Raw genomic sequence first — 57,671 nt, forward strand, 5'->3', positions numbered from 1 at the left:
TATACGCTAATATGCAGCAAAGTGATCATTTAATTTCAGCTATTTATGACGATTCGCAAAGCAATACAAAACGATTTAACTGACATAGTCGCTATTTATAACGAGACCATCCCTGGCCGTATGGTAACCGCTGATACTGAAGAGGTGTCGGTTGCAGACAAACAAGCTTGGTTTGATAGCCATACAGAAAAAAGACCTATTTTTGTTTTTGAGCAACAAGGTAAAGTGCTTGCTTGGCTGAGTTATAAGTCGTTTTATGGTCGCCCAGCCTACGATGGTACCGTTGAAATTAGCATTTACATCACCCAGCAAGCTCAAGGGAAAGGGCTAGGTAAACAATTGCTTACATTTTCAGAACAGCATGCAAAAACACTTGATATCAAGGTGTTATTAGCTTTTATCTTTAGTCATAACCTACCAAGTATAAAACTGTTTAATCGCTTTGATTACAAGGTCTGGGGAGAGCTTCCCGAGATTGCGATCATGGATGATAAAGCCTATAGCCTTACTATTTTAGGTAAGCGTTTAGACAGTTAATTAGCTAAAAAGCTAATAAAAAATGCGGTACAAATTGTGACCCATTGCGATTTTAGGCTACGCTAAAATAGGTATTTATTATTAAGCGAGTCTAGTCTACTGTGCGAAGAATATTGATTGTTGATAGCAATAGTGTTTTAGCAATGCGGGTCAAGGTGCTACTGGAGCTGATTGGCTGTCGAGTTGAGCTATTACATTTTGCAATGGTTGATGATGCTGTTTTAGAGCAAGACTTTGATCTTGTTGCAGCTTCTCATGGTGTGCCAACCACTGTTATTAAAACGCTAATGGGAGTGTTCGCACAAGAGCACTTCTTGCTGCTAGCGCCTAAAGCGCAGCGTAGTGATTTACTAGAGCATTTTAGTGAAGTAAATCGCCTATTACCTAATGCTGTGGTGATTTACCCCTTCTTTGCTAATAAAGAAATTAGCTCTTTATTAGAAGGGGTACTTGAGCTCGACAGCGATAATATTCTTCAACTTCCTACCGTGTTACTCGTTGATCACTGCGCAGAACGTTTGGCGCAAATAGCCCTAAACCTAAAAGGGGCACATATTAAGACCTTCACAGCTGATAATACTGCATCTGCTATGGATGTTATTAAAGAGCAGAACATTGATTTACTCATAAGTGATTTTACTTTTACTGATGGCACTGGACTTGAGCTCTTTAATAAGCTCAAAACATGTCAGCCTAATAGCCGCTGTTTACTTTATACTTCTAAACCTGATCAAGTCTCGATGGTGGCAGCTATTCGTCAAGGGGTAGAAGATGTGCTCATCAAGCCGGTTGATGATAATAGCCTGCTGCAATCAGTACATAAACTGTGGCAAACAGAACTATTAAGGCGTCATAACACTGAATTAGTCGAGCGTTTGCAAAATACAGTTGATGCACTCATAGAAAAAGACAGCTTACTACGCGTAATTTTTAAGCATACACCCGATGCCATTATTCTATTTGAGCGTGGTGGTAAGGTTATAGAAACTAACGACGCCTGCGAGCAGCTTTTTGAAAAACCGCTGAAAGAATTTGAGAATTGCTCTGTTTTTGAATTTTTTGATGTTGCTTCAACTGAGCGCATCAAAGATAAGATTGCGACTTTAAGTAAAAACCGACAATTTAGTTGTGACTTACGACTACTCAAGAAAAACGGCAGTGAGGTGCCTTTAGTTGGCTCGTTTAACGAAATCGACCACCACGGCGAAATTGCGCTAGCGGTGATCTTTAAAAATGTTACGCATCTTAAAGAGAAAGAAGATTTACTCGTTGAAGCTAAAGATTTGCTTGAAGAAGAGGTCAAAGCCCGCACAGCTCAGTTAGAGCATGCTAAAAATGTGGCAGAAGCGGCAAATCACAGTAAATCTGAGTTTTTAGCGAACATGTCTCATGAACTTAGAACACCTATGCATTCTATTTTAAGCTTTGCTCGCTTTGGGCTTGATAAGGTTGCTAATGACGATTTAAGTAAAGACAAGTTAAACAAGTATCTATCTAGAATTGAGCAAAGTGGTGAGCGATTATTATCGCTGCTGAATAACTTACTCGATCTCTCAAAGCTCGATGTCGGGAAATTCCCGTTCAATCCGCAAAAGCATAACTTAAGCAATATTATAAAAACCAGCATTGATGATGTGTCGGGCACAGCCCTAGAAAGAAGTATTGCTATTCGGCCTATAGGTTTTGAACAGGGCATTGTGCTTGAGTGCGACGAAGAACAAATTAATCAAATTATGCGTAACTTGATAGGTAATGCACTGAAGTTTAGTGAGCCAAATAGCGAAATTGATATTTGTTTAGCGGTGAATGAGCAGATGGCCGAAATCGCTGTTATTGACCGCGGAATAGGGATCCCTGAACAGGAACTTGAAAAGATTTTTGCTAAGTTTGAGCAAAGCAGTAAAACCAACAGTGGTGCGGGAGGCACTGGGCTTGGATTAGCTATTTGCCGGGAATTTGTAGCCTTACATCAAGGCACTATTTCGGCAAGTAACAATGAGTACGGGGGCGCCACTATTTTGGTACGGCTGCCCTTAGAAATAGACTTGCCGCAACACTTGGCAAATGAACAACAGTCTATATCGATGAATTAATAAAAGGGAAGAGATAATTATGGCCTTGAAACGTATTTTAGCGGTTGATGATGAACCATTTAATTTAGAAATTATTGAAGAGATCCTTGAAGATCTCGATTTTGAGCTGAAAATGGTTAATAGCGGCCCAGAATGCTTAGAAGTCGTTGAAGAGTTCGACCCTCAAGTGATTTTACTCGATGTGAGCATGCCACAAATGAGTGGTTACGATGTCTGTCGTAAGCTGAAAGAAAACCCCAATACACAAAAAATTATTGTGATGTTTGTCTCAGCTAGGGGCACGGTTGAGGAGCGCATGGAAGGCTATTCTGTTGGTGCAGAAGACTACATTGTTAAACCATTTAGTCATGGTGAATTAAAACTTAAGTTACAACATTTAAATCAAGTACTAATTGAAAAAGAATCGCTAGAACAACAAGTTGAAGATGCTACGTCAACGGCATTTAATGCCATGGCAAACAGCAGTGAAATGGGACAAATTGTTAATTACATCGAGCATATTGGTTCGATTGATAATGAACAAGAGCTCGGCAAAGCCTTTTTAAACTGTTTAGGTGCGTTTGATTTACAAAGTAATGTGGAGTTTAGGTTAGATAACGAAGTATTACATTTCTCTGTGTCGGGTGTGTGCTCGCCGATTGTGATCGAGCTGTTTGAAATGCTGAAAAGCAAAGGTCGATTGCATGAGTTCTCAAATCGGATTTTAGTAAACTATGAAATGATTAGTTTGCTTATCTTAAATATGCCTGGGCAAGACCCCGATAAGCATGGTCGAATTCGAGACCATATCTGTTTTTTAGTCAGTGTTACAGAGCAACAGCTAAAAGCGATTCTCACTAAAAAAGAGCTTCTTCAGCAACAGCAACAGTTAAATGATGCTGTAGGTAAGGTGCACAGCAAATTTACAGGTTTGATTGAGCTTTTAAATGAAAACCGTATCAATAACGAAGCTGTATTTAAGCGGCTTCAAGAAGACTTAGAAAGTCGCATACCGACCATGGGCTTAGATGAAGACCAAGAGGTGTTTATCTATCAAAAGGTCGACGAAACCATTCAGAACTCAGTGGCTCGAGAGGAGTCTGTAAAAGGGGTTAAAGCGGCCTTTAAAGAAATTGAGAATGACCTATCGCTATTATTAACGCGGTAGGGCAAAGCTTGAGCTAGTCATCAAGCATCTCTGGGTAGGCCTTTTTCAACAATGCGAATTAAGCGCGCAGTTTTACGAAGCTTTAACTGGCGCTTATTTTTTTGCTGATCAAGCGCCCACTCGATATGCTCAGCGACCAAAGCTGTAGCTGTTGTTAACCTTTGCTCTAAAGCTTCGATTATTTGCTTGTTGTAATCAGCGTTACCTAATCCGACAGCAAGGTTTCTTAACCAGCGCTCGTGACCAATGCGGCGTATAGGGCTGCCTTCGGTATTTTTAAGAAAGGTAGTTTCATCCCATGCAAATAAAGTCAGTAAGTCTTGATCTTTAAGCTGCTTTCTTGGATGAAAGTCAGCTTCATCGGTAATCTGACCATAGCGATTCCATGGACAGACTAATTGGCAGTCATCACAGCCATAGACGCGATTCCCTAACAGTGGACGATACTCTTCTGGAATAGCGCCTTGTAATTCAATCGTTAGGTAAGAAATACACTTACGGGCATCGACTACATAAGGCTCGACAATCGCACCGGTTGGGCACAGCGTCATACAGGCAACGCATTTCCCACAGCCTTCAAAGCTATTTTCTTCATCAATAGGGAGCGGTATATCAACAAAAAGCTCACCTAAGAAAAACCAAGAGCCCGCCTCTTTATTGATTAATAAGCTATGTTTTCCACGCCAGCCCAAGCCTGCCTTTTCGGCTAGTTGTCTTTCAAGCACGGGGGCTGAGTCAACAAAGGGGCGAAAACCGAGCTGGCCAACTTGCTGCTCTATTTTTTGGCCTAACTTTTTCAGACGGTTGCGAATTAACTTATGATAGTCACGACCCAATGCATAGCGACTAATGTACGCTTTATCAGTCTGTTTGAGGTTTTTAGCAAAGCTTGCATCAGGCGGCAGGTAGTTCATTTTTACTGAGATGACTCGTTGCGTGCCAGGTACCAGCTCTGCTGGGCGCGCTCGCTTCATACCATGGGCTGCCATGTATTCCATCTCACCGTGATAGCCTAAATCTAACCAGCGCTGTAGCTGCGCTTCATGCTTCGTTAGGTCAATATCAGTGATCCCGACTTCTGCAAAGCCAAGGTCTTTACCCCATTGCTTTATTTGCAGTGCGAGTTGTTCATAATCAATAGCGGGTGTTGTCACGGTCAATAAAAAAGTAGCCAAGAAGCGGCTACTTTAACATAGTTTGACTCAGAGCAGCAGTTAAAAGCCGATCACACAAAGCGTTTTAACTGCTCTTGGGTTTGTTGGCTCAGTTTGTGTGATTGTTGGCAATCAGCGAGTGATTCATCAATTTGCTGCTTAGCTTGCTCACCCAAAGCAACTATTTGCTCAACCGTTTGATGGGTCTGGGTTTGGGTTTGCTCTAGTAAATGCACGGCGCTGACAATCTGTTGTAGTTGTTGTTGGTTTTGCTCAAATTCGCCAAGCATATTGCTAAAGCCTGTTGAGGTGTTGCTAATGGCAGTTTCAGCTTCACTCGAGTGGCTAATTAACTGCTCAGACTCTTTATTGGTTTCGCTAACAAGGCTATTCATTTGATTAATAAAGTCACTGATCTGGCGAGTTGCATCGTTAACTTTAACCGATAGCGATCTAACTTCATCGGCAACCACCGCAAAACCTCGGCCTGCTTCACCGGCACGTGCCGCTTCGATTGCAGCATTTAGAGCAAGTAAATTGGTTTGATCAGAAAACTCTTCAACCATTTTTAAAATGGCACGAATGTTCTCGCTGTTTTCTTTAAGGCCAGACACTGTTGCTGAGAAGTTACCCAAAATTTGGCTAATCATCGCGACCTTTTTAACTAATGCCGATAACTCAGTGGCTGAGTGCTTAACAAAGTTTAAGTGTTCACTATTAACATGGTGCACGCTGTCAGTATTTGCTGAGATATTCTCTAGGCTTGAAGTAATTTGGTTGCTTGAATCAGTAATGGTTTGACTGAATTTTATTTGCTGGTGGCTCATTTCTGCGGTTTGCTGCATCGAATGAGTCATCTTTGAACTACTATCTGCACTGGCTTGTGCACTTTGATAAGTAGTTGCTAATAGGTTTGCTAAATGAACTGTAAAGGTATTGTACTGCTCACTTAAATCACGAAATTCATCGTAGGTAAAATGCGGTAACTTGGCAGATAAATCGGCATCATGGCGGTTGATTTGCTCAAGTGTATCGCGCATTGCTTGCACTGGGCGCACAATTAAAAAGCGCATGTAGAAAATAGTAAAAATAAAGCTCGCGATGATAACAAAGGTCATTAACCAAAATAGTCCCATGCCAGCTTGTTGTTCTGAAAGGCTGCTATAAAGCCAGATCAAAGTAATGGCTTGAAACGCAAACACAAAACCTAAATTACCGACAATTTTACGTGTAAGAGTGTAAAAGAAAGTTTGTTCGATAAAATTGTAAATGCGCATATAGCTACTCATTAAGGTGTTGTGTTGATTCATTTTGGCGTAATTTTTTATTATTCAATGTCACATAATTCAACAGTATAGCTTAGTTTTGTTGAGTTACAGTGACTGCAGTGTCATTTGTGTATGACACGGAAAATTAGTAAAAATACCATCTACGCCATACTCTAGCATTAATTCGATATCTTCCACTTTATCGACCGTGTAAGCATAAACTTGAAGGCCGCGTTGTTTTGCGTCAGCAACAAACTCATGGTTTATAAAGTTTTTATCTACATGAATGCTATAGGCATGGAGTTTTTGCGCAAACTCGCTGTAATTAATTGGGATTGAAGCGGTAAGTGCACCAATCTTTACCCACGGCAATTTTTGCTTTAGCCACATCAGTTGATGGTGATCGAAAGAAGAGACTAGCAGGTTATCCCGAGAAATTTTCCCAGCGCTAACGTTTGATTCTATAAGCTCTACAAATTTATCTAACGAAAAAGTATGTTTAAGCTCTAAATTAAGTAAAGTTTTATCAGCAACCCAATTGATTGCCTGTTGTAAAGTGGGCACGCACTCGCCATTGCCTGCATCGTATTGTTGAATTTGCTCTTTTGAGCAGGCGTTTACTTTACCGCGACCAGAGGTTGTACGATCAAGCCAAGTGTCGTGAATAATCATGTAATCATCAAGGCAGCTTTGCACATCAATTTCGATGCCATCTACTGCTAAATCAACAGCTGCGATAATGGCGCTTTGAGTATTTTCTGGGTAGGTACCACTGGCACCTCTGTGAGCGAATACTTTCATCATTGCTTATACCTACGAGTCACTGACCATGTTTCATAAAAAGCGGCACTAATCACCAGTGCGCCACCAATAAGAGTGCTAATTGAAGGTTGCTCATGCAAAATTAAAAAAGCGAAAAACGTACCGTATAAAGGCTGCAAACACGATATCAAACCAGCGGTTGAAGCTGATAAGTTTTTTAGGCTTGCTGCAAACAGTGAATGCGGTGCTGCTGTAAAAATAACTCCTACGGTAATTAATAGCAGCCAATTTATTGTATCAACTTGTAATGGCGGTACTTCGACAAAGGCGCACAGCATAATGCAGGCGATCCAAGTTTGATAAAGCATGGTTTGTGGGCCGCCATATTGGCTAAAGTAACGCTTGTGAACGATATTTCGAAAAGCAAAAAAGAACGCTGACAAAATACCAATAGCAATTCCGAGTGTGACATCATTGCCTAAGCTAGCATCAGGAATAAGTAAATAAATCCCAAGCATCACCACCAAGGCACTAAAAATATCTTTGAGCTGTGGTTTGCTGCCATGAAAAAAAGGTTCTAAAAACACCGTAATAACAGGGTAAGTAAAAAAGGCAATCATACCGACTGCAATACCTGCCAATTGCATACCTGCGAAGTAGGTAAGCCAATGTATTCCAACTGTGATACCAAGCAACAAGGCGATGAGATAATCACGACGTGAGTGAAGCTTAATTGCTTTCTTCTGGATTGTGAGTAACAGCAGTAGCGCACAGCCTGCAATGGCTGTTCGGTAAACGGTAATATCTAATGCACTTAAGCTGACTAGCTTGGCGAATAATGCAGTACCACCAAATAGTAGCACTGCAATGTGTAAGTATATAAGGCTCTGTTTGTGCGCCTGCATTACAAACCTTGTTATTGTTGTTATTAACTCTCTTTGTAACGGTAATCCTTTACTTTGTAAACTCCCCAAATGGGCTAATCCATTCGTTTAGTTCCAATATTTCCACCCTTGCAAGTAATATTGCAGTACATTCGGCTCATCAAGCGTCGATACTTTTTCATTGTTTGCGCTAATATCCGGCGTGAAAATAAACAATTGTGCGTCATTTTCTGGGCGGTAAAAGCGGGTTTTAACTGGCAATACTTGTTGGTTTCTGCACATCAAGTTGCAAGCCATAACAAAGCCCCATTCGCCAAAAGAGGGCACATTCAAATGATAAGGCAAGGTGTGCGCAAAGCCCGCTGCACTGAGTGTGTTATTGATAGACCAAAATGCGTGTTTCGCAAAAAATGGGCTGGTGGCCTGGGTCACTACAATACCGTTATTTGGTAGTCGTGTTTTTACTAGTTGATAAAACTGCTGACTGTAAAGCCGTGCTAAATTGATTGCTTTTGGATCCGGTAAATCAATAAAAATAATATCGAACAGCTGTTCGTTTTGCTCAATAAACACATAAGCATCTTGATGAATAACCGTCACTTTAGGATCACTGAGTGAGTGCTTGTTAAGTGTTGTCAGGTTGTGATTAGTTTGCGCAAGCTTAGCGACTGCTGGATCTAAATCGACTAGGGTAATAGATTCTATTTGCGGGTATTTCAAAAGCTCTCTAGCTGCTAAGCCATCGCCACCGCCTAAAATTAGAATACGTTTGGCATTACCATGGCGCACCATAGCGGGATGGATAAGCGCTTCGTGATAGCGATACTCATCAATCGATGAAAACTGTAAGCCACCGTTTAAATAAAGCCGAATATCATCTTTATGACGAGTCAGTACGATTTGCTGATAGGGCGTTTGTTCTGAGTGCACAACACGGTCATCGTAGATTTGACTTTGCCAAAGATGGGTGAGCTGTTTGCTAGCAAATAAGCAAAGCACTAATACTGAGCAGACTAAAACTAATGTGAGTCTAAGCACTTTTCGACGATTTGGGCTGATATGGTCGATAAAGTACCACAGCAATAACAGCGCAATACTTAGATTCATTAAGCCAAAGCTTAAGGCTGTTTTAAAAACCCCAAGCCAAGGTAAAAATAGAAAAGGAAACAGTAAAGTCGCAAGCAGGGCGCCAAAGTAGTCAATAGATAACACATTAGCGAGGTTTGCTTTTAGCGCATAATGTTTTTCCATTAGGCGACTTAACAGCGGAATTTCTAAGCCAATCAAAATCCCTATTAGCGTAGTGAGTAAAATACTAATTGCTTGCAGTGGTAAACCAAACGCATAGCAGAAATACAGCAATGGCACACTCAAACCGCCAAGTAGTGCAAGCGCAAGCTCAAAACCAATAAAATACACCAGCAATGGCTTATCAGGCACAAAGCGGGAAAAATAAGAGCCAACCCCCATTGCTGCCATATAGACGCCAATCGTCAGGGAAAACTGAGTGATGCTATCACCCAAAAAGTAGGCACCAGTGGTTGCGATCAGTAGCTCATAGATAATTGAGCAAAGGCCAGCAACAAAAATACTAAACAGTAAAATGTGGCTTTCGCGAATTGATTTATTTACCACCTGGGCCGCCTCGTGAACGGAAACCTGCACTACCAATACTTTGCTCACGTAATTGTTTATCAACGCTTATTGTGAGGTGGTGATAGGAGTAAACTTGCCAATCTTGCTCTTTGTCACCTTTGCTATATGCCAAGAAGGAAAAGAAGAGCACGGGTGCTAAAAACAGTAACACAATAGGCCAAACTGAGATACGCGAGTCCATTGCTTTTATAGCCTCAGGGTTTAACTTATTGATTGGTTTATAAGTAATATCAGAGCCTTCACGCTCAGCTTCTAAACGATGCAGCATTACAAATAGGGCTACACCGCCGATGAAACCAGAAATCCATAACAGCGGTAGCATAAAATTACTGTTACCTTTGATTGGGATAATACGAAACGTATAACTAAAATGTTCGGCACGCTTATTTGGGCCAAACGTACTACTGACGTAGGCGCTATATTGCCCCTTCTTTGGGAAGTGGACATCGTGATGAGTATAATCACGGTACTCAGTCCATTTGCCATCTGAATCGTGTCCGGTTTCGGCCCAAAGTTCATCAGAGTAACTAAATAAGTAGTTACCATCAGGGTCAAAAATTTCGATATCAATAGCTTTCCAAGAGTTTAAAGGCAGTCTGCCTTTAATTTCTAAGCGCATCATTTGGCCATCTTCTGGCACTGTAAATAGGTAAGGTTTGTCTTGTCCGTCGTAGTCTTTAAAGTTGCCATATTGGCCACTAATAAGTGGCGCTTGTAGATCTGCACGTATCACCAAGCAAACAACAAATGTGATAGCGGCAATAATAAAAAGCTTATAGATGTTCATCCATTACTCCATAAATAAGCTTAAATAGCGATAGTGATGATAACAGCAACACAGATTGCAATGCTGCTTTCAATAACCGCAACGGCGGTGTTTTTGTCGTGCATTGCTTGGTCGAGTGAAATTTTGCTAAAGATAATTTTATCAACGAGGTAACGCACAATTGGTAAAATTAAAAAGCCAAATAATGCGTCAATAAAGAATAAGCTTAAGCTTTGTTGCCAAGTATGAAAGCCACCAATGAGCGCATGACACAAGATAATAGCTAACGCCAACATAGTGCCAGAAAAGCTAAGTGCAACGGCTTTGTTGCCTTTTTCGAGCTGTTCGTGAAGATTAAAAGCAGTGAGGTGATCATAGCCTTTGGCAAAAATGATCAGCATTAGTTGCCCTAAAAAATAAAACACAATGGCTGATAACCATGTGCCTTCGCCGGTTAATGCGCCACCAATGATCAGTGCAGCAGCCATATAGTTTGCCGCTTGTACTAGGCCTACGGCCTCGTTTTGTTGGTTAATTAATTGCTCTTGGTTGCAGAACAAGCGCAGCAGTAATTTGTCATTTAAAATACGTGAGCAGGTTAGCAGCACCATACCTAATACACTGTACAGTGATACATTCATCAAATCTCTTAGTAAACCTTGGCTAGGTCCAGCTAAAACAAAACCATAAATAATGGTAATTGCCCCTAAGTAGCCGCCAATAGATAAACCCAAGGCACTGTTGGCATTATCGGTTAATTGGCTGGTGGTGTTATAAGGGGTTGCTAAGTTATACGACAGTTTTGCAACCGCTATGATCGCAATGAACAGACCAATATAGGCGCTGTTGTAGGCCATCGTTGCGAGGTAGTGGGTTAAGTTAATATCCATATAATTATGTTAGCTTGTTGTTATTTTCCGAAAATATTAACACAGAGTGTTTGTTGCAAAGAATATCAAAGCTTCATTTTTGGCAGAATTAATCAATTTCTTAAAAGTTTCATAGCTTTTGCCTGTCTCATTGTTAGGTTATGGGTTAAAATAACAACATAACCAACTAACAAGATAGTGAATGTCAAAACAGGATCCCAATCTCAGTCGAGAACAAGAAAAGTACGAAAACCCCGTCCCTAGCCGTGAGTTTATACTTACTCACTTAGAATCTCGCGCCAAACCAGCAAACTTCACACAACTTTGTGACGAATTACATGTGAATGATACAGAGCGTCAAATTGCGTTCAAACGTCGTTTACGTGCTATGGAACGCGATGGTCAACTGTATTTCAATAAGTTTAAATGCTACGCATTGATTGATGAATCTGGGCTAGTTAAAGGCAAGGTCATTGGTCATCGTGACGGATTCGGCTTTTTAGAAGTTGAAGGTGAGAGTAAAGATTGGTTTATCGCAAAGCACCAAATGAATATGGTGTTGCACGGTGACATTGTGCTTGCTAAAGGCAATCGCAAAGGCTCAAGTGGCAAATGCGATGCACGCATCATTAAGGTATTAACCAATGAACGTGCACCGATTGTTGGCCGCTATTTTGTTGAGCATGGTATTGCAGTTGTTGTGGCTGAAGACCCACGCATAACGCAAGATATTATGATACTACCGGGTAGTGAAAATGGCGCGCGCCACAACCAAATGGTGCAGGTGCAAATTACCCAAAACCCAAGCCGACATATGAATGCGGTAGGCAAAGTCACTGAGGTACTGGGTGAGCACTTAGCACCGGGTATGGAAATTGAAGTTGCACTACGCAATCACGATATTCCTCACGTTTGGCCAGAAGCGGTTGAAAAGCAAGTTGCTCATTTAGGTGAGTTTGTTGATGAACAAGCAAAGCAAGGTCGCGTTGATTTACGTGACTTACCGCTAGTTACAATCGACGGTGAAGATGCCCGAGACTTTGACGATGCCGTTTATTGTGAGCGCAAACCATCAGGTGGTTGGCGTTTATGGGTGGCTATTGCCGATGTGTCGCACTACGTAGGAATGAACACGCCTCTGAATAAAGAAGCGATTGAACGTGGTAACTCAGTATACTTCCCTGAGCAAGTTATTCCGATGCTGCCAAAAGTGCTATCGAATGGCTTGTGCTCATTGAACCCAGAAGTTGACCGTTTATGTATGGTTGCTGAGATGACGGTGTCAGAAGCGGGTAAGTTGTCTGGGTATAAATTTTACGAAGCGGTGATGAATTCACACGCTCGTTTTACTTACACCAAAGTGAATGCGATTTTACAAGGCGATGAAAAGCTACGTGAAGAGTACGCTAAAATGGTGCCACATTTAACTGACTTACAGCAAATGTACATGGCACTTAAAGCTGCTCGCCAAGAGCGTGGTGCGATTGAGTTTGAAACCTTAGAAACGCGCTTTGTGTTTAATGCACATCGTAAGATTGAATCAATTGTGCCTGTGGTTCGCAATGATGCGCACAAACTTATCGAAGAGTGCATGATTTTAGCGAACGTATCGGCAGCCCGATTATTAGAAAAGCACGAGGCGAGTGCGCTTTATCGTGTGCATGATGAGCCTGATGCTGAAAAGCTTGGTTTCTTCAGAAACTTTTTATCAGAGCTTGGTATCGAAACTGCGATTTCTGATGAGCCAACACCAAAAGAAATAACCCAAGTGTTAGCTAAATTAGGCGACCGCCCAGAAGCTGAGCTTATTCAAACCATGTTGCTCCGTTCAATGAAGCAAGCGGTTTATCAGCCAGATAACATTGGCCACTTTGGTTTAGCTTTACCAGCCTATGCCCACTTTACATCGCCAATTCGTCGTTACCCTGATTTAGTGGTGCACCGTGCAATTAAAGCGGTACTTAAAGCGCAAGGTCAGCAAACATCGGGTGAGTATGCCTACACTGATGACGAAGTTGATATTTTAGGTGAGCAGTGTTCAACCACTGAACGCCGTGCTGATGATGCGACTCGCGAAGTAGCAGATTGGCTTAAATGTGAATTTATGCAAGACCATGTTGGTGACGAATTTGGTGGGGTGATCTCATCGGTAACTAACTTTGGTTTATTTGTACGCTTAGACGATTTACAAATCGACGGCATGATCCATGTAACTAACCTGGGCAATGAGTACTTCCATTACGATGGTGCTAAGCATTGCTTGATTGGTGAACAAACTCACACTGTTTATCGTTTAGGCGATAAACTAACGGTTCAGGTGTCATCTGTCAGTCTTGACGAGCGACGCATAAACTTAGTATTAGCTGGTGAAGCGCAACAAGACCGTTATGCGCGTCGTCGTGGCCGTAGTGCCCCTGCAAAACCAAGTGTTCGTGCCCAGCTTAAAGCAGGTAAAATTCCTGGTAAAAAAGCGCAGTCAGGCAGCTTTGAGGCAAAATCAGGCGACAAAGAGAATGAAAAACGTGGCAAGTCTTCATCTTCTAAAGGGCGTAAAAAGCCTAATAGTAAACAAGCTGATGCTGTAAAAGCTGGCAAAAAGAAGAGTAAGAAAAAAGCCACCAAAAAGGCAAAAAGACCGGGTAAGAATGCCCGTAAACGTAATGGCCGAGGAGCAAATAATACGTGAGTAATGAATTAATTTTTGGTTTTCACTCAGTTGAAGCAATATTAGCAAAAGAGCCTGAGCGCTTTTTAGAAATATACGCTTTAAAAGGGCGTGAAGATAAACGTTTAAACCCGGTTATTGACCAAGCACGTAAATTCGGTATTTCTGTACAATTTATGCAGCGTAAAGCGCTTGATAATAAAGCAAATGGTGAGCAGCACCAAGGCATTATCGCTAATGTAAAAGCGGCGCGCATGTATAACGAAAAAGATCTAGATGAGATCATTGCCCGTGAAGAAACGCCTTTCTTACTGGTACTTGATGGTATTACTGATCCACATAACTTAGGTGCCTGTTTACGTAGTGCAGATGCTGCGGGCGTGCACGCGATAATAGTTCCTAAAGATAAGTCTGCAAAACTGAACGGCACAGCGCGTAAAGTAGCATGCGGTGCAGCAGAAACAGTGCCATTAGTTCAAGTAACCAATCTTGCGCGTACGTTACGTGAAATTAAAGATGCTGGCGTTTGGGTTGTCGGCACTGCCGGTGAAACAGATACTGAGTTATTTGATGCAAACCTAACAGGGCCAATGGCTGTTGTTATGGGTGCTGAAGGGGATGGTATGCGCCGCCTTACTCGTGAGCATTGTGATTTATTAGTTAAAATCCCAATGGCTGGTTCGGTATCTAGTTTAAATGTGTCAGTTGCGACCGGTATTTGTTTATTTGAAGTGTTACGTCAGCGTAATGCAACGCAAATCTAACTACCGCGAAAATTTCAGACACAAAAAAAGCCGATGTAACATCGGCTTTTTTGTATCTAACAGTTCTGATTAGATTTTTGCAAAAGCGTCTTGTAGTGGTGGTACTACTTGCTTCTTACGGCTTAATACGCCATCTAACCATACGCGACCGTCTTCTGATTTAACATCATAGGCAGCTTCGATTACTGATACGTCATCAGACGCAATTAGCATTTCAGAGCCTTCTTTCATGATATCGGTTAACAGGAGTAATACTGAGTGGCGACCGCCTTCTTCTTTAAGCTTTGCGATGTCAGCTTCAAGGTCTGCTTTGATCTCATCAAATACAGCAAGGTCGATAACTTCTAGCTGGCCAATACCTACTAGCTTACCGTTCATGTTGAAGTCTTTGAAATCACGCATTACTAAATCACGTGCAGGGGTGCCATCAACTGCTGATTTAACCTTGAACATTTCCATGCCAAGTTCTTTGAAATCTTCTATGCCAGCGATTTCAGCAAGTGCTTCAACACATTTGATATCAGCTGTTGTACACGTTGGTGATTTAAAGATTACAGTGTCGCTTAAGATAGCGCATAACATGATGCCTGCGATATCTTTTGGAATCTCTACGTTGTAGAAGTCATACATCATTTTGATGATAGTGTTTGAACAACCCACTGGGCGGATCCAACACTCAAGTGGTGTTGATGATGTTAAATCGCCTAATTTGTGGTGATCAACAACACCTACAACACGTGCTTCATCGATGTCATCAGGTGCTTGTGTTTTTTCTGTGTGGTCAACGATATAAACGTCTTCGCCTGCGTAGCTAAGTTTTAGCTCAGGTGCTTCGAAACCGAATTTATCTAGGATAAATTGTGTTTCAGGTGATACTTCACCTAAACGCGTCGGGATCGCAGGTTCATTGATCTGGTTTTTTAAGTATGCAAGCGCAATTGCACCGCAAATTGAATCTGAATCAGGGATCTTATGACCCACTACATACATTGACATTGACGGAACTCCTTTAAATTTGGCGGATATTTTAGCAAAGTATCGACAGATTGATACATAACAGACATGAAATTTTGTTGATCAATTACAACTGCCAATTAATGTCCTTTTTGGTTACACTTTAAGATATTGAAAACTGAGGAAGATACTGATGCGCTTGAGCCGAAAAGCATGGAATAATGTGGTGATTATTTCGATGCTATTGATGATTTTTTTCTTCAATGGCCTACATAAAAAGCTCAATACACAGCCCGTTGAAGAAGGAGTACAAGCATTACTCCCAGAACAAAGCTTTATTTTGGCGATGGCATTTCCAGAATTAAAAATCGAGCGTATCGGCACCTCTTGGCGTAGCCAATCACTGCAAGAAACCACATGGCAAGGCGATGAGCAGCAGCTCGAACAACTTGTTGAACTTTGGCAACATCAAAGACTGACTATTGCCAGTCTCCCTGTTAGTAAAATTTCACAGACATCGGCTGATTATGTTGCCTCCGTGTGGCTAGCCGGGGAGCAGTTGCCAGCGGTGTATCAGTTGTACAACATAGATCAGCAATACTATTTATTAGATAAGCGGTTACAACGAGTATTTGAGCTTGAACAAGCTGATGCTGCTAAGTTATTTCCGTTATACCCGTTTTAAGAGAGTCACAGATGCCTGAATTACCAGAAGTTGAAGTTAGCCGTTTGGGAATAACGCCGCATGTGCTTAACCAAACAGTGACCAAAGTAAATATTCATAACGCTAGTATGCGTTGGCCTGTGCCTGATGATGTATATCAATTACAAGGACTTAAAGTTACTTCAGTGGAGCGTAGAGCAAAATATTTATTACTCGGTTGTGAGCTGGGTAGTGTTATTTTGCACTTAGGAATGTCGGGCAACTTACGAGTTGTGAGCGCAGATGAGCCATTAAAAAAGCACGACCATATCGAATTTATTTTAGCCTCAGGTAAAGCGCTAAGACTCAACGACGCGCGTCGCTTTGGTGCCTGCTTATGGCAAGCACCAGGCGAATGTCATACCTTGCTAACCAAGCTTGGACCGGAGCCTCTTACCGATGAGTTTGCAGCAAAGCGTGTTTACGAACAGTCTAGAAATAAAAAAGTACCAATTAAACAGTTTATTATGGATAACGCTGTGGTAGTTGGTGTAGGTAACATCTATGCCAATGAGTCGTTATTTAAGGCTGGAATTCACCCGAAACGAGAAGCCGGCAAGGTGTCTTTAAAGCGTTATCAGCAATTAGTGCCTATTATTAAAGAAACACTTGCTGCGGCTATCACGCAAGGCGGCACAACATTAAAAGATTTTGCTCAAAGTGATGGTAAGCCCGGTTATTTTGCCCAGCAATTACTAGTTTATGGTCGCAAAGGTGAGCCATGTGTAACGTGTAAAGAGCCATTAAAAGAAATTAGATTAGGGCAAAGAAGCACTGTGTACTGCTCTAATTGTCAAAAATAACAAAGAATCCCTCATCTATGTAGTATTGCAACAGATAGCAAGATAGAGACAGGCTTAAGGAATGAGAAGGTTGTATGCTATTAAACAAATACGTCATAGGGTGCGTGTGCTTAGCGGCACTGGTGGGTTGTTCTAAAGAGCAACCTCAAGTTATCGTTGAGGAAGTGGTTACCGCTGAGGTTAAGCAGTTTGATGTGCCGCTGTATGGGAATTACGTGGCGCGTACAGACGCATCACTTGATGTTGAAGTACGCGCACGGATCACCGGCTTTGTACAAAGTGTTGAATTTGTTGAAGGTAGTTGGGTAAACGAAGGTGATTTACTCTACACCATTGATGATAGACCCTACCGAGCTAAGCTTAATCGCGTTAAAGCCGCACTACAAAAAGACCAAGCAGCGCTGGCAAAAGCAAAGCGCGATGTTACTCGTTTAAAACCCCTCTACGAGCAAGATGCAGCAAGTCAGCTCGACTACGACAATGCAATTTCTATCCAAGAGCAAGCGCAAGCGTCATTATCAGCAACCCAAGCAGAACTTGAAGAAACCAAGCTCGATTTAGAATATACCCGCATTACGGCGCCAATTAGTGGCATGGTTGGTAGCTCTGAAGCCGATCTCGGTGCTTTGGTTGGCAGTAATGGTATTTCACTCCTTACCACCATTCAGCAAATAGACCCTATTTTCGTTAATTTTAATATGTCGGCACTTGATTATTTGAATGCCAAGCGACGTATGACCAGCATGATGGAGAAGCTACAAGCCGAGCAACAAGGCAAGGCGCTAGAAGGCTTTGTACGTATTTCTTTGCCTGATGGCAGTGAGTATCGATATTGGGGTGATGTGAGTTTCACCGACCCTAAAATTAGCCCGAAAACGGGCACCTTTAAAGTAAGAGCAAAGCTGCCTAACCCTAATAGTGAGCTATTACCTGGGCAATATACAAAAGCACGGATTAAATTATCCGAATTGAAAGATGCCATTGTTGTCCCTGAAGAAGCTACACAAGTTGAGCAGGGCGGTATTTATGTAATGGTGGTACTTGATTCAGGTGAGATAGAGCGGCGCTTTATTGTTGTTGAGCATTACGGTGAACAAGGAATTGTTGCTAGCGGTGGCTTGAGTGCGGGTGAGCAAGTGGTGGTGAAAGGTTTGCATCGCATTCGTCATGGTCAGCAAGTAAAAGCGATTTCGTTAGCCGAGTTTGAAAAACGCCGATTAACGCCAAACACGGGCACTACTCCACTGGCGCCAGATAAACCAAGCAAACAAGATGATGAAAAAAATCAGCAGGGAGCTTAGCTATGTTTTCGCATTTTTTTATCAAGCGTCCAGTGTTTGCTATCGTTATTTCGTTAGTTATTTTACTCACAGGCTTGGTCTCGCTCTTTACCCTACCCATTGATCAATACCCAGATATTGCTCCGCCGTCGGTTAAAGTGTCTGCTTCATTCCCTGGCGCAACGGCTGAGACCGCATCTGAGTCGGTAGCCATTCCTCTTGAACAAGAATTAAATGGCACGCCGAATATGTTGTATATGGAGTCAAAGGCAACTAACTCTGGCAGTGTTGGGATCACACTCACCTTTGATGTTGGCACCGACCCAGATCTCGCCCTTGTCGATGTACAGAACACCGCAAGCCAAGCAGGCAGTAATTTACCTGTTGATGTGCAAACTGAAGGGGTGAATGTATCTAATGAAAGTTCCGTTGAGCTTTTAAAACTGGCACTGACCTCTGATGACCCACGCTATGACGAAATCTATTTGAGTAACTACGCTAGCATCAATGTAGAGGCGGCTTTAAAGCGTGTTCCGGGGGTTGGCAAAGTGCGAAACACCGGCTCGCGTTCATATGCTATGCGGGTCTGGTTAAAGCCTGATATTTTAGCGGGCTACGAGTTAACCGTGAATGATGTGACCGCAGCAATCAAAGCACAAAATAAAGAGGCCGCTGCTGGGGAGATCGGGGCTCAGCCAATGAGCGATGCAATTAAGCTTAACTTTCCGGTACGAGCACAAGGTCGGCTTAATAAGGTGGATGAGTTTAATAACATTATGCTGCGAGTGAATAGTGATGGCTCGATGATCCGTTTGCGAGATGTTGCAAGGGTTGAGTTGGCGTCGTCAGCGTACACTTTAAATTCAAAACTAAATGAACAGCCCGCCACTATTTTGCAGGTTTATATGTTACCAGGCTCTAATGCATTAGCGGTTACAGAGCGCGTTAAGGCTGAGATGGATCGCCTGAGCGCAGCTTTTCCGAAGGGTGTGAAATGGCAGTTATTTTATGATGCCTCTGAGTTCATCAAGCTGTCGATTAATGAGGTGATCAATACCCTTATTCAAGCGCTTATCTTAGTGATTTTAGTGGTGTATTTATTTTTGCAAAACTGGCGAACAACTTTAATACCCGCTTTAGCTGTGCCAGTGTCGATAGTGGGTACCTTTATCGCCTTGGCTGCATTTGGATTTACCATCAACAATGTCAGTTTATTGGCTATGGTATTGGCAATCGGCATCGTCGTTGATGATGCGATTGTTGTAGTCGAAAGTGTTGAGCGACTGATCAATGAGCAAAATATGGAGGTAGTTGCTGCTACTAAGCAAGCGATGACAGAGCTTTCTGGGGCCATAGTGGCAACCTCTTTAGTACTGGCAGCGGTGTTTGTGCCGGTGTCATTTTTAGCCGGTATTACGGGCATTATGTACCGAGAATTTGCGATTGCAATTACCGTTGCGGTACTCATTTCGACCCTAGTTGCGCTAACCTTGAGCCCTGCTTTATGTGCGATTTTCTTAAAACCTAGCGCCCCATCAAAGATTAAGATTTTTAATAAATTTAATAACTGGCTTGAAAGTGTTGGCGAAAAATACACTTGGCTTGTAAAGGCATGCTCTGAAAAAGCAAAACGTAGTTATATTGGCTTTTTTATAATGATAGGTGGCTGTTACTTTGTGTTTAGCCAATTACCAAGTAGCTTTATGCCGCAAGAAGATCAAGGACGCTTTTTTGTTGATATTACCTTGCCAGATGCGGCAACGGTCTCACGTACCAATGAGGTGATAAGTAAAGCTAACCAATTTGTTATGAGCCATGCTGGGGTGGCTTATTCATTCACGCTAGCGGGTGAAAACCGCCGTGCTGGTAGTGCGCAATCACATGGTCAAATGGAGGTGATTTTAAAGCCTTGGCAAGTGCGTGCAGAGCAAGGTTTTACGGTCACAAGTGTGATGAATGATATACGTAAGCAGCTCTACGCCATTCCCGATGCTGAATTTAATGTGTTTCAGCCATCGGCTGTGGCGGGGCTTGGTTCGGGCTCTGGTGTTGAGTTTGCGCTGCAAGAAAAAACAGGAGGCAACTTAACGAGTCTGGTTGAATCGCTCGAGGTACTGCTGGCAAATTTAAATAACCGCCCTGAAGTTGCTAAAGCAAGTAGCTCACTGCGTGGCTCAGTACCCCAGCTGTTTTTGGAATTAGATAGAGAAAAAGCTATGGCATTAGAGGTGCCGATTGCTGATGTTTACAGCACAATGAAAGTGCTTACTGGCTCATCAACAATTAATGACTTTAATTTATTTGGTCGCGTTTATCGGGTTAAAGTTCAGGCTGAAGATGAATTTAGGGCACGCCCTGAAAACCTCAACGAATTTTATGTGCGTTCAAAAAATGGCGCAATGGTGCCATCAAATGTGCTTGCTAAGCTAAATTTAACAACCGGTCCGTCTGCAATAAATCGCTTTAATATGTTTACCAGTGCCATGGTGAATGTATCGCCAGCTGAAGGCTATGCATCGGGTGATGTAATTAACGTAATTAAAGAAGAAATGGCAAAACTACCGCCTAACCTTGGCTATGAATGGACAGGATTAACCTATCAAGAAATTCGCTCATCGGGTCAGCTAAGTATCGCTATCAGCCTTGCTATTGTGTTTGTATTTTTATTTTTAGCGGCGCTCTATGAAAGTTGGAGCTTGCCGTTTGCTGTACTACTAATAAGCCCGATTGCTATGTTGGGAGCCTCTGTATTGACCTTAGTGACGGGGCATGAAAACAATTTATTCTTTCAAGTCGCCTTTATTGCCTTGATTGGCCTTGCGGCAAAGAACTCAATTTTGATTGTTGAGGTGGCAAATCAGCTTTATCAGGAGGGGATGGATGCCGCTGATGCAGCAATAGAAGCCGCCCGTTCTCGCTTTCGGCCTATATTAATGACTGCAGCCTCTTTTGTGCTTGGTGTATTGCCGTTAGTACTTGCTTCTGGTCCCGGAGCGGTTGGTCGGCAGTCGGTATCTATGCCTATTTTAGGAGGTATGTTACTGGCAAGCTCTATCGGCATAATTTTAGTACCGCTGTTTTTTATTACCGCTGCACGCTTTGTAAAAAAACAGCAAACACCGGCCTCTAAAGTAGTAGAGGAGCAAGTCGATGCATAAATTGTTACCAATGCTTTGTTTCGCCTGCATTCAAGGCTGTTCTGTAGGGCCTGATTTTGAAGCACCTGAGCATAGTGAAGTTGCTAATTTTATGGGCGCAACAGCAACGCCACAATCGGAGGCTTTAGCGGGCTGGAAGCAAATTTATAGCGACCCTCATTTGCAAAAGCTGATTAGCCAAGCGCTTCTTAACAACCAAGATATGTTAATTGCGCAATCTAAAATTATTGAAGCGCGAGCTCGGTATCGAATTACGGATGCCGCTTTATGGCCTGATGTGAAGGTAGGGCTTACTTCAGAGCGAGAAGAAGAGCTTAATAGCAGCCCAGAAAATACCTTTGATTTAAAAGGTTACTTAAGTTGGGAGCTAGATTTATTTGGTAGTAACCGACGCGCAAGCGAAGCCGCACTGGCAAATTATTATAGCCAAGAGCAAGCAAGAAACGCGTTGCAGCTCGCCTTGATTGCTGATGTTGCTCAGCAGTTTTTTGCCCTCAAAGAAGTTGAAGAGCAATTAAAAATTAGCCTGAGTACGATTAAGCTTCGCGAGAAGGAGCTTGAAATTGCGCGTATTCGTAAAAAAGGCGGTATTATTTCAGGGCTAGAACAGCGCCAAGCCGAGGTTGAATTAGAGTCAGCGAAAGTGAAGATCCCTCCTTTACAGCACAGTGAAAGGCGGATTATTAATCAGTTAAAGTTTTTGATTGGTGATGCCAATGCTGATGTGCAAGGGGGGAATGAGTTATCTGTGCAAACCCTTCCTAAGCAATTACCCACAGGACTACCTAGTGAACTGTTAAAGCGTAGACCAGATGTGCAGCAAGCAATGTATCAATGGCAAGCGGCCATGGCTGAAATTGGGGTCGCAAAAGCGGCCTTATTCCCAAAACTTAAGTTGTATGCCGAATATGGCAGTGAAAGTACTGATTTTAGTGATTTGCTCGCCAGTAATTCGCAGGTTTGGTTGCTGGGCTCAGAGCTTTTAATGCCAATATTTAATATGGGGCGCAATCAGGCAAATTTAACGGTGGCGGAACAACGAGCTTATCAGGCAAGTATTCAATATCAGAAAATAGTGTTGGTGGCACTGCAAGAAGTGAGCAATCAGCTTTCGAACTATCAGTCGGCAGAAAAAAGCTATGATGCGCAAAGAAGCTTGGTGCTCAGTAGCCAAGATTACTATCGCTTAGCACGCCTAAGATATAGCAATGGTGTTGCCAGCTCCCTTGATTTAATGGATGCACAGCGCCAGTTATTTTCGGCAGAAATTGCGTTATCGAAGGCAAAAAATGATCGTCTGCAAAGCCTAGCAACGCTTTATAAAGCCCTTGGTGGCGGGTGGTATGAATTAAGCGAACAGGAACTAGAAAAAGAAAAAGTGGTGGATTAATTTAAAGAGCATGCAAAAACATGCTCTTTAAAACTTATAACTCAAATGGTGCTACACCGACGGCTTTCATTTTATAGCCGACTTGGGCAATTTCACCAGACCAGGTTTCGGTGCTGATAACGCCTGTCACGACAATCGCATCGTAGAGGCTTTCGATTGGTACGCCGTCTTTAATCGTGACATGCACAATTTGATTTGGTGGCGGTGGTGGCACGTGGATACAGGCACCAAAATAAGGAACCAATAAAAACTCGGTGATCACTTCGCTGTCGCCTTCAAGGGGAACAACAAAACCAGGCAAACTCACTGATTGGCCATTAAGCTCTTTTACCACGGGTGCATCAAGGTCTGGTTGCACCCAGTTTTGCTCGCTACCTTCATGGTTTGCTTGCGCTTGGGTGTCGATTTGGACATGACCTTTTGGAATTAAATCTTCCCAGAAGATTTCTTTAGGTGCGCCAGCATTAGCTCCAGCACACACAACTAATGCGACTAAAGCGACGAATTTTCGAAAAAACGGCATAACATTCCTTAAATTTTAATACTCATACCATCAGCAAGAGAGTAGAAATACGCGCGAGTTGCGGGAATTAACCCAACAATAAAGCCTGCAACCATTATCGCAGCTAAAAGCATGAGTTCATAGGATGACAATAAGGCTATATTTAGGCTTATTCCGGCATGGCTTTGCAAGTAATCTGCGCCGAGTAGCATTAAAGCATAGAATAATGCGATACCAACAATGCAGCCAAGCCCTGTAATGAGTAATGATTCGACACTGATCAAGGTGAAAATATGCCAAGGTCTTGCGCCAACAGAGCGCAAAATTGCAAGTTCTCTGCGGCGTTGATTGAGGCTTGAAAGCAGGCTCGTTAACATGCCAAGCAAACTGATCAGCACCACGACGATAGAAAATAATAGCAATATTTTTTCAACGATAGAGAGCATTTCCCATAGTTCACGCAAAGTAACACCCGGCATGATGGCAAGCAGTGCCTCATCTTTGTATTGGTTGATATTACGACGTACTTGTAAGGTATAAAGAGGTGAATCGAAACCAAGTAAAAAAGCGGTTATTTGTTTTGGTGTGCCAACTAAATCAACATCATCATGCTGGTCGTGGTCGTGGTCGTGGTCGTGGTCGTGGTCGTGGTCGTGGTCATTTGCATCAGCCTGAGCGGCTTCATGCTGATGAGCATGACCACCATGAATCGCTTCAATTGCTGCAAGTGGAATATGCAGGGTTTTATCAACAGGCGTGCCCGTTGGATTTAAAATACCGACCACTTTAAATGGGTTATCGTCATGATTATGAAAGCTGGTATTGCCCATGCCGTGCGCAATCACTACTTCGTCACCAAGCTGATAGCCAAGGGTATTGGCAACCTCAGCACCTAATACAACCTCAAATAAGTGATTAAACTCATGACCTTGTGAAAAGCTCAACGACTGCTTTTTAGCAAAGCGATAGTGCTCAAAATAGTCTTTATTTGTACCAAGTACAGCTAAACCTTTATGGCTGTCGCCAAGTGACATAGGAATAGCCCATTTCACACCCCGTTGCCCTGAGATGTATTGGTAACTTTTCCAACTCACGCCATTATTAGCATGACCAATGCGAAATACCGAAGACAGCAGCAACTGGATATCACCGGTACGCGCACCGACAATTAAATCAGTGCCAGAAATTGTATTGCTAAAGCTACTTTTAGCATCAACTCGAACCCGCTCAATCGACATCAATAACATTACGCTGATAGCAATTGTAAATAGGGTGAGTAGGGCGCTGGCCTTTCGGTTTAATAAACTTTTTGTGGCGAGTTTAATGAGTAGCATCTGTGCCTCCTTGTAACTCAACAAGGCTGATACTGCGGGTAAATAGCGTTTGTAATGTTTCATCATGGCTAACAAAAATTAGCGTGCTATTTGCTGCGCTTGCCTGCTCAAATAACAATTTTACGAATGCTTGGCGATTTTGTGTGTCGAGTGCTGAGGTAGGTTCATCTGCAATAATAATTTCAGGGCTGCCAATAAAGGCTCGCGCTGCGGCAACTCTTTGTTGCTGGCCAATACTCAGCTGTGCAACTGCTTGATGCTGCAAGTTATCATTTAGCCCTAAAGCGCTCAGTAAGCGGCTTGCTTCAGCGGCTATTGTTGCACTATTTTTTAATGCGTTTTTTTGCCTTTGCTTTGAAAATTGGCAACCTAAAGTCACATTTTCAATAGGCGATAAATAAGGTAGTAAATTAAAGTTTTGAAAAATATAGCCAATATGGTCGGCACGAAAACGGTCCCTTTTACTATTACTAAGTTGGTTAATCGCTTTACCAAGCAGCTCGATATTGCCCTGTGTTGGCACTGTGACGCCAGCAAGCAATGATAATAACGTTGATTTACCACAACCACTCGGACCGTGAAGAAAAACATGTTCGCCTTGATCAATATCTAGCTTAGTAATATTGATCGTCGGCTTGGGTTGTTTTGCGTGCCATTTAAAAAGCACATTTTCAAGCGTGATCATAACGACCTATGAATTGTTACCATCGCCAGTAATTTAATTTTCTACGCATTTTAAAATTACGAATAAAATTACGTGGTTTCGGCTTAAGTGCAGGATTGCTCAATAGTAATTCATTGCTAGCAGCAAGTACACGTTGACTCGATAAGCCGTCTTGATATGGATGCAGTTGCTGGCAGAAGTGCTCAATTTTCGCCATTAATTCAGCAGGCTGTGTGAAGGCATAATCAATCGCTTCAGTTAGTTTATTGACATCTGTAATATCAATAAGATGTTCGCCAGGTGCTTGATTGCAGAAAGTTACGACAGGCTTTCTTTGTAAGATAAACATAAGCAAAATAGATGAGGTATCACACAGCATAACATCAGCAGCTTGTAAGAGTGGTAATACATTATCTGTCTCGACAAAGGTTAGGTTTTCGTTTTGTAGAGCCTTGTATTGTTCAACAAGCTCGCTTGGCATTTTCGGGTGAAATTGCACCAAAATTCGCCACTTTCCTTGCTCACTGTATGCTTTTATTTGTTCGTATAATTTAGGTGCAAGAGAAAGGTTTCTAGAAAAAGTTGAACAAATTAAAAGAGTTTGCCTTTTATCGCCTTCATCTACGTATGGATTGTTTTCTATTTTTGAAAATAATGGATCTAGAGTAGGCCAACCTGTTTCTTTAGTTAAAAAGAAACCATGCTTTTTAGCTAGTTTCTCAAACTTAGAAGTTGTATTAGGGCCTTGGGTACAATACAGGTCAAAGCAGCCTCGGATGTTAAAATGATCTTCGTATCCTTTTCGATTTAGTTTTCCAGAATTAAAGCCGTGAAAAACAGCTACTTTTTTTCCTGGGATAAAGTTTGGAATTACATTCCCAGGAATGTATGAAATGTCTGGTTGCCACTGGATTACATCATCTATAGTTTCTAAACACGATTCATCTGAACGAAGGAAGTTCTGATTAACTTCATCACCATAGAAAAACCATTTAACTTCACCACCACGAGCTAAAACCTCCCGTTGCAATGGGCGTAAGATCGCGTACGAATAGTTCTGCGAAATAAACATTAAATATTTTTTTTCTGCGGTAGCTGCTAAGTAATCCAAGAAAACCTCCTATTTCGAGGGCACTAGTATAGCGAAATAATGTTTATGACAGCAAAATTACTGAAAGTTTAAATTTTTATGGTTTTTATTACATCCGCAGGCTGCTGATGATAGTGCAATGATTGAGCTTTCAAAGCGTCTAGATTATTATAGGCGGCCATAACCCCAATCCCATACATGTGCTCACAAGAGCATGCCAAATACTATCGGAGATAGCATGACTAGCTATAAAGTTTTAGACGTAAACGATGATTTACCGATCCGTACTAAAGGTGCGGTACACAGTGGTAAAGTGCGTTCAGTTTATTGGTTAACTGATGAAGACAGCGCTCGTTTAATTAATGACAAAGGTTATCAAGTTCCAAAAGGAACTGAGCTAGCTATTATGGTTATTTCTGACCGTATTTCTGCGTTTGATTGTATTTGGCAAGGTGAAAACGGTTTAAATGGTGTTCCTGGTAAAGGCATCGCGCTAAACTCTGTGGCATCTCATTGGTTTAAGTTATTTGATAAAGCAGGCCTTGCTGGTAACCATATTGTTGATATTCCACACCCTTATGTATGGATTGTGCGTAAAGCAAGTACTGTAAAAGTTGAAGCCATTGCTCGCCAGTATATTACTGGCAGTATGTGGCGTGATTATGCGAAAGGCACGCGTAATTTCTGTGGTATTGATTTACCAGAGGGACTAGCTGCGAACCAAAAGCTAGATGAAGTTTTAATTACGCCATCAACGAAAGGCATTATCACAGGTGTTACTGACATTCCTGAAGTAGATGATGTGAACATTACTCGTGAAAACATCACTAATAACCTATCTGTTTTTAACTTCAAGTCTGAAGACGATGTGGCTAAATATGAGCAACTACTTGTTGAAGGCTTTAAGCTGATCAGTGATGAACTAGCGCAGCTTGACCAAATCTTTGTCGATACTAAATTTGAATTTGGTTATGTTGAAGACATTGATGGTTCAGATAAGCTTATCTACATTGATGAAGTAGGCACGCCTGATTCATCACGTATCTGGGATGGCCCAGCTTACCGTGATGGTAAAATCATTGAAAACTCAAAAGAGGGTTTCCGCCAGTTATTAATTAATAACGTGCCAGACAGCGATGTGTTATTAAATAAAGACCGCATGGACGAGCGTGAGCAGCTTGCTAAAGACTACACCTTGCCAGAATCAGTGATGCTTGAAGTGTCTGATACTTACGTTGGCATTGCGAGTAAAATCATTGGTCAAGAAATTACTATTCCAAGCGACCCACGTAGTGAAGTAATCGCTATTTTAGATAAAGAATACGGCTTAATTAAGCACAATTAATTGCTATTTTTTTAACTTAGATATGCTCTAAGTCAATATTATTAAAGCCAAGTTGGTTTTCTACTAAAACTGCTTGGCTTTTTTCTTGCTTTTCATACCCTCTCTCATTAACTTAAGCTAAGATTAATCTATACTTATTAGCAAACTAGGCTAAGCAAGGTTCAATTATGACGTTTTTTGCGCACTGTGCTCGCACGGTATGTTCTTTTGTAGTTCTGTGCTGTGCAGCAACTGCATTCGCTGCTGATATTTCATTTACCGTTCGTGATCAATTTGGTAAGCCTTTGGCTGATGCTGTCATCGAATTAGAAAATAATGCGAACTTACCGAGCACGCAATTACCCGTTGCTGTGATGGATCAGGTAAATAAGCAGTTTTCACCTAATGTATTGGTGATACAGCAAGGGCAGTCTGTTGATTTTCCTAATAGCGATAATATTCGCCATCATGTTTATTCTTTTTCAAGTGCTAAACCTTTTAATATTAAGCTTTACGCTGACCGTCCAGAAAAACCTGAGTTGTTTGATAACAGCGGGGTTGTAGTCTTAGGCTGTAATATTCACGACTCTATGGTGGGTTATATCTATGTCGCAAATAGCGCTAATACACTAAAAACAGCAGAGGATGGTAAAGTACAATTAAAAGGGATTACTGTTCCAACCAGTATAACGATTTGGCACCCAAACCAAGCAAGTGAAATCAATAAAAAATTATCAGTCACTGTAACTGAGCAAGTCGCTGATATTACAATTAATACGAATGAACCTGCACCGCGTAATACGTTTGGTGAGATGTTTAAGGCAGATAATGATTCATAGTTTAAGAGGGCGGATCATAGCCTTATGCGTAAGCCTGGTTTTATTAACTAGTTTAGTCAGTTTAGCGAGCTCTTGGTGGTCGACAAATCGCTTTAATGATCAAAAGTTGCGTGAAGATATTAATGTCGCTGAAAATGTTTTTAAGCAATATTTAAGCGCTAAAGAGAGCCTGCTATTAACTGCTGCAAAGGTGCTGACCGCAGATTTTGGCTTTAAACAAGCGGTCGCAACTCAAGACGCCGATACCATTAGTAGTGTATTGAATAACCACAGTCGTCGAATAAATGCTGATTTGATGTTGCTTGTGGATTTATCAGGGCAATTGGTCTCAGCAAATACTGAATTTAATCATAGGCCAGATGAGTTTTCTGCATTGATGAATGAATTACTCATTGATGCTGAGCAATCAAATTTCATTGTACTTGATCAAACCCTTTACCAAGTTATTTTACTGCCAGTACGTGCGCCGCGAACTGTTGCCTACAGTTTAGTGGGGTTCGAGATTAACGATCTGGTTGCTGCAGAGCTTAAAAACCTCACCACAATGGATGTGAGTTTTATTGGTGAAGATGATGGTGTGGTAGAGACATCGCTGCCCAAGCAACCACAAAGCACCTCTGTATTAGCGCATTTTAATAACGAGACAACGCAGCGCATATTTGGTGAAAAGCCGGTCTATAGAAACCGCCTGGTTGAACTTCCATCTTTGCCCGGACACCTAGTTTCTGTGCTATTAAGTGCTGATTTAACCCAGAGTTATCGTGAGTTTGAACAGCTGTTTTTCACCATTATTGTGCTTGCTGCTATTACGGTTGTGATAGGCGTATTGACCAGTGGAATCTTAGCTAAAAATCTCACAACACCGCTTTCAAAGCTTACTTTACTTGCGCAGCAATTTGCCCGTGGCAACTATAAAGCTGAATTTGTAGGTAAAAAGCAAAGTAGTGAAATCACCACCTTAATTGATGCCTTTAACAACATGGGTAACGACATTAAAGAGCGTGAACAGCAAATAAGTTTTCAAGCTAGCCATGATTCATTAACTGGCTTTTATACCCGTTCTGCTATGTTAGAAAACATGGAAAACTTGTTTGCCGAAGGGGCTGAGTACACACTGGTTGCTATAGATATCCGCGGCCTTCGTCATATCAATGATAAATTAGGCCCGCGTATTGGTGATGATTGTCTTAAAGCGGTTGCTGAGCGGATTGGTGAATACTCAGCTCATCATAATGGTGTTAATGCTCGGATTGGCGGTGACGAATTTTTAACTTTATTGCCAGCCGATGAAACGAAACAATTTAAAGATGCGGTAATGAAGTTAGTTGCTCAGTTACAGGCTGGCTACTTAATTCAAGGCTTAAACATTACGTTACGCTTTAGTGTTGGGGTGGTGCATTGCCTTTCGCAAAATGTCAGCCCTGAGGATTTAATGCGTCGCTCGTTAATTGCTGTTGATACCGCATCTTGCGAGCATAAAACTATTCATTATTATCAAGAAGGTGAAGACGAAGAACATCTTGAGCGCCTAGCAATAATTGATGAACTTAAGCAAGCCCTTGTTGATGATGACGGTCAGCTGTTCATGACCTATCAGCCAAAACTAAATATTAAAACTAATAGCATTGATAAAGTTGAGTCGTTAATCCGCTGGCAGCGCAAAGACGGTCAGTGGGTTTCACCAGAACTGTTTATTGATTTAGCAGAGCAATCGGGGGTGATTGTTGAGTTAACTTCTTGGGTTGTTAAAACCGTAGTGTCGCAAGTTGCAGCATGGCAACAGCAAGGTATTACTATGCAGGCTGCAATTAATGTTTCTGCGCAAGATATTGCATACCCAAGCTTTTACTCACACCTTGCTAAACAGTTAGAAAAACATGCTGTTAATGGGCGCTTGATCACAATTGAGCTTACAGAACGCGATATGATTGAGAACGAAGAGCAAGGTATTAAGGCGCTAGAAAACCTCAAAACCTTGGGGGTTAAAATCTCGTTGGATGACTATGGTGTAGGGCAAACATCGCTTGGGCGCTTAAAGTCATTACCGATTGATGAGCTAAAACTTGATAAGTGTTTTATTTTGCAATTAGATCAGTCTCGTCAAGATCAATACATAGTGCAATCTACGGTTACTCTAGGTCATCAGCTGGGCTTTTCGGTTGTTGCTGAAGGGGTTGAGAACAAAGATTCACTGGATATTTTAGTGCAAAATAAATGCGATTATGCACAAGGGTATTATTTAAGTAGGCCACTAAAATCAGAGCAGTTTTTGCAGTGGTTAGAGGTGTACAATGAAGCGTCTTAATTGGTTGTTTTGTCTGGCTTGCCTCGGTTTTGCAAGTTCAGGATTAGCTGCATCGGGTAAATTACTAGCAACGCCTGGTGTCTCACAAGTTGAAGGTAGTGCGGGTGGTGGTATTGTCCCTTGGGCGCAACTTGCAGGCTATGCAAGTGATGATGAAATAGCAATAAATGGTTTTTGCAGCCGTGCAGACGTGAGTGATTACCGCTTAGATGTTTGTGGCGCGCAGCTAAATATTTATGATCGCGTTGAATTTAGTTACGCAGAGCAACGCTTCGAAGTTCCGGCATTAAATACCGATATTGAGCAATCAATTACAGGAGCGAAAGTGCGCTTATACGGCGATATCGTTTACAGTAAATGGCCGCAGCTGAGCTTGGGTGTGCAACATAAATCACTGGATGACGGCAGTATCGCAAACCTACTCGGTGCCAAAGACACTAGCGGTACCGACGTATATCTTGCTGCTAGTAAACTACATTTGGGCGCGCTTGCTGGGTATAACTGGTTTTGGAACACCACCTTTCGTTATAGCGATGCTAATCAGCTTGGCTTGTTAGGCTTTGGCGGCCCTGATAGCGATAAAGAATTGTTATTTGAAGCATCGACAGCTGTGTTTTTAACCCACCAAATAGCCGTTGGTGTTGAGTATCGTGAAAAGTCCAATAACCTAGGCTTAGGGGAGCAAGATTGGCAGGATGTGTTTGTTGCTTGGTTTCCTAATAAGTATGTTAGCGTGACTGCTGCTTGGTTAGACTTAGGAAGTATTGCTGGGGCTAAGGATCAAACAGGTTGGTATCTTTCTGTAACAGGGTATTGGTAATGATGAAAACACTTTTTACATTTGTATTTGCCGTTATGTTAGTTGGTTGTGCAAGTAGCAACAATAGCACCTTGTATCAGCAAATTAATGGCGAACAAGGAGTTGAAAAACTGGTTGATAGTTTTATCAATCAAATAGGCCGTGACGAACAAATTTTAGCTTATTTTAAACAAACGAATGTCGCCCATTTTCGACAAGGCTTTATTACTCATTTGTGTAGCGTCACAGACGGTCCTTGTGAATATAAAGGCGATAATATGGTTGATATCCACACCGGAATGAATATCCCTGAAAAAGACTTTAACCGTGTGGTAGAGCTTTTGATTAATGCTATGGACGAACAACAGATCCCGCAAACGGTACAAAATCAAATCCTTAGCCGCCTAGCCCCCCTTCGCCCTGAGGTAATTGATATTTAGCTAGAACAAACTTGGAATGTAAGCTGAAAGAATAAAGTAATTTATGTACAATAGCTTTATTAAAAGTTTTTTGTTCTATTACTGTCATCTCACAAAAAAATAATAAAGATTGTTTAGCTTTTATGAATATAATTTTCGATACTCAAAGTCTCTACTACTTACCGCAATATATTCCGGTATATAAAAAACTACTTACCAAAGATATAGCTAGTAGGTTTGTTTTTTATCGCAATAGCCATGAACAAACAATCCAGCAAATCATAGATGACAATGAACTTGAGCATATTTGGGTTGATAATCAAAAGCAAGCTATTGAATATTACGAAAATGAGCGAGCAGATTGGGTGTTTTTTGCAAACTCATTCGAGTTTTTAGACCGTTTACACAAAGTGTCTAAAAGCGCTCAGTTAGGGCATGGCATTGGGCCTAAATCTAGTTATTACACCAAATCATCACAAGCCATGACGGTCAGGTTTGTTGAGGGGCAATATCGCCTTAAGCGTTTACAAAATATGTATCCAGATGATTGTTTTGTTGATGTGGGTTTTTGTAAACTTGACGATATTTTTAATCAAGTGCCTCTTGATGGTGCTTTAGATTTAACGAAATTTGATAAAAGTAAAAAGACTATTCTCTATGCTCCTACATTCTACCCAAGTAGTATCGAACGCTTTCCAAAAAACTGGCCAGAGCAATTTTCTGAATTTAACATTCTGATCAAACCTCACTATTTCTCAATATGTAAAAGCCGCTATCAAAAGCAACGTGATTTATTAGAGCATTGGTCAAACTACGATAATGTTTATCTTGCTCGGGTTGAGGACTATTCACTATTACCATTTTTAGATCAGGCTGACTTACTTATAAGTGATGCATCTTCCGCTCTTTTTGAATTTGCTTTACTTAATAAACCTGTAATTTGGTGCGATTTCTTGAAGTTGCGTTGGAGCTACAGAGGTATCTTCTCTTATCGTTTTAAACGTCGTATGGATCAAGACTACGGTGAATATGCCAATATTGCTGTACATGCAAAAAATTACAAAGACTTACACAAACTTGTTATCGAGCAACTTGAAAACCCTGAGTCTTTGGCTGAGAAAAGGCTTGAATTAGCTGAAAAGCTAGCAGGTAAACTTGATGGCAAAGCAAGTGAACGAATCGTCAATTACTTAGTCGAAAATAATTAAGTTATTAAGAGTACACACTGGAAAAATTAATGAAGAAGATAGGTTACACGACAGGTGTTTTTGATTTATTTCATATAGGTCATTTAAACATTTTAAAACGAGCAAAATTAGAATGTGATTACTTAATTGTTGGTGTAACTACCGATGAACTTTGTCGTAATGTAAAAAATAAAGAGCCCGTCATTCCTTTTCAAGAGCGAATGGAAATTGTTGAAGCAGTTAAATTTGTGGATGAAGTTGTCCCACAGGTTAATTACGACAAAGAAGAAGCTTGGAATAATTTGAAATTTGATAAAATGTTTGTAGGTGATGATTGGAAAGGAACTGAAAAGTGGAACAAAATAGAAGCTGATTTTGCAAAACTTAATGTTGAAATTTGCTACTTTTCTTACACATCTCATACATCAAGCACAAAGCTGCGTGAAGTGCTTGATAAAATAAGTAAAAACTAATGAAGAATATCGTCTCGCCAGAATGGCTTAACGAGCATTTAAACCTGGATAACTTGGTTATCTTTGATGCAGGAATGGTACGTCCTGGTTTACCGGGTGAGTATGCGCCTAAGGCGATGCTTCCTAATGCACAGCGTTTTGATTTTAAAAAGGCGCTAGCAGATAACAGTAATCCTGTACCAAGCATGATGTGCAATAGCGAGCAGTTTGAAGAGCATATGCAACTTGCTGGTGTTAACCAAGACTCTCTGATTGTGATTTATGAAGACCAAGGCTTATTCAGTTCAGCACGTGCGTGGTGGATGTTTAAAGCAATGGGCTTTGATAATGTAAAAGTGTTAAGTGGCGGTTTGGCTAAGTGGCAAGCACTTGGCTTTGCAACACATACAAGCTATTCAGCCGTTACTGGCCAAGGCAACTTTGTTGCCAGCCCGCGTGCTGATTACTTTATCAGTGCTGAGCAAGTACTTAACTCACTTGATGATCAAAGCACATTAACACTCGATGCTCGCCCTTATGAGCGCTTTACCGGTGAACACGAAGAGCCGCGTGAAGGTATGCGCAGTGGTCATATTCCAAATAGTCGTAGTTTATCACTTGCAACAGTGCTAAATAACGGTGAGCTTAAACCGCTCAACGAGTTACAGGCATTATTTGAACAACACATAGCGCCGCATCACACCCAGTTGCAGTTTAGCTGTGGTTCAGGTGTAACCGCTTGTGCAATTGCATTGTGTGCCGATGAATGCGGTTACGCTAACTTACGTGTTTACGATGGCTCATGGAGTGAGTGGGGCGCTCGTCACGACCTACCTATTGAAACAGGCCCGCATCAATAAAATCGGCGTAATTTTGCCAGCTGTCGATACTCTTTTTATTCAGTGGCTGGCGGATTTGCTTTTTACTCGCCGTGGCTGATGCTGCATTGCTTTTATAAAAAGTCAGGCAGTTTTCCTGCCAGCTTAAATCACAAAACGCATAGAGCTTTTGCGTTTGTTGGGTAGGCTCTGCTACTAATTGCTCATAGCTTTGCAAAAAAACATTTTCAGGATACTTGTTGGCAAAATGACTGACTAAGGCCGAGTAATCTTGATGGAACGAGGCAATATCTTCAAGTGTAAAACTGTAGTGATGAAACACACTTTGCGGGCTATACATCTGCCTAAAATTGGCAATGCTGCAATCTTGCCAGCCCCGCTGCATACAAACGATTTTCGCATTAGGAAAAGCCGCTAAAATAAAATCAATATAGTAAAAGTTAAATGGCTGTTTATCACAACTTCTTAGGCCGTCACTTAGCAGCTCGGCTCTTTGTTGATAGTTAGCCAGTGCTGTTTTTATTGCCTCAGATTCATATGCCTTATCGAGCATTTCGCTGTCTATTACACGAGCTGATTGCGTGGCGTCTTGTATGAGTTGCGCAATATCATTTAACTCCCCAACCCCTTGCAGTTGTGTACTTTGATTAAGGATTTTTTCAACTAAGGTTGTGCCAGAGCGGGGCATGCCAACAACAAAAACGGGTGAGAACTCAGAGTCACTACTAGCTGGTGCTTGCTGTTTGCTTTGAGTAATGAGCTTTTGACAAAAGTGGTGGTGTTGGCTTGCTTGATAGTTAAGTTTACCGGCTATCGCTTGCTTACTTAGTGCAAAGTATTTAAATGCATTTTTGTAGTCATTAAGGTGCTCATAATTAAGGGCAAGACTATGAAAATACACTTGCTGTTCAACAATGCTTTTTTCTTTATCCGCCAAGGCTTGTAGTTTTTGTATATGTTGCTTGGCATCTACTTTCGTATTGAGTTCAGCCTGCGAATAGTGGGCTTGATAAAAGCTAGGTTGCTTTGTGGTTAGTTGCTGTAATAAGCTTTTAGCTTCATCGAACAGTCCGTGAATTTTATAACACACCGCCAAATTATAGCTAATTTGTGGGTTATCTTTATTGCGCTGGTAGGCTGCTTGTTGGAAGCTAAGAGCGTCGTCATAATGCCCTAAACGGGTCGCAATGTTGGCTAATGTATCAAAGTCTGCGCCACTAAAGCCAGCTGTTTGTAGTGCGCTTTGATAATGCACAGCTGCATTACTTACTTTGCCTAACAGTACGTATAACTTGGCAAGTGCTAAATGATAAACAGCAAAAGGGGCTAGGCTTAGCGCTTTTTCAAGGAGCTTAATAGCTTTGGTGATATCGCCAGCTGCGGTGTTGACTTCGCTAAGTAAAAAGTAACAAACGTGGTCTTCAGGATTTTGTTTTAGGCGCTGCACAAGTAGGTGATGTGCATCGTTTAGTTGTTTATTTGCTAACAACTGTTGTATATGAGCGCGAAGCGCTTGTTGGGTATCATTTAGCATAAGCGCATAGTATATCAATTCACCAGAAACTTAATTTTATACCAATCCGCAATAATACTTAATCATTTTGAGGGATTAAACCTGTCGCTAGCTGCGTTAAAAATTTCTGATTTACGACTGCATGGATGCAGAAGGTAGAGCAATGCAGGAGCAATTGCCGAGAACAACTAAATAACGAAATTTTTGCCTTGCTATCAACGAGGTTTTCTTGCCTCAAAATAGACCAATTAATTAAGCGAATTGGTATTAAAAAGCCCTGCCTGAAGGTGGCAAGGCTTTTATGGGTATGTTTAATTACAGCTCAAAGTTGTAGCTAAACTTCATACCGATAGTACGCGGCGCTGTGGTGTAGTGACCATAAACACGCTGTAGCTCAGGTAGCTCTTTATTAAGCTCAGCATATTGCGACATACCAGCCCAAGACTTATCACGACGTACAGAAGTGAATGCGTACTTATCGAATAAGTTGTCTACGTAAAGCGTTGCAGACCACATATCACCAGTAATTTTGGCAGATAAGTTACTTAGTGCATAACCTGGTAATACTTCGCCGTCTGCTTTTAAGCCTACTTTGGTGATTACATCGCTTTGCGCTGTGATACCGTAGTTTACGCTTAGTAACTTATCACCTAAGACATCTTGCTCGTAACGAAGACCAAACGAGAATTGATGCTCAGGAGCGCCCGGTAAACGGTCGCCTTTGGCACCATCATAGTAGCTTTGGTACTGTGCTAAGTCATCGCCTAACACACCAAATAAGTAAGGCGCATCTTCGGTCAATTCAGCCTTTGCATACGCGTATGTCGCATATGCAGCCCAATTATCACCAATCATTGCGCGAGTAGAAAGTTCAACACCTTTCGAATTAGCAGAGCCTGCATTCGAAGTAATTAGCTCTTGACCATTTACGGTGCTGCTACCCACTTGTGCATCTTTCCAATCAACATTAAATAGCGCCGCATTAAAATGTAGGCGGTTACGTAACCATGATGACTTAAAGCCTAGCTCGTAGTTGACCGTTGTATCTGGTTTGTAATCTTCTTCGTTTGGCAGGGCACAAACAATTTGTTGCTCAGGTAATACATCAGGGCAAGGAGCAATACCGTTACCACCACCAATACGGAAACCTTCACTCACGGTAAAGTAAGCAAGTACACCATTATCGAATGTATAGTTAGCATTAAACTTAAATAAGTTACCGTTATCACTAGCGCTCACATTTTCCATAACAAGGTTATCTAGTGAATCAAAATCACCAGAATAAAGCGGCGTTGCAGAGCCTGATGTTGTTGATACATCGTATTCGTAAAAACGAGCACCTAAAGTTACATCAAACTGATCTGTGATGCTGTAGCCGATTTCACCAAAAAGTGCTTTTTCAGTGGTTTCGCTATCTGAAATTAGAATGTACTCAAGGTCTTGTTCAACATTTGGAATACCACCACCCCAGTACTCAGTCAGACCCGGCGTGTACTCACGATCATCAGAGTAACTTTCTACTTTGTTGTAGAAGCCGCCTACAATCCAGCTAAAAGCACTATTACTATTTGAAACTAAACGAAGTTCTTGCGTAAATGTATCGCGATCTGAGGTATCGTGCGTGTAGCCAACAAAAGAAGGGAAGTCGGCATAACCTGACCAAATATCGTAAAGTAGATCAGTTTGATCGCGTTGACCAGACTGCTCATAGCTAGACCAACCAGATGCAGATACCAGCTCAGCAAAACCAAGATCTGCTTTTACTTCTAAGCTTAATAAATCGTTTTCTTCTTCACCGGGTTCAAGCACACGAGCTACGTTTTCGTACTTTCCTGGGACACCTTGTAGTGCACTGCTATCAGCAAGAGAGCCGTATTGCGATGTCGAGTTACCGCCATTTTCTTGCTTTTGATAGAAGTAGTTTAGCGTTGCATCAATATCTTCGGTTGCAAGCCAACGAAGTGATAAACGTGCAGTGGTGATTTGCTCATCGTTAACATCGCTTACGCTTTTTAAGTTGGCATTTACATCGCTGCTGTCTGAAAAATCAGGATTTGGGTTTGATACACCCGGTTCTTGAACCACGTGGGTGTAGTCAATGTAACCAGGGTTATCGTAATAATTTAAGCTAGCACGAAGCGCTAATTTTTCTTCAATTAGCGGGGTGTTGAATACCACACCAAACTCACCACCTGTGCCGTCACTTTCGTTAATGCTAAATACATCGCCTGTAACCTTACCTTCGGTGATATCAAGCTCTGGTTGTTTTAGTAAGTAACGAATTGCACCACCTAAAGTACCTGCACCATACAGTGTACCTTGTGGGCCAATTAGCACTTCAACACGGTCAACGTCAGTTAAACGTAAGTCGATGCTCAGTGGAATTTCACCAACATAGGTTGCCACTGTGCCACTATCAGAAATACGGTCAGAAGTATTTGTATTCAAACCACGAACGATAATCGGAGAACCTTCACGGCCACCTTGATCAGAAATTGTTAAGCCAGGTACCCAGCGTGCGACATCTTCTAGATCACCAATGTTTTGGTCGCTAATTACATCGCCATTGAGCGCTGTGATATTAAGCGGTGCATCTTGCACAGAGCCTGCACGTCGTGTTGCAGTAATTTGAATAGTTTCAATTGATTTATCAACTTCGATAGCATCTTCTGCAGCAAACGCCATATTACTATTGATTAAAACTGCAGAAATTGCACTTGCAAGTAGAGCAGGCTTAAAAGTGTTCATGATTGATTCCGACTTAGTTACAGTAAATTTATGCTTAAAAAATAGACGTTACTAGTAATTTAAGCTTAAAAATTGATGATTTAGTGAATTTATATCCAATTATAATGTATTTTTATTCTTATCGTCCATGCGTTATTTGCAATTAAATGCAAAATATTTGAATAAATACTCTGTAAGAGGTTAGCTATCGGAATAAGGGCAATGAGTACAGCCATTACTACAGCAGTGGCCACGTTTTAAAAAGAACCAGCGGCTAAATACCATGTAGTTGTTTTGCATGGTGTAATCGAGATTTTCTATTAAATTACCTTGAGTAAAATAAGGCTTAGCGAAGGCAAGCTGCTGTTCAAGAGGCTGTTGGTAAAGTTTAGATAAAAATGAATTTATCTTTTTTATAGTACAGTCTCGGCATAAACATTCTGTTGCAGCCTCATCGAGTGGTAAAATGTTGGGCAGCTCACTACACCAACAGGCATTAATATTGTCGGCTTGGCAGTTAAGCGTTGCTTTGCATTGTGAGCAAGTAAGGGTTGTCATTAAGTAAAAAGATGCTTTGAGATTGAAAAGGTAAGCATAGCAAATGGATAAATTAGACGCATTAGATGAGTTTGCCCGCTTTGGTGATAACCGATTTGAGGCAATCTCAGTAATTACCAGTACTCCAGACACACAAGGTGGTGTCTATACTCTGACGCAAGATGTTTTCTGCCAGGTTTTACAGCGTGTTATAGACGGCGAAATAGATATCGATGAATTAGAACTTTGGGCAAACGTAGTAGAGTCTAGGCAAGACATCGACGAAAGTGCCGTTGAAGGGGCTATTTATGCGCTAAGTAATAACGAGCAAATGGGTGAGTTGAGTACAAGTACGCTAAAGAAGTTATTAGCAGTGACTTTAGGCTGAAAGAATTTTATACCTTTCAGCCTAAGGCATTTACTGCTTGCTATTTATGGTAGCTTAAGCAGGTTTCCACTTCGTTCTTCGAACCTAAGATCACCGCCACACGTTGGTGAATAGCATCAGGTTGAATGTCCATGATGCGCTCAGTGCCTGTTGAGGCAATACCGCCAGCTTGTTCGATTAACATTGCCATTGGGTTTGCTTCGTATAATAAACGTAATTTGTTAGGTTTATTTGGATCTTTCGTGTCGGTTGGGTAAGTAAAAATACCACCACGGCATAATACACGGTGCACATCACCTACCATTGCAGCAATCCAGCGCATGTTAAAGTTACGACCACGCGGTCCAGTATCACCAGCAATTAAGTCATTGATGTAATTTTGCATTGCTGGTTGCCAATGGCGTTGGTTTGAAGCATTGATTGCAAATTCGCTAGTCTCTTCAGGTACGGTTGCAAAATCTTGCGTTAATAAGAAGGTACCGTGCGTTTTATCTAAGGTGAAAAAGCGTGTACCTTTGCCAGTTGTTAACGCCAGCACGGTTGATGGGCCATATAATACATAACCCGCTGCAACTTGGTTTTTACCCGGTTGCATAAAAATACTAGGATCAGCCGGATCAGCCCCTTCAGGCGCCGCCATAATTGAGAAAATCGTACCAACGAGTGAGTTGATATCAGTATTTGATGAGCCATCAAGTGGGTCGAATGCAACAATGTAGTTGGCATCTGGATTACCCGCAACGGTGAAGTCTTCTTCTTCAGAGGCAATGGCTTTTACGTAGCCCGATTCTAATAAAATATCTTTTAAAAGTTGGTTAGTTAGAACATCGAGTTTTTTCTGAGTTTCACCCTGAATGTTTTCGTCTAGGGTTGAGCCTAATACGCCAGATAGGGCGCCTTGACCAACACGAAATGAAATTTCTTTACATGCCGCAAGTACCGTTCTGATCAATGAGATCAGTTCACGAGGGCAACCATCTTCTAACAATACCGGTGGGAGTCTACGCATTCTATTTTCCTGATAACGTTGTAGCCAGACATTTTTAGTGTGAGAGAGAATGTCTTAGCAAGCGCTGAATTTCGTCTTAAATAGCTGATTTTTCTTGGCGGTACTTTATACTGCTTAATACCTATACAGTATTTAAAACGCGAATAACAAAGATAAGATTATGCAAAAAATACCATTACTACGATATCTGCTCTTAGCTGTGCTACTTACTATGATAACTCAAGCACACGCAGCAATTAAGTCTATAAATGATTTTACTGAAAAAATGACTCATTTTTCAGGCTATTTTTCATTTTACTACGATACAGAAAACGGCAAATTGTATCTTGAGGTGGATAAACTCGAGCAACAATTTTTATTACAACAAAGCTTACCTTACGGTGTTGGTTCAAATGATATTGGCTTAGATCGTGGTCAGTTAGGCGATACTCACTTAGTTCAATTTGAGCGTTTTGGCGATAAGGTGATGCTAAGAGCTATTAATACTTATTACCGCGCTAATACTAATAACCTTGCGGAACAACAAAGTATTAAAGAGGCGTTCGCATCAAGTATTTTAGCCGGCTTTAGTGTTGTAGCTCAGTCAGACACTGCTGTACTTGTGGATTACACCCCTTATTTATTAAGCGATGTTCATGGTGTAAGCCGTCGCTTATCGGCAACCGGGCAGGGAAGTTTTAACTTAGATAGCAACCGCAGTGCGGTATATTTAGCACGTTCAAAAGCATTTGAAAAAAATACTGAATTAGAAGCCGTGCTTACTTTTCAAGGTAATAACCCAGGTAAGTATGTACGCCAAGTGAGCGCAGACCCTTATGCACTGACAGTACATATGCATCACTCATTAATTGAGTTACCGGACGATAACTACACCCCTCGCAAATTCCACCCTCAAGCAGGTTTTTGGAGCATTGAGCACAAAGATTATGCGGCAGCGCTGGGTGAATCTATGTATGTGCGTTACATCCCGCGTCATCGTTTAGCGAAAAAAGATCCTAGCCTGCCAATCAGCGAGCCCGTTGAGCCGATTGTTTATTACTTAGATCCGGGTGTACCTGAGCCAGTTAAAACAGCGTTACTTGATGGTGCTAAATGGTGGAATGATGCCTTTAATGCAGCAGGTTATAAGAACGCATTTATCGTTAAAGTGCTCCCTGATGATGCAGACCCTATGGATATTCGCTATAACGTAATTCAATGGGTGCACCGTGCAACCCGTGGTTGGTCATACGGCAGCTCCGTGATTGACCCTCGAACAGGCGAAATTATCAAAGGTCATGTGACACTGGGTTCACTGCGTGTTCGTCAAGACATCCTAATTGCAGAAGCATTAGCAGCTCCCTATTTTAAAGGCAATGAAGTGGCTAAGCGCTTACAAGCAATGGCACTTGATCGTATTCGTCAATTAAGCGCCCATGAAGTCGGGCATACTTTAGGTATTTCGCATAATTTTGCAGCGTCAGTGGCAGACAGAGCCTCTGTAATGGATTATCCACACCCACTACTGAGCTTTAATGAGCAAGGTAAATTAGATGTAAGCCGAGGTTATGCTGCTGGCATGGGCGTGTGGGATACCCAAGTGGTTAAATACGGTTATAGCGACTTCACCAATCAAGATGAAGCACAGCAATTGGCCGCAATTTTAGCTGAAAACAAAAGCAAAGGGCTGGAATTTATTTCAGACAGTGATGCCCGCGCTCAAGGTGGTGCTCACCCAACAGGGCATTTATGGGATAACGGCAGTTCACCGAGTGATGAGCTAATGCGTGTACTTGATGTTCGTAAACAAGCGCTGACGAGCTTTGGTATCGAAAACATCAAAACAGGCACTGCTTTATCGCAATTAGAAGAAATGCTGGTGCCACTTTATTTGTTCCATCGCTATCAAGTAGAGGCTGCGGTTAAACTAATTGCTGGTGTGAATTACGAATACGAAGTACGCGATGGTTCACAACCAAAAGGGGCGCAGGTTGTGGCAAAGCAAACACAACAAGCGGCAGCCGATGCAGTACTTGCGACATTAAAAGCTGAGAACCTTGTTTTGCCTGAGTCGGTATTAGCGCTTATTCCACCAAAAGCGTATGGTGAATCAAAATCACGCGAGAGCATTGTTGGCCGCACAGGACTCACGCTTGATGCGATGGCGCTGCCTGAGGTTGCTGCAGCACATAGCTTGAGCCTACTTTTTAATAGCCAACGCATTAACCGTTTAGCACAGCAGCAAGCACGAAGCGATGCATTTTATGGTTTAGATGCGCTATTAGCACAAACTTATCAGCAAGTTTTTGAGCAAAAAATTGCTTCAGGGATGGCAGGTAAAATTAGCCAACGTGTACAGCTTTTAACTGCAAAACAGTTTGCTGACTTAGTGGCAAGCAATGAGGTGGCACCCGAAGTGCAAGCACAGCTTCGTTACTACTTAGCTAAACTTGCAAAGAGTTACCAGCAAGAATCCATGCTAGGCAGTGCATCCGTTGGTAACAGTGCATTTAAGCAATATTTAAGCGAGCAAATCAGTTACTTTTTAGAAAGTGGTGAATGGCCTACAAACTTTAAAGTGCTGCCAATGCCACCGGGCTCACCAATTTAATCCTCCTTTATTTTAAGACGCCTAGCATAGCTAGGCGTTTTACTTGCATAAAATTGGATATTTGCTAATCTAGCGGCCTTCCTTTTTTGTCTTTTTGAGGTGTATATGGCGTTCTTTTCTCGCTCGTTGTTAGCAGCGGCCATTACATTCTCTAGCTTTTCAAGCTACGCAACCCTAGAAAAAAAACAATGCGATGTAGAGCTAAGCCATGGCTTAATCATCACCGATGATGTCATTCGTATCGTTGATAAAGGTCAAACTCGCGTACAGATCAACAACGATAACCAATTATTTATACGAGGTTATTGGGTTGATTTAAGCCCTGATGAAAGCAAAGTTGTGGAGCAATTCAGTCGAGGCATTAGGCAAACCGTCCCTGAGCTTGTTGACTTGGCGACCGATGGTGTAAACCTTGGCTTAAGTGCTATCGAGCAAGTTGTTGAGGGCATGTCAGACAAAGAGCCAGAAGTGTTAAAAACTCAGCTGCAATATGTTGAGCGTGCACTGATGGATAAATTTAAGCGTGGTGATGACTTTTTCTTTATTGCTCCACAGTCGCTGTCGAAAATCGATGACTTTTTTACCAAAGAAATCAGTCAGAAAATTCACTCTGCAGTGCACGGATCACTTGGCGCTATTTTAGTCTCGTTAGGCGATGCTTTTAAATCCCGCGAAGGTAATATCGAAGACCGTATCAATGATATGGGGCAGCGTATGGATATCATCTCAAAAGAAATTGATAAATCACTGCAAAAGAAAGCAGAGCAATTAGAGATGAAAGCCTCAGAGTACTGTGAGTGTTTGAACTCATTGGATGTCACTGAATCGCGCTTACAACAAATGGTGCCGGGGATGGCCGATTTTGATTTGGTACAAATAAAGTCTTAATACAAATTTAAAACGAGAAAGCCCAGCAGTTGCTGGGCTTTTTCGTTTTTACTTGATTTAAATTAACTGAATTTAGCGGTTTCAGTTTCTAAATTGCTAGTAAGACCTTTGATCAAATCGGTTGCTGTATGGGCCTGATTTGATACATCAGCCGTTTGTGAAGCGGTGTCTGAGATAGTCACGATACGTTTGGCGGTGTCTTCACCGGCATCAAGCTGCTCTTTTGCAGCAATAGCTATCTGATGGCTCATTTGCGCGATTGCGCTGAGTGAACTGGCAACGCGTTTTAGTTCTTCATTGGCTTTAGTCGACTTTTCAACGGTTTGTTCACTGGTACTAATACTAAGCGAAACAGATGACTTGGCATCTTGGGTTGCAGCTTGTAGTTTGCCAATCATATTGCGAATTTCTTCAGTGCTGGTTTGTGTGCGCTGGGCAAGCCCTCGTACTTCATCAGCAACCACCGCAAAGCCACGTCCTTGTTCACCTGCACGGGCAGCTTCTATCGCCGCATTAAGCGCAAGTAAGTTCGTTTGTTCGGCAATACCTTGAATAACACTGAGCACATTAGCGATGTTATTTACTTCATCATCAAGCACTTGAATGTTATTACCAGCGCTGTCAATTTGCTGCTCTAAAAGCGCGATGGTATCAGCAGCCTCGCTGGTTAAGTGGCTGGCACTTTGACCTTGTTGCTCAGCTTCTTGCACTGAGTAAGCAGCTTGTTCAGCATGCTCCACAACGGTTTGTGCTGAGGCTGTTAACTCGGTAATAGCTGAAGCAACCATTTGAGTTTCTTCGTTTAGGCTACGAGTCAGTTTGTCGAGCTCAACAGAGCGAGACTCGTTATCAACACTTTGATTTTTTAAGCTATCAGTAACGCCTTTAATGCCGCCAACAACGCCACGTAAACCTTGCTGCATGTAATGCATGGCAGCAATAATGCTCTCAGGTGGAGCATCTTGGCGAATATGTGAGTTTAAGTTGCCGCGAGAGACGTTTTTTACAATACCAATTACTTCGTCAATTTCGCCGCCCAAGGCATTAGTGAGCGATGAACCAAAGCGGGCAATGGCAAAGGTCAGCGCAATGGCAATAAGCATAGATAAGCCGAGCAGCCACTTTGCAGTATTCCAATAACGTTCATCAACTTCTTTGGCGCTAATGCCTGTACCAACATACCAGCCAAACAGCGGTGTTTTTTGTACTACAGAGGTTAAATCAACGGTTTCACCATCTCGCACTGAATCCCAGTGATAGGTGATGATTTTATTGGTAGTGTTACCCACGAGATTTTCGACCATACGGCCGATACTGTTGCCGCTGGCATCTTTAAAATCGTTAAAGCTGGTACCGTGTAGTTCTGGGTCGTGCGGAGTAGCAACAAAATCTAAGTTGTTGTCGACGACGTAGACATATTCTGAGTCATGGTATTTATTTTCTCGAAGTACCTGAATAGCAAGCTTCTTTGCTTGTGCTTCTTCGAGTTGATTGCTTTTAACCATCAACTCAAATTGCTCAACAATATTGGTGGTGCTCTTCATGAGCTGATTGATACGCGCGATATTGTCGCTTTCGCTGGCATGGCGTAAAGATTGTAAGCCAAGTAACGCTATCGCAGATAACGCAATAAACATAGCGATAGCAAATAAGGTAATTTTTGTTTTTAAAGCTAATCCTGATAACACAGTCAGCCTCCTTTATTATTTCCCCTGTTAACTTTTACCACGTTTGTCTGGTTTTATTAAGGAAAAATGACAGCGTTATCATGACTTTTGCTCAAGTACCTATTTAGAGCTTCAGTTCGGCTTCTGTGAGGGCACGATATTCACCGCTTGCAAGGCTTTCGTCGAGGGTGATGTCAGCTATTTTTTCACGATGTAATTCAACAACTTTATTACCTACAGCAGCAAGCATTCGCTTAACTTGATGGTATTTACCTTCGCAAATTGAAAGGCGTAAGCTGTAGCTTGCAAGTTTTTCAACAATCGCAGGGCGAGTTAGCTCTTTTTCGTTGTGTAATTGCACCCCTTGCTCTAACGCTGTAATGGCTTCTTCATCGATAGGTTCTTGAGTTTCAACTAAATATGTTTTGAATTTGTTATGCTTTGGTGCAGTAATTTTGTGTGACCAGTCGCCATCATTGGTGATGATTACTAACCCTGTGGTATCGATATCTAAACGGCCTGCAACATGAAAGTCGCTCATATTTGGTTCATCAAGTAAATCAAATACAGTCGGGTGAAGGTCATCTTTATTGGCACATACATAGCCTGCTGGCTTATGGAGCATGAAGTAGCGCTTGCCTAAAAATACCAGTGGCTCGCCTTGCCAGCGCACATCGTCATCTTGGTTGATTGAATAATCAAATGAGGTGATCACCTCGCCATTAACAGTGGCGTATTTACGTTTGATACCTGCTTTGGTTTTGCTGCGAGGTAACTCGGCAATATGGCTAATAAATTTATCTAAACGGCATGGAAATTTCATTGGGATCACATTTTTAGTCGGCTACAATGGCGGCGAGTATAGCGGATACTAGTTACCTATGACAGTACAGCAAGGACAAATATTACAGCATTACCAAGCGCAAATAGCCAAAGGTGATTTGCAAGAAGACTGTGCCCAGCGCACAGCGATTAATGCTCTTGATAATCTAGCCACAGAATTAGTTGCACCAAGCCATTGGTGGCAAAGCGCAAAGCCAATAAAAGGAGTTTATTTATATGGCCCAGTAGGGCGTGGTAAATCCATGTTAATGGATGTGTTTTTCAAGCTTGTTAACATTGAAGCTAAGCAGCGTTTGCACTTTCATCATTTTATGAAGCAAGTGCATGAGCGCTTAACTCAGCTGCAAGGGCAGAAAAATCCGCTGACTGTGATTGCTAAAGAGTGGGCAGAGCACATTCGCTTGATTTGTTTTGATGAGTTTTTTGTTTCTGATATTGGTGATGCCATGATCTTGGGTGGCTTATTCAAAGCCTTGTTTGAGCAGCAAGTAGTGTTAGTGGCAACGTCGAACTGTAAACCTGAGCAGTTATATCGCAACGGTTTACAGCGAGCACGATTTTTACCCACTATCGATTTATTAAATGAGCATTGCCATGTTTTAAGTGTTGAAGGCGACACAGATCATCGCTTTCGCTTTGGCAAACAAACCGCACATTATTTTATTGGTAACAAAAAGGCGCTAACAGAGCGCTTTTTAAAGCAAGAGCAAGTAATACAAAGGCAAACAACGATAGAGGTTTGCCACCGCGAGCTTAGCTGTGTAATGCAAGCTCAAGACGCCATTATGTTTGATTTTATGACGCTTTGCTCAGGACCTAGAAGCACCGCGGATTATATTTATTTGGCAGAGCGTTTTCAGCGCGTTTATTTACTCAATGTGCCAGTAATGGGGCGCGGAGCAACAGGTAAACAAATTGTGCATGGCATTGAAGATAGTTATCAGCGAGAAAAGCAGGATTTACAAGAACACTTTTTAGATGATGAAGCACGGCGCTTTATTGCTTTGGTTGATGAGTTTTATGATCGCAGCCGATTACTGGTGATTTCGGCCGATGTGGGTATTAGCGATTTATATCAAGGCCAAAAACTGGCATTTGAATATGCGCGTACCGAGTCTCGATTAGTTGAGATGCAAAGCTGGAAAAGATAAAAGGCGCAATAAAAATGCGCCTTTGATGTCAGCCTAGCTGGGGATCTTCATATGAAACGGTTAAAAGCTATATTGAGCACCTACATACACGTAGCGACCAGCACCACCGCCGTATGCGCTGTAGTAGTTACCACGGCCATATGGATAAAAGTCACCTTTATTATCAAACACGTTATTCACACCACCGAATACGCGCAATTGGCTCTGTTCACCAAGTGACATGGTGTAAGACGCTGAAAGGCTGTGTTTTAAGAACGAGCCATAATCTTGGTAGGCAAGTTTTTCTGGATTACTGATACAAGTATCTTCACCAGCCTCACAGCGGGCATCGTTTTCGGCAATATACTCTTGATAATCTTCTTCAAGACTCTGGCTTGCTTTAAACGAGCCTAAGTAATTTGTACGCCAGCGAATACGTAAGTTATCGTTACGCCATGTCAGTGACATTGAGGCTTTATCTTTGCTGCTGCCGTAACCTGCGTAGTGACTGGTTACTAAGCTGCCATCAAGGCCTTCATAAGTTTGCGAGTTTTCGATTACATGGTTGTAATCTAGTTTAAATGACAACTGACCTAGGTTATCTAAGTCTAATTTGTACTGTGCAACCACATCATAACCACGTGCAGTTAGCTCATCGAGGTTATATTGACGCTGAAGAATTTTGATAATGTTACCTTCGCTATTACGGGTAATATCATTACAAAATACGTTGTCTTCACCCCATGCTGCTTCTGAGTCGTAACATTCACGCATGATGTTTTCATTGCTGATCTGCGAAATCGCATCAACAATCGCAATATCGTAGTAATCAACGGCAAGATTAAAGTTTTCTAAAAAGGCAGGAGCCACTGTCACACCAAAGGTATAAGTATCAGCGGTTTCTTCTTTTAGATTTTCGTTACCTGCCCCAGGAGAGTAACTGTTGTTCTCATCGCTAAATTCAAAGTTAGGATCAGCAGCTAGTTGCGCAGCTAACGTCGGCTCTTTGCGGCAGTTGTCGTGACCTGCTTTAGTTGATGTTGCCGTTAAACCGTCACAAATATCATCATAGCTGTCGTAATCGCCACGCGGTGGTGACATAAGCTCTGTGATTGTGGGGGCACGTTGAGCGCGAGCGTAGTTTGCTCTAAATGCATAGCCTTCGATTGGTTCCCAAAATACACCTAGCTTGTAGCTGGCAACGGTGTTGACGTTTTCCATGCTGTAGTTAGCCAAACGTAATGAAGTTTCTGCGCTTAAATTTTTTGCTAAAGGAGCATCTTTTAAAAGTGGGATCGCAAGCTCTGCAAAGGCTTCATAGACCTCAACTTCACCATAAAAATTTGGTACATAGTTGAAGGTAATACCACCTGCTTTCATATCGTCGCTGGTTGATAGGTCTTGGCTGTCTTTACGGTATTCACCACCAAATACTGCGGATACTGAGCCAGCTGGTAATTCAAATAAATCACCCGCTACGTAGCCAACCACACCGTATTGTTTTATTTCGGTATCAATAATTGGGTTGGTACGGATCCAAGCAGCCATCTCTTCGGTGATAGATCCCTCACCAAATAAGTTAATTGGCACACAGCCTTCAGCACGAGCTGCTTCATCAATACATTGAATGGTGCCATCCGCTAATTCTTCTGCTTGCAAAGCTTGATTAAGTTTTACAGTATTTAATTCATTGCTACGAATTTGGTGTTGGGTAAAGCGACCATAACTTGCAGATAGATCCCAGTCCCACTCGTCGTTAAATAATGTGCCTTGAAGACCTGCCCAACTACGAATCGTTTTACGGGTATTATCAGTGCTGATATTACCTACTTCACTGAAGCGACGATCCCAATAAATACGATCTTTATATGGGTTGGCATCGAGGATTTCCTGCGGAACATATGGGTTGTCGATTGGGATGTAACCCGGTGCTACATCTGCAAGGGGCTCGCCCGTGGTCGGGTCGTAACGCGGTACATAGGCACCTTCGTATTCATCTTCAGGCGACTTATTGTTAAAAGAGCCACTTTCACTGTATTGAACTTGCGCGTAGAACATCACATCGTCAGTTAAGTCGTAATCAATTTTAACTGCAGCAGATGCGTTATCGCTTGGTACATCAAGCATCACGTATTGCCTAGAATTCACACCGTAAATTTCTTCGTTGCCTTTCCAGTCATCACGTAGAGTTTGGCCGTCATACCAAAATTGTGTGTCGTTACGGCTATTTTCTAAGAACACACCGCCCGGAATACCGTCGCTTTTGCTAACCCAATCAGCTTGTGTGATGTCACGCATACATTGATCCCCATCTGCTGTTTGCATTACATTACACATGCGATCTGGATCGTAATCGTAACTATCTTCGATTTGTGCGCGTTTACGATCGTAAAAAGTCATACCGAAATCACGGTCCCAGTTGGCACTGAAATAGGCGTAACCGCGATCTTCAGCAAACGAGGTACCGTAGTTTAAATCAAGGGTAAATTCTTTACCGCCGCCATCGGTGGTTTCACCTGTGTTCGCTTTAAAATCAAAGCCTTCTTTTTTTGATTGGGTGATAATATTCACCACACCTGCTACAGCATCGGCACCATAGGTTGCAGATGCACCGCCACTGATTATTTCAACGCGCTCAACCATACCGCTAGGAATGGTATTTAAACTGACATAGTTGCCACTGTAGCTGTTTGAAACAACACGACGACCATCAATCAATGTAAGGGTACGGTTAGCGCCTAAATCTCGAAGTTGCACTGTCGATAAACCGGTTGCTGATACACTTGATTGGCTGGTGGTGTTACCTATGCTCTCGCTAAGAGCTGGCATGTTATCAACCAGAATATCTGATAAGTTGGTTAAACCTGTATCGGCAATGGCTTCGCGGTCCATTGTGACCAGCGGTGTTGGAATTGAAAAACTATCGCGTTTAATACGTGAACCCGTTACAACGATTTTTTCAGGCTCTTCAGTTTGTTCATTAGCTGCTGGAGTGGTGTTGGCAGGGCGGGCAATCTCAGCCTCATTGGCAAATGCATGTTGGCTAAAACCACTGGCAACAGCAAGTGCAATAGCACAAGGTTTGGTTAGTAGATTTCTCACAGGCGTTCCTAGTTGTTTTATTTTTAGTTTTTAGAACCAGAGTGATGCTCTTTTTAAGGGCAGTTAAAATTTACAGTGAACAACACTCTGGTTGGTCGGTATTGACGTAAAAATTTTTATAGAAATGTGAACCTAACTACAATCTTAGGTGGCTCGTTTATGTCTCTATTTTATATCTATTGAATATCTATTTATTTAAAATCAGTGGGTTAAGAAATGTTCATTGTTAACTGTTTTGCAACGTTAAAGCTGGTGAAAGGGCTGCTTTTACGATAAATTGATAGGGCTTTATACTGCTGTACTTCTAAAATGGGGTTTTATTTAGAGTAAATGGAAACATCTAATCGCGTTTATCAGCTGGGCTCATGTATTGTTAACCCACTCGAAAATAAACTGATCTGCAATGGTAGTGAACAGCTTTTGCAGCCTAAGTTTATTGAGTTGTTAGCTTGCTTAGTTGCGCGTTACCCCGAACCAATCACCCGTGAAGAGCTCATCAATAATGTTTGGGAGGGCAATTTTTACGTGGGTGAAAAAGCCTTAACAAATGCAATTTGGCATTTACGAAAAGCATTTAAGGAACTCGATCCAGAACAAACTTACATAGAGACACTGCGTAAAACGGGTTATCGCGTTTTATTAAAGCCCGAGCTAATAGATACATCCGATAAAGAAAAGTCAGTGGGTTTTCGTATCACTACTGCGCAATTCCGCCAGCTGTTTGTGGCTTTGTGTGTCATTAGCTTGGTGGTAATGTATTGGCTGTTCTCTTCGCCTGCAAAGCAAACTAACTCAAGCTTTGTGTTGCCGCTTAATAGCATCGAAAGCGTGACGGCAAGCCCTGGTCGTGAGATTTATCCTTCAATTTCTGATGATCAGCACTATTTGGTGTATTCATGGCGACAGCTTGGTAAACCAAATAACCTATATTTACGTGATTTACATTTTCCTGAGCACCCAGCAAAGCAATTAACGGACTCACCTTTTACAGAAGGGCGCTCTGTGTTTAGCCCAGATGCAAACACATTATATTATTACCGCATGGCCTCTGATGTTTGTGAAATTGTAAAACTCTCTTTGGTAAATGCCACCAGTGTCGTGCTAGGTGAGTGCAGTAATAACTATGCGCCTGATCTTGATATCAGTAGTGATGGTAAAACCTTGGCCTACATTGCTGATCATACAAGTAAATCAGGTGACTATGTCACTCGTATCAAACTGCTCGATTTACAGGCAAAACATACAAAAGAAACAGTTATTCCTTGTAATGATAACTGCGACACTGTGTATGAGTCGGTATCGTTTTCGCCGGATGCACAGCGAGTTGTGGTTACGCGTACTGTTAAAAACAACCAAAAAGCGCTGTTTTTAATTGATGTTAAAACAGGGCAAAGTCAACGCTTAACTCATGATTTTGTAGATATTCATGGTGTGGATTGGCATCCATCTAAAGAACAATTGGCGTTTAGTGCAGTTGAGGGCGGCAAACGGTATGGCTACTTCTATGATATTAATAATCAAACCCTAATCAACACGCAAATTGCGGGCATGAGCTCACCTAATTACAGTAGCGATGGCAGTGTTTATTATCATCAGTGGGATTTGGACAAGGTGATCACGCGTTTGAAAATAGACGAACAAGTGGCCAATTCACCGTTTTCTATGTTGTCGACCAATTTTAGCTCGCTATTCCCTGAATATAATCAGCAGCAAAATAAACTACTGTATGTGTCCAATGAATCAGGCAGTTCACAGCTTTGGATTGTTAACCCTGATAGCAGCTCGCGAAAGCAGCTTACTGACTTTGCACATAACACCGGGGAAGTTCGTGACCCAACCTGGTCAGCCGATGGACGCTATATTTTGTTTTCATTGTATGACAATGGCAGTACCCGCTTATATATTTATGATTTCAAAGTAGAGCAAAGCCAGCAAATCAAACTGCCATTTAGTCATGCAATTAAACCCAAGTTTAGCGCTGATAGCCAGCATATTTTAGTTTCTGATGGTGACTACTTATATCGTTATGACTTAACAGGTAAAAGCCTAGGTAAAGCTGTTGACGTGCCTGCACAGTATGGCGTTGAAACACAATCAGGCGATATTTTATTTACCAACTCGCGCCATGCTATTTGGATTAAACATCATGATACCGGTGTTGAAGAAATGCTGGTGAACGATGTTAAGTTGGCGCGCAGTTATGCATGGTTGCTGGTGGCAAAGAACGCGTATCATGAGGGGCGTATTTATTATTATAAAGAACGCTTAGGTGATTACCGTATTAGCTACTATGATTTAGCAAGTAAGCAGCATCATGATTTAATTGCTTTACCGGAGCGAGCTTATAGTCGCTCATCGGGCTTGACCTACATACCCAATGAGCGTTGGCTGGTTTACACCGCGTACTTATCGCCTGAGATAGAAATCAAGCGCTTACCCGCAGCCTATTTACCAAAGTAACTAACACTTACGGTAGATGTCAGCATCCATATCGTAAATATTAACGCTTAAGCTATACGAGCGGCGGCAGTATGTTCTTAAGCAACTTAGTAATTGCTCACTGAGCATTTGCTTTTGCTCTATCGTTCTGCCTGCCATGATTGATGCGCCGATGTGAATAAAGCCATCTTTGCCTTCACCTAATTCGTAATGCTGATAAGCAATTGCACGAGTCTTTATGGTCGAAAGCTCAAATAAGCCTGAGTCAAAAACGGCTTGGTGAACTTTTTCAACTAACACTTGTGGCAGAATTGGCAAGTCTTCTGAGTGTTCTATAACAATGTGCGGCATGGGGTTTTCCTTAAAAGCGGTAACTAAAACCGATGTTTGTCTGAAATTGGTTTAACACATCACCATCAAAGTGCCATAGACATTGGTCGTCTTCTGATGTTGGCAATGTGCACGATACGTTACTTGCATTATTTACAATAGTTGCCAGCCAGCGAGTTTCAACATAAACCCGTGCTTGTTCAGTAAATAAATAATCTGCGCCAGCATAAAGGCCAGAGGTAAAATATGTATCAGAGTCGGCAAAGTCAGTGCTGACGTGGTTTGCGCCAATTTGGGCACCAACAAAACCAACTATACGGTCAGCTAATGGCACTTCTACGGCACTTTGAAATAGCAGGTATTGCATCTCGACTTGCTTGTTAGTTTGGTCTTTCATATCAAGCTCGGTTGCTGAATAAAAGAACCCATAACGAGCATTATCAATGGTTCTATCTAGGCTGACAGTAAAATGGCTGTCATCCTCAAGCTCAATTTTAAGGTTTTCTTCGGTTTGCACCGAGTTAGTAAAGTTTTTGCCGAAACCAGCGCTAATAGAGTAGTCAGCTTGAGCTGTACTACTTAAGAACATTAAACACAGTAAACCAAGCGATTTTTTCATTGTTTAGGTGCTCGTTGTTGAAGATATTTTGAGATAGTATTGAAACATAGCAAGCAAATCGTTGTAAACGGACAACTATCGCTTTTTAATAAGGAACACTAGGATGAAGTTACTAAAATTAGCTGCTCTTACTGCGCCACTGATTTTGTTGAGTGGTTGCTCGGATGATGCTGCTTCGGTGAGTTTAGGATTATTTACGACCAAAGATATTAAAGTGGTATCACAACAAGACCCGCTGATCAGCGGTGTTACTTGTCACATTAGCCATATTGAAGCGAACCTTGATTTTGCTGATCCATCTGATATGTCTATTGCCTGTCGTCAAACAGGCCCCATTACCGCTGACCAATTAAAACAAATTGACCGCAGTAAATCAGGCGAAGTGGTATTTAAATCATCGAAAAGTATTTTGTTTAAATCGTTAAAAGTACGTCGTATTTATGATGCGCCAACACGCACTTTATTATATTTGTCTTATTCAACGAAAGAGTCGAGCGGCAGCCATCATCATGCTTTATCAACTGTGCCTCTTTACAATACGGATGCATGGCAATGGGCACAATCACAAGAGTAATTTATGTTAGCGTTATTTAAGTCAGCCCCACTCGTTGATGAGCAAGAGCAGCAGTGGTTAATCGATACCTTTTTATGGGCTGTTGAACACTTTGATAGTGAATATTTTTTAAAACACACACAAATCATTTTACCTAACGGGCAGTTCTTTCCGGATAGGGTGTCTAGCGTCAGTGAAATGGCTGAAAAAGTATTTAGTCGAGTTGTTGATTATGCGGGGATGCAGGCGTGGCCAATTAACTTAGTTGCGCCATCTGGGATTACACCGCAGGTGTTTCCGCATTTTGAATTTCAAGACAATTTACGCGGTAGCGAGGCGAGCTTAATTGTGCCGGCAAATCATCCGGTGAATATCTCCTTTAACCCGAACCAAATCAATCAACCGCAAGATTTAGTGGCAAGTTTTGCTGGTACCTTAGCGACCATTTTGATTCACCATGTGGGTGTCTTACCTCCCGGCGGTAAAGAGTACTTACCGCAAGCAAGCGATGCGTTGGCATGCTATTTAGGCTTTGGGGTGATGATGAGTAATACGGTGTATCAATTTAAAGGTGGCTGCGGCTGCGGTTATAACCCTTATGCCAATCGCCAAGCAGCGCTGACTGAGCCACAAACGCTATTTATGCATGCGTTGGTTACGCATTTTAAAGGGGATAATCAGTCGAAGAAGTTTTTAAAACCCCATTTACGCAGCCAATATAAAAAAGCGCAAAAGCAAATTAAAGCATTGGTAAATGACAGTGCAAATCCGTTGTTATTAGCATTAGATGAACAAGCAGTAGGGTAATATTGAGTGCAATATTTAGATGAGTTTTTATTGATAGCCATAGCTCACTTTTTTGCGGTAGCAAGCCCAGGTCCTGACTTTGCAATTGTACTAAAGCAAAGTATTCAACAAGGTCGTAAAAATGCGCTTTGGACCAGTGCTGGGGTTGGTGCGGCTATTTTGCTGCATATTGCTTATTGTGTATTAGGTGTGGCATTAATTTTATCCCAGTCACCTAGCTTATTCATGGCCTTAAAATACCTTGCAGGGGCTTATTTGGCATATTTGGGTGTGCAAGCGTTACGAAGCGCAAAACCTAGCGATAGTAAACAGCAAACCCTTGCCCCTGCCGAGCCTGAATCGGTGTATAAAGCATTTCGACGCGGTTTTTTTACCAATGCCCTTAATCCCAAAGCAACACTGTTTTTTATGTCGTTGTTTACTCTTGTAATAAGCCCTGAAACACCTGTTGTAGTGCAGGCTGGTTATGGCGTGTATATGGCAATGGCGACTTGGCTGTGGTTTTCATTTTTATCATTGGTGTTATCAAAAGCATCAGTGCGAGCATTTTTCTTAAAAAGCGGATACTGGTTTGATAGAGGCATTGGCGTGATCTTAATTGCCTTAGCTATTCGCGTTGTTGTGTGAGGTAAGTATGACGCTATATAACTTTTCATTTGGTTCAAATATGTCATCGAGCAGATTGCTGGCAAGGCTGCCTGAAGCAAAGCGGGTAGGCACAGCTATTTTAAAGGGCTATGAGCTGACGTTTGATATGGTAAGTACCGACGGCTCTGCAAAGTGCAGCGTGCGCAAAACAGATCAGGCAGATGCCTTGGTATATGGTGTTGTGTATCAGTTAAACGAAGCTGAAAAGTCGATTCTTGATGATATCGAAGGGCCGCGTTATGACTGTGTAGATATCACCGTTGAACTCATTGATGGCGAGCAACTTGCTGCCCATTGTTATATTGCTAATACCTTAGATGAGTCTTTACTGCCATTCGACTGGTATCTTCAGCATGTTCATCGCGGAGCGCTTGAAGCAGGTGTACCAAATCATTACAGTGAAGCAATACTCGCAAGACCAAGTTGCGATGATCCAGATAAAACCCGAGCAGCGAAAGAGTTCGCTATTCACAACAATAAAAATCACCAAGGGATATTATGATATTTCGTAAATTAGCCGTTGCAGCGGCGCTGTTATCGAGCTGTTCGTTTTACAGTTATGCCGATATTGATACTAAAAAAATTGAAAAAGTAATCGAAACGTCAATGGCACGTTTTGACGTACCGGGTATGGCTGTAGCGATTGTTGAAAATGATCAGGTCGTGTTAGCAAAAGGTTTTGGTGTATCTCACCTTGATACCGGTAAAAAAGTAAATAAAGACACCTTATTCGGTATCGCGTCAAACACCAAAGCATTTACCGCAGCAGCGTTAGCTAAATTAATTGATGAAGGTAAGCTTAGCTGGGATGACAAAGTAATTGATCATCTTCCTGAGTTTCGTCTGTATGACCCTTATGTAACACGTGAAATGACCATTCGCGATTTATTAAGCCACCGTAGCGGTTTGGGTTTAGGGCAAGGCGATTTAATGATTTGGCCAGATACTGACAAATCGATTGATGAAATTATCGCAGGGCTAAAATACTTAAAACCGGCGAGTAGCTTTCGCAGTAAATACGCCTATAACAACTTAATGTTTGTGACAGCAGGTGAGGTGGTAGCCCGTGTGTCTGGCATGAGCTGGAATGATTACATCGAGAAAAATATTCTTCAGCCACTTGATATGAAAAACTCACGCGCAGGTTTTTCACGTATCCCTAGTAGCAATAAAAACTGGGCGACGGGTCATATTCCAATGGATGGCCAACTACACCCATTTTTTGTGAACTACCTTGAAGATTTCCGTGGCGCTGGTGCGATTGCATCAAGCGT

49 protein-coding genes (1 of these 49 cut by a window edge) are annotated in these 57,671 nt (G+C 41.9%); 28 read left to right on the forward strand and 21 right to left on the reverse strand.

Annotated features, from left to right (window positions below; translation table 11 throughout):
- Positions 1–45: 45 nt before the first annotated feature.
- From AADY36_RS02560 to AADY36_RS02570, 3 genes are all read left to right on the forward strand, one after another.
- Positions 46–537 (forward strand): GNAT family N-acetyltransferase, encoded by a 492-nt coding sequence (locus AADY36_RS02560; protein ID WP_054561035.1) that lies wholly within the window; start codon positions 46–48, stop codon positions 535–537.
- A 143-nt stretch (positions 538–680) separates the two neighbouring features.
- Positions 681–2,630, forward strand: a complete 1,950-nt coding sequence (locus AADY36_RS02565; RefSeq protein ID WP_055020802.1) for a hybrid sensor histidine kinase/response regulator — start codon at positions 681–683, stop codon at positions 2,628–2,630.
- A gap of 19 nt (positions 2,631–2,649) precedes the next feature.
- Complete coding sequence (locus AADY36_RS02570; protein ID WP_342408458.1) at positions 2,650–3,777, forward strand: response regulator; 1,128 nt, start codon at positions 2,650–2,652, stop codon at positions 3,775–3,777.
- A 20-nt stretch (positions 3,778–3,797) separates the two neighbouring features.
- Here AADY36_RS02570 and queG read toward each other — a convergent pair whose 3' ends face one another.
- The 7 genes from queG to AADY36_RS02605 all read right to left on the reverse strand — a co-directional run bounded on the left by queG (position 3,798) and on the right by AADY36_RS02605 (position 11,157).
- A complete protein-coding gene (gene queG / locus AADY36_RS02575) occupies positions 3,798–4,931 on the reverse strand; it encodes a tRNA epoxyqueuosine(34) reductase QueG (RefSeq protein ID WP_342409258.1) in 1,134 nt (377 codons plus the stop codon).
- Positions 4,932–5,002: 71 nt separating this feature from the next.
- On the reverse strand, positions 5,003–6,220 hold the full coding sequence (locus AADY36_RS02580; protein WP_054561033.1) for a methyl-accepting chemotaxis protein: 1,218 nt from the start codon (positions 6,218–6,220) through the stop codon (positions 5,003–5,005).
- Positions 6,221–6,304: 84 nt separating this feature from the next.
- A complete protein-coding gene (locus tag AADY36_RS02585; RefSeq protein WP_342408459.1) occupies positions 6,305–7,003 on the reverse strand; it encodes a glycerophosphodiester phosphodiesterase in 699 nt (232 codons plus the stop codon).
- Complete coding sequence (locus tag AADY36_RS02590) at positions 7,000–7,866, reverse strand: DMT family transporter (protein WP_055020770.1); 867 nt, start codon at positions 7,864–7,866, stop codon at positions 7,000–7,002. Before AADY36_RS02590 ends, AADY36_RS02585 begins: the two co-directional genes overlap by 4 nt.
- Positions 7,867–7,953: 87 nt before the next feature.
- A complete protein-coding gene (locus AADY36_RS02595; RefSeq protein WP_342408460.1) occupies positions 7,954–9,480 on the reverse strand; it encodes a polyamine aminopropyltransferase in 1,527 nt (508 codons plus the stop codon).
- On the reverse strand, positions 9,470–10,288 hold the full coding sequence (locus tag AADY36_RS02600; RefSeq protein WP_342408461.1) for a hypothetical protein: 819 nt from the start codon (positions 10,286–10,288) through the stop codon (positions 9,470–9,472). The genes AADY36_RS02595 and AADY36_RS02600 overlap by 11 nt, the downstream gene beginning before the upstream one ends.
- A gap of 20 nt (positions 10,289–10,308) precedes the next feature.
- A complete protein-coding gene (locus AADY36_RS02605) occupies positions 10,309–11,157 on the reverse strand; it encodes a DUF350 domain-containing protein (protein ID WP_055020767.1) in 849 nt (282 codons plus the stop codon).
- A gap of 181 nt (positions 11,158–11,338) precedes the next feature.
- Between AADY36_RS02605 and rnr the strand changes: the two genes are divergently transcribed.
- Together rnr and rlmB are read left to right on the forward strand one after the other, a co-directional pair.
- Positions 11,339–13,822, forward strand: a complete 2,484-nt coding sequence (gene rnr, locus AADY36_RS02610; protein ID WP_055199218.1) for a ribonuclease R — start codon at positions 11,339–11,341, stop codon at positions 13,820–13,822.
- Positions 13,819–14,565: a 23S rRNA (guanosine(2251)-2'-O)-methyltransferase RlmB gene (rlmB, locus tag AADY36_RS02615; RefSeq protein WP_054561023.1), complete on the forward strand. Its 747-nt coding sequence runs from the start codon at positions 13,819–13,821 to the stop codon at positions 14,563–14,565. The genes rnr and rlmB overlap by 4 nt, the downstream gene beginning before the upstream one ends.
- 69 nt (positions 14,566–14,634) lie before the next feature.
- Here rlmB and AADY36_RS02620 read toward each other — a convergent pair whose 3' ends face one another.
- Complete coding sequence (locus AADY36_RS02620; RefSeq protein ID WP_055020763.1) at positions 14,635–15,561, reverse strand: manganese-dependent inorganic pyrophosphatase; 927 nt, start codon at positions 15,559–15,561, stop codon at positions 14,635–14,637.
- Between the two features lie 151 nt (positions 15,562–15,712).
- On the opposite strand from AADY36_RS02620, the gene AADY36_RS02625 reads away from it, so the two are divergent.
- The 5 genes from AADY36_RS02625 (at position 15,713) to AADY36_RS02645 (ending at position 22,853) form a co-directional block, all read left to right on the forward strand.
- Positions 15,713–16,204, forward strand: a complete 492-nt coding sequence (locus tag AADY36_RS02625) for a hypothetical protein (RefSeq protein ID WP_239962057.1) — start codon at positions 15,713–15,715, stop codon at positions 16,202–16,204.
- A gap of 11 nt (positions 16,205–16,215) precedes the next feature.
- The gene (gene mutM / locus AADY36_RS02630) at positions 16,216–17,025 is read left to right on the forward strand and encodes a bifunctional DNA-formamidopyrimidine glycosylase/DNA-(apurinic or apyrimidinic site) lyase (RefSeq protein ID WP_054552701.1); all 810 of its coding nucleotides are present in this window, start codon (positions 16,216–16,218) and stop codon (positions 17,023–17,025) included.
- A 74-nt stretch (positions 17,026–17,099) separates the two neighbouring features.
- Positions 17,100–18,326, forward strand: a complete 1,227-nt coding sequence (locus AADY36_RS02635; protein WP_095209790.1) for an efflux RND transporter periplasmic adaptor subunit — start codon at positions 17,100–17,102, stop codon at positions 18,324–18,326.
- Positions 18,327–18,328: 2 nt separating this feature from the next.
- On the forward strand, positions 18,329–21,463 hold the full coding sequence (locus tag AADY36_RS02640; RefSeq protein ID WP_342408462.1) for an efflux RND transporter permease subunit: 3,135 nt from the start codon (positions 18,329–18,331) through the stop codon (positions 21,461–21,463).
- The gene (locus tag AADY36_RS02645; RefSeq protein ID WP_342408463.1) at positions 21,456–22,853 is read left to right on the forward strand and encodes an efflux transporter outer membrane subunit; all 1,398 of its coding nucleotides are present in this window, start codon (positions 21,456–21,458) and stop codon (positions 22,851–22,853) included. The genes AADY36_RS02640 and AADY36_RS02645 overlap by 8 nt, the downstream gene beginning before the upstream one ends.
- Positions 22,854–22,887: 34 nt before the next feature.
- Here the strand turns inward: AADY36_RS02645 and AADY36_RS02650 are convergent, their stop codons facing one another.
- The 4 genes from AADY36_RS02650 to AADY36_RS02665 are packed head-to-tail and all read right to left on the reverse strand — an operon-like array spanning position 22,888 to position 26,464.
- Positions 22,888–23,376 (reverse strand): DUF3299 domain-containing protein, encoded by a 489-nt coding sequence (locus AADY36_RS02650; RefSeq protein WP_054552700.1) that lies wholly within the window; start codon positions 23,374–23,376, stop codon positions 22,888–22,890.
- Between the two features lie 8 nt (positions 23,377–23,384).
- Positions 23,385–24,689 carry an ABC transporter permease gene (locus tag AADY36_RS02655; RefSeq protein WP_062566471.1) on the reverse strand — a complete coding sequence of 435 codons (1,305 nt, stop codon included), beginning with the start codon at positions 24,687–24,689 and terminating at the stop codon, positions 23,385–23,387.
- On the reverse strand, positions 24,676–25,374 hold the full coding sequence (locus tag AADY36_RS02660; RefSeq protein ID WP_239962064.1) for an ABC transporter ATP-binding protein: 699 nt from the start codon (positions 25,372–25,374) through the stop codon (positions 24,676–24,678). Before AADY36_RS02660 ends, AADY36_RS02655 begins: the two co-directional genes overlap by 14 nt.
- 16 nt (positions 25,375–25,390) lie before the next feature.
- A complete protein-coding gene (locus AADY36_RS02665) occupies positions 25,391–26,464 on the reverse strand; it encodes a CDP-glycerol glycerophosphotransferase family protein (protein WP_342408464.1) in 1,074 nt (357 codons plus the stop codon).
- 217 nt (positions 26,465–26,681) lie between these two features.
- On the opposite strand from AADY36_RS02665, the gene AADY36_RS02670 reads away from it, so the two are divergent.
- From AADY36_RS02670 to AADY36_RS02705, 8 genes are all read left to right on the forward strand, one after another.
- Entirely contained in the window at positions 26,682–27,788 is a 1,107-nt protein-coding gene (locus tag AADY36_RS02670) for a phosphoribosylaminoimidazolesuccinocarboxamide synthase (protein ID WP_054561015.1), read from the forward strand.
- Between the two features lie 167 nt (positions 27,789–27,955).
- Positions 27,956–28,606 (forward strand): methylamine utilization protein, encoded by a 651-nt coding sequence (locus AADY36_RS02675; RefSeq protein ID WP_287201304.1) that lies wholly within the window; start codon positions 27,956–27,958, stop codon positions 28,604–28,606.
- Positions 28,596–30,911, forward strand: a complete 2,316-nt coding sequence (locus AADY36_RS02680; protein WP_342408465.1) for a bifunctional diguanylate cyclase/phosphodiesterase — start codon at positions 28,596–28,598, stop codon at positions 30,909–30,911. The genes AADY36_RS02675 and AADY36_RS02680 overlap by 11 nt, the downstream gene beginning before the upstream one ends.
- Positions 30,898–31,731 (forward strand): DUF3034 family protein, encoded by an 834-nt coding sequence (locus tag AADY36_RS02685; RefSeq protein ID WP_058585872.1) that lies wholly within the window; start codon positions 30,898–30,900, stop codon positions 31,729–31,731. Before AADY36_RS02680 ends, AADY36_RS02685 begins: the two co-directional genes overlap by 14 nt.
- Entirely contained in the window at positions 31,731–32,150 is a 420-nt protein-coding gene (locus AADY36_RS02690; protein WP_054561011.1) for a group I truncated hemoglobin, read from the forward strand. Before AADY36_RS02685 ends, AADY36_RS02690 begins: the two co-directional genes overlap by 1 nt.
- Before the next feature lie 122 nt (positions 32,151–32,272).
- Entirely contained in the window at positions 32,273–33,337 is a 1,065-nt protein-coding gene (locus tag AADY36_RS02695) for a CDP-glycerol glycerophosphotransferase family protein (RefSeq protein ID WP_342408466.1), read from the forward strand.
- 29 nt (positions 33,338–33,366) lie between these two features.
- The gene (locus tag AADY36_RS02700; protein ID WP_239962073.1) at positions 33,367–33,789 is read left to right on the forward strand and encodes an adenylyltransferase/cytidyltransferase family protein; all 423 of its coding nucleotides are present in this window, start codon (positions 33,367–33,369) and stop codon (positions 33,787–33,789) included.
- Positions 33,789–34,628, forward strand: coding sequence for a sulfurtransferase (locus tag AADY36_RS02705; protein ID WP_342408467.1), 840 nt, complete (start codon positions 33,789–33,791; stop codon positions 34,626–34,628). The genes AADY36_RS02700 and AADY36_RS02705 overlap by 1 nt, the downstream gene beginning before the upstream one ends.
- On the opposite strand, the gene AADY36_RS02710 is transcribed toward AADY36_RS02705, so the two are convergent.
- From AADY36_RS02710 to AADY36_RS02720, 3 genes are all read right to left on the reverse strand, one after another.
- A complete protein-coding gene (locus AADY36_RS02710) occupies positions 34,603–36,141 on the reverse strand; it encodes a tetratricopeptide repeat-containing sulfotransferase family protein (RefSeq protein ID WP_342408468.1) in 1,539 nt (512 codons plus the stop codon). The two genes, AADY36_RS02705 and AADY36_RS02710, sit on opposite strands and share 26 nt — an antisense overlap.
- Positions 36,142–36,435: 294 nt before the next feature.
- Positions 36,436–38,868 (reverse strand): TonB-dependent receptor, encoded by a 2,433-nt coding sequence (locus tag AADY36_RS02715; RefSeq protein WP_054561007.1) that lies wholly within the window; start codon positions 38,866–38,868, stop codon positions 36,436–36,438.
- A gap of 180 nt (positions 38,869–39,048) precedes the next feature.
- On the reverse strand, positions 39,049–39,405 hold the full coding sequence (locus AADY36_RS02720) for a DUF5522 domain-containing protein (protein WP_239962085.1): 357 nt from the start codon (positions 39,403–39,405) through the stop codon (positions 39,049–39,051).
- 43 nt (positions 39,406–39,448) lie between these two features.
- On the opposite strand from AADY36_RS02720, the gene AADY36_RS02725 reads away from it, so the two are divergent.
- Entirely contained in the window at positions 39,449–39,772 is a 324-nt protein-coding gene (locus AADY36_RS02725) for a hypothetical protein (protein ID WP_239962087.1), read from the forward strand.
- 40 nt (positions 39,773–39,812) lie between these two features.
- Here the strand turns inward: AADY36_RS02725 and AADY36_RS02730 are convergent, their stop codons facing one another.
- On the reverse strand, positions 39,813–40,781 hold the full coding sequence (locus AADY36_RS02730) for a class 1 fructose-bisphosphatase (RefSeq protein WP_054561004.1): 969 nt from the start codon (positions 40,779–40,781) through the stop codon (positions 39,813–39,815).
- Between the two features lie 160 nt (positions 40,782–40,941).
- Between AADY36_RS02730 and AADY36_RS02735 the strand changes: the two genes are divergently transcribed.
- Positions 40,942–43,371, forward strand: a complete 2,430-nt coding sequence (locus tag AADY36_RS02735; RefSeq protein WP_054561003.1) for a zinc-dependent metalloprotease — start codon at positions 40,942–40,944, stop codon at positions 43,369–43,371.
- A 105-nt stretch (positions 43,372–43,476) separates the two neighbouring features.
- Positions 43,477–44,259: a YggN family protein gene (locus AADY36_RS02740; RefSeq protein WP_054551020.1), complete on the forward strand. Its 783-nt coding sequence runs from the start codon at positions 43,477–43,479 to the stop codon at positions 44,257–44,259.
- A 62-nt stretch (positions 44,260–44,321) separates the two neighbouring features.
- Here AADY36_RS02740 and AADY36_RS02745 read toward each other — a convergent pair whose 3' ends face one another.
- Both AADY36_RS02745 and rsuA read right to left on the reverse strand, forming a co-directional pair.
- The gene (locus AADY36_RS02745; protein WP_054561198.1) at positions 44,322–45,896 is read right to left on the reverse strand and encodes a methyl-accepting chemotaxis protein; all 1,575 of its coding nucleotides are present in this window, start codon (positions 45,894–45,896) and stop codon (positions 44,322–44,324) included.
- Positions 45,897–46,050: 154 nt separating this feature from the next.
- Positions 46,051–46,749, reverse strand: coding sequence for a 16S rRNA pseudouridine(516) synthase RsuA (gene rsuA / locus AADY36_RS02750; RefSeq protein ID WP_054561002.1), 699 nt, complete (start codon positions 46,747–46,749; stop codon positions 46,051–46,053).
- 58 nt (positions 46,750–46,807) lie between these two features.
- On the opposite strand from rsuA, the gene zapE reads away from it, so the two are divergent.
- Positions 46,808–47,920 carry a cell division protein ZapE gene (gene zapE, locus AADY36_RS02755; RefSeq protein WP_054561001.1) on the forward strand — a complete coding sequence of 371 codons (1,113 nt, stop codon included), beginning with the start codon at positions 46,808–46,810 and terminating at the stop codon, positions 47,918–47,920.
- Between the two features lie 60 nt (positions 47,921–47,980).
- Here the strand turns inward: zapE and AADY36_RS02760 are convergent, their stop codons facing one another.
- Positions 47,981–51,001, reverse strand: coding sequence for a TonB-dependent receptor domain-containing protein (locus AADY36_RS02760; protein WP_285220651.1), 3,021 nt, complete (start codon positions 50,999–51,001; stop codon positions 47,981–47,983).
- A gap of 330 nt (positions 51,002–51,331) precedes the next feature.
- On the opposite strand from AADY36_RS02760, the gene AADY36_RS02765 reads away from it, so the two are divergent.
- On the forward strand, positions 51,332–53,461 hold the full coding sequence (locus AADY36_RS02765) for a winged helix-turn-helix domain-containing protein (RefSeq protein WP_342408469.1): 2,130 nt from the start codon (positions 51,332–51,334) through the stop codon (positions 53,459–53,461).
- On the opposite strand, the gene AADY36_RS02770 is transcribed toward AADY36_RS02765, so the two are convergent.
- Together AADY36_RS02770 and AADY36_RS02775 are read right to left on the reverse strand one after the other, a co-directional pair.
- Positions 53,462–53,791 (reverse strand): 5-carboxymethyl-2-hydroxymuconate Delta-isomerase, encoded by a 330-nt coding sequence (locus AADY36_RS02770; protein WP_054560998.1) that lies wholly within the window; start codon positions 53,789–53,791, stop codon positions 53,462–53,464.
- Between the two features lie 10 nt (positions 53,792–53,801).
- A complete protein-coding gene (locus AADY36_RS02775; protein ID WP_054560997.1) occupies positions 53,802–54,389 on the reverse strand; it encodes an outer membrane beta-barrel protein in 588 nt (195 codons plus the stop codon).
- Positions 54,390–54,492: 103 nt separating this feature from the next.
- Here AADY36_RS02775 and AADY36_RS02780 point away from each other — a divergent pair, with 103 nt between their 5' ends.
- The 5 genes in view from AADY36_RS02780 to AADY36_RS02800 are tightly spaced (at most 7 nt apart) and all read left to right on the forward strand, a layout consistent with a single transcriptional unit that may run on beyond the window.
- On the forward strand, positions 54,493–54,963 hold the full coding sequence (locus AADY36_RS02780; RefSeq protein WP_054560996.1) for a CreA family protein: 471 nt from the start codon (positions 54,493–54,495) through the stop codon (positions 54,961–54,963).
- Positions 54,964–54,966: 3 nt separating this feature from the next.
- Positions 54,967–55,749: a hypothetical protein gene (locus AADY36_RS02785; RefSeq protein ID WP_342408470.1), complete on the forward strand. Its 783-nt coding sequence runs from the start codon at positions 54,967–54,969 to the stop codon at positions 55,747–55,749.
- Between the two features lie 6 nt (positions 55,750–55,755).
- Complete coding sequence (locus AADY36_RS02790; RefSeq protein ID WP_054560994.1) at positions 55,756–56,376, forward strand: LysE family translocator; 621 nt, start codon at positions 55,756–55,758, stop codon at positions 56,374–56,376.
- A gap of 7 nt (positions 56,377–56,383) precedes the next feature.
- Positions 56,384–56,899, forward strand: a complete 516-nt coding sequence (locus tag AADY36_RS02795; protein WP_054560993.1) for a gamma-glutamylcyclotransferase family protein — start codon at positions 56,384–56,386, stop codon at positions 56,897–56,899.
- On the forward strand, positions 56,896–57,671 hold the 5' portion of the coding sequence (locus AADY36_RS02800) for a serine hydrolase (RefSeq protein WP_054560992.1). Its footprint extends 772 nt past the window's final position; the window shows 776 of its 1,548 coding nt (coding positions 1–776); it begins with the start codon at positions 56,896–56,898; its stop codon lies beyond the right edge, outside the window. Before AADY36_RS02795 ends, AADY36_RS02800 begins: the two co-directional genes overlap by 4 nt.

Source organism: Pseudoalteromonas sp. D15MCD-2 (genome assembly GCF_038562745.1).
GTDB lineage: Bacteria > Pseudomonadota > Gammaproteobacteria > Enterobacterales > Alteromonadaceae > Pseudoalteromonas.

Excerpts from the sequence above, each read along its gene's own strand:
- AADY36_RS02675 (WP_287201304.1), top strand. The coding sequence starts at position 27,956 with ATGACGTTTTTTGCGCACTGTGCTCGCACGGTATGTTCTTTTGTAGTT.
- AADY36_RS02640 (WP_342408462.1), top strand. The coding sequence starts at position 18,329 with ATGTTTTCGCATTTTTTTATCAAGCGTCCAGTGTTTGCTATCGTTATT.
- AADY36_RS02720 (WP_239962085.1), bottom strand. The coding sequence starts at position 39,405 with ATGACAACCCTTACTTGCTCACAATGCAAAGCAACGCTTAACTGCCAA.
- AADY36_RS02715 (WP_054561007.1), bottom strand. The coding sequence starts at position 38,868 with ATGAACACTTTTAAGCCTGCTCTACTTGCAAGTGCAATTTCTGCAGTT.
- AADY36_RS02695 (WP_342408466.1), top strand. The coding sequence starts at position 32,273 with ATGAATATAATTTTCGATACTCAAAGTCTCTACTACTTACCGCAATAT.
- AADY36_RS02565 (WP_055020802.1), top strand. The coding sequence starts at position 681 with ATGCGGGTCAAGGTGCTACTGGAGCTGATTGGCTGTCGAGTTGAGCTA.
- AADY36_RS02560 (WP_054561035.1), top strand. The coding sequence starts at position 46 with ATGACGATTCGCAAAGCAATACAAAACGATTTAACTGACATAGTCGCT.
- AADY36_RS02605 (WP_055020767.1), bottom strand. The coding sequence starts at position 11,157 with ATGGATATTAACTTAACCCACTACCTCGCAACGATGGCCTACAACAGC.
- AADY36_RS02795 (WP_054560993.1), top strand. The coding sequence starts at position 56,384 with ATGACGCTATATAACTTTTCATTTGGTTCAAATATGTCATCGAGCAGA.
- AADY36_RS02620 (WP_055020763.1), bottom strand. The coding sequence starts at position 15,561 with ATGTCAATGTATGTAGTGGGTCATAAGATCCCTGATTCAGATTCAATT.
- rnr (WP_055199218.1), top strand. The coding sequence starts at position 11,339 with ATGTCAAAACAGGATCCCAATCTCAGTCGAGAACAAGAAAAGTACGAA.
- mutM (WP_054552701.1), top strand. The coding sequence starts at position 16,216 with ATGCCTGAATTACCAGAAGTTGAAGTTAGCCGTTTGGGAATAACGCCG.
- AADY36_RS02590 (WP_055020770.1), bottom strand. The coding sequence starts at position 7,866 with ATGCAGGCGCACAAACAGAGCCTTATATACTTACACATTGCAGTGCTA.
- AADY36_RS02625 (WP_239962057.1), top strand. The coding sequence starts at position 15,713 with ATGCGCTTGAGCCGAAAAGCATGGAATAATGTGGTGATTATTTCGATG.
- AADY36_RS02785 (WP_342408470.1), top strand. The coding sequence starts at position 54,967 with ATGTTAGCGTTATTTAAGTCAGCCCCACTCGTTGATGAGCAAGAGCAG.
- AADY36_RS02710 (WP_342408468.1), bottom strand. The coding sequence starts at position 36,141 with ATGCTAAATGATACCCAACAAGCGCTTCGCGCTCATATACAACAGTTG.
- AADY36_RS02765 (WP_342408469.1), top strand. The coding sequence starts at position 51,332 with ATGGAAACATCTAATCGCGTTTATCAGCTGGGCTCATGTATTGTTAAC.
- AADY36_RS02770 (WP_054560998.1), bottom strand. The coding sequence starts at position 53,791 with ATGCCGCACATTGTTATAGAACACTCAGAAGACTTGCCAATTCTGCCA.
- AADY36_RS02690 (WP_054561011.1), top strand. The coding sequence starts at position 31,731 with ATGATGAAAACACTTTTTACATTTGTATTTGCCGTTATGTTAGTTGGT.
- AADY36_RS02740 (WP_054551020.1), top strand. The coding sequence starts at position 43,477 with ATGGCGTTCTTTTCTCGCTCGTTGTTAGCAGCGGCCATTACATTCTCT.
- AADY36_RS02580 (WP_054561033.1), bottom strand. The coding sequence starts at position 6,220 with ATGAGTAGCTATATGCGCATTTACAATTTTATCGAACAAACTTTCTTT.
- AADY36_RS02730 (WP_054561004.1), bottom strand. The coding sequence starts at position 40,781 with ATGCGTAGACTCCCACCGGTATTGTTAGAAGATGGTTGCCCTCGTGAA.
- AADY36_RS02780 (WP_054560996.1), top strand. The coding sequence starts at position 54,493 with ATGAAGTTACTAAAATTAGCTGCTCTTACTGCGCCACTGATTTTGTTG.
- AADY36_RS02645 (WP_342408463.1), top strand. The coding sequence starts at position 21,456 with ATGCATAAATTGTTACCAATGCTTTGTTTCGCCTGCATTCAAGGCTGT.
- AADY36_RS02585 (WP_342408459.1), bottom strand. The coding sequence starts at position 7,003 with ATGATGAAAGTATTCGCTCACAGAGGTGCCAGTGGTACCTACCCAGAA.
- AADY36_RS02725 (WP_239962087.1), top strand. The coding sequence starts at position 39,449 with ATGGATAAATTAGACGCATTAGATGAGTTTGCCCGCTTTGGTGATAAC.
- AADY36_RS02735 (WP_054561003.1), top strand. The coding sequence starts at position 40,942 with ATGCAAAAAATACCATTACTACGATATCTGCTCTTAGCTGTGCTACTT.
- AADY36_RS02650 (WP_054552700.1), bottom strand. The coding sequence starts at position 23,376 with ATGCCGTTTTTTCGAAAATTCGTCGCTTTAGTCGCATTAGTTGTGTGT.
- AADY36_RS02705 (WP_342408467.1), top strand. The coding sequence starts at position 33,789 with ATGAAGAATATCGTCTCGCCAGAATGGCTTAACGAGCATTTAAACCTG.
- AADY36_RS02655 (WP_062566471.1), bottom strand. The coding sequence starts at position 24,689 with ATGCTACTCATTAAACTCGCCACAAAAAGTTTATTAAACCGAAAGGCC.
- AADY36_RS02685 (WP_058585872.1), top strand. The coding sequence starts at position 30,898 with ATGAAGCGTCTTAATTGGTTGTTTTGTCTGGCTTGCCTCGGTTTTGCA.
- rsuA (WP_054561002.1), bottom strand. The coding sequence starts at position 46,749 with ATGAAATTTCCATGCCGTTTAGATAAATTTATTAGCCATATTGCCGAG.
- AADY36_RS02700 (WP_239962073.1), top strand. The coding sequence starts at position 33,367 with ATGAAGAAGATAGGTTACACGACAGGTGTTTTTGATTTATTTCATATA.
- AADY36_RS02745 (WP_054561198.1), bottom strand. The coding sequence starts at position 45,896 with ATGTTTATTGCGTTATCTGCGATAGCGTTACTTGGCTTACAATCTTTA.
- AADY36_RS02660 (WP_239962064.1), bottom strand. The coding sequence starts at position 25,374 with ATGATCACGCTTGAAAATGTGCTTTTTAAATGGCACGCAAAACAACCC.
- AADY36_RS02775 (WP_054560997.1), bottom strand. The coding sequence starts at position 54,389 with ATGAAAAAATCGCTTGGTTTACTGTGTTTAATGTTCTTAAGTAGTACA.
- AADY36_RS02635 (WP_095209790.1), top strand. The coding sequence starts at position 17,100 with ATGCTATTAAACAAATACGTCATAGGGTGCGTGTGCTTAGCGGCACTG.
- AADY36_RS02680 (WP_342408465.1), top strand. The coding sequence starts at position 28,596 with ATGATTCATAGTTTAAGAGGGCGGATCATAGCCTTATGCGTAAGCCTG.
- AADY36_RS02570 (WP_342408458.1), top strand. The coding sequence starts at position 2,650 with ATGGCCTTGAAACGTATTTTAGCGGTTGATGATGAACCATTTAATTTA.
- AADY36_RS02670 (WP_054561015.1), top strand. The coding sequence starts at position 26,682 with ATGACTAGCTATAAAGTTTTAGACGTAAACGATGATTTACCGATCCGT.
- AADY36_RS02600 (WP_342408461.1), bottom strand. The coding sequence starts at position 10,288 with ATGAACATCTATAAGCTTTTTATTATTGCCGCTATCACATTTGTTGTT.
- zapE (WP_054561001.1), top strand. The coding sequence starts at position 46,808 with ATGACAGTACAGCAAGGACAAATATTACAGCATTACCAAGCGCAAATA.